Genomic DNA, 54,616 nt, shown 5'->3' on the forward strand with positions numbered 1-54,616 from the left:
GGGTCGAGGAGCCCCGGCCCGCCGACGTCGTCACCGGGCCGGTGGGAGCCGGTCCAGCAGCGCCAACGCCGCGCGCACCGGCAACCGGTTCAGCGTCTCGTCGAAGCTCGCCCGCCCCAGGCAGAACCGGACGAACATTCCCCACCCGGCGGGGGTGGCCAGCAGGGCGTGGAAGACGTCCGGCCGGCGGGAGAAGACCTCCAGCAGCCGGTGGCCGGCGCGCATCGACGGCGCCAGGTCCCGGTCCACGGCCCGCCGGTAGCCGTCCAGGTCACCGTCGACGACGGCCGCCCCGGCGAGCGCGCCGGAGCGCAGCGCGTAGCTGATGCCCTCCCTGCTCCACGGCTCCAGCAGGCCGGCCGCGTCGCCGGCCACCAGCACCCGGCCGTGACGCAGCGGCGAATCGGCGGCCCGGCACCGGGTCAGGTGCCCGGAGTCGTGCTCCGCGTCGACCCCGGACAGGCCGAACCGGTCGACGAAGTCGCGCAGGTACGCCCGGGTCCGCTCCCCCGCGCCCCGGCCGGCGATCACCCCGACGGTCAGCGTGTCGCCCTTGGGGAACACCCAGGCATAGGAGCCGGGGATCGGCCCCCAGTCCAGCAGCAGCCGGCCGCGCCAGCGGCGCCGTTCCGCCTCGGGCACCGGAAGTTCCAGTTCGAGGCCGAGGTCGACCTGCCGGAACCGCACGCCGACGTGCCGGGCCGTCACCCCGGAGGAGCCGTCGGCACCGATCACCGTACGCGCGTGCACGACATCGCCGTCGGCGAGCCGCAGGCGTACCCCGTCGGGGTCCTGCTCCACGGCGCGGACCGCGACCCGCTCGCGCAGCTGCGCCCCGGCGGCGACGGCGGCGGCCCGCAGCCGGTCGTCGAACTCGTCGCGGCGCACCATCGCGACCAGCGGCCCGGCGGCGTGCCGGCGGGTGAACTCGCGCCGCCCGTCGCGGGTGAACGTCACCCGGTCCACCCGGTCGTGCGCCGGCACGTCGATCCGGCCGGCGACGGCCGCGAGGGACGTGCCGATCAGCCCGCCGCCGCAGGTCTTGTACCGAGGGTGCGCGGCGCGCTCGACGACCAGGGTGCGCAGCCCGGCGGTGGCCGCGACGTGGGCGGCGGAGAGCCCGGCGGGGCCGCCGCCGACGACGACAAGGTCCCAGTTGATCACGGTTGCAGCCTAGGGCACGGTCCGCCGGAAAGCGGGCCGGCGCATCCGGTACGACGCGGGCCGAATCCGGCGCCGGCGGGCATCAACGGCAGGGCGGCGGGTAACCGCGCAGCGCAGTCCCGCCCGCCGCGCGGGCGGTCACCGAGGAGGAAGCCATGCAGCAGGTGCGGCTGTCGGACGTCGAGGAGCGGGTGTACGAGGCGGTGGCGGCGCTGGAGGTCCGCGGGCAGGTGCCCTACCCGGACCTGATCGCGCAGGAGTCGGGCCTGACCGAGGAGGAGGTGCACGCTCCTCTGCGCCTGCTGACGGAGAAGAACCTCCTGCACCGGGAGGACTCCCCCCTGGCCGGGCTCGACTTCGGCCCGCGCTGGTGCGCCCGCCAGATGGCGTGAGCCGTCCGGCGGGTCGGGTCGACGAGCGGCGCCGCTGGCAGGCGCTCGGAGTCGGCCTGGTCGCCGCCTTCATGACGCTGCTCGACGTGAGCATCGTCAACGTGGCGGTCCCGTCGATCGACCGCGCGCTGGGCGCGACGCCGAGCGACCTGCAGTGGGTGCTCTCCGGCTACGCCCTCACGTTCGGGCTGGTGCTGGTGCCGGCCGGGCGGTTCGGCGACGTCCGGGGCCGGCGCAACGCGTTCGTCCTCGGGATCGCCCTGTTCACGCTGACCAGCGCCCTCGCCGGGCTGGCCCAGTCCCCCGGCTGGCTGGTCGCCGCCCGGTTGTTGCAGGGAGCCGCCGCCGGGATCGTCAACCCGCAGGTCACCGGTCTGATCCAGCAGCTGTTCCGGGGCCCCGAACGCGGCCGGCCGTTCGGGCTGCTCGGCGCGACCATCGGCATCTCCACCGCGATCGGGCCGCTGCTCGGCGGGCTGCTGATCCAGGCCGGTGGCGAGCAGGACGGCTGGCGGTGGGTCTTCTTCGTCAACGTCCCGGTGGGGATCGTCGCGATCGTCCTCGGTTGGCGGCTGGTTCCGGCGCAGCCGGCCGGGGCAGCGCGGGGGCGGCGGCTCGACCCGGTCGGGGTGCTGCTGCTCGGCGTCGGCGTCGTGCTCCTGCTGCTGCCGCTGGTGCAGGGCGAGCAGTGGCGCACCCCGTGGAAGTGGGGTCTGGTCCCCGCCGGCCTCGCGGCGCTCGCCGCCTTCGGGCTCTGGGAACGCCGGTATGCCAGGCACGGCGATCCCCTGTTCGACCTGCGGCTGTTCGGCTTCCGCTCGTACGCCCTCGGATCGCTGATCGCGCTGGTCTACTTCGGCGGGTTCACCGCGATCTTCTTCGTCCTCACGCTCTACCTCCAGAACGGCCTCGGCTACCACCCGCTGGTCGCGGGCCTGGCCATCACGCCGTTCGCCCTCGGCTCGGCCGCCGCGTCCGCGATCGGCGGCCGGATCGTCGACCGGTACGGCCGCCCGCTGGTCGCCGTCGGCTTGCTGGTCGTGCTGCTCGGCCTGGGCGCGGTGGTGTTCGTGCTGCGCGGCGACCCGCAGGGATCGGTGCCGCTGCTGACGGCCGTGCCGCTGCTGGTCACGGGGCTGGGCAGCGGCCTGGTCATCACGCCCAACCAGACCCTCACCCTGGCCCAGGTACCGGTGCCGCAGGCGGGCAGCGGCGCCGGCATGCTCCAGACGGGCCAGCGGATCGGGTCGGCGGCCGGCATCGCCGCCGTCGGCTCGGTCCTGTTCTCGGGGCTGTCCGGCAACGGTGGGGACTGGTCGACGGCGGTGCGGCGCTCGCTGCTGCTGGCCATGGGGATCATCGCACTCGCCCTGCTCGCCGCCCTGTTCGACAAGAAGCGGACGGGGTGACGGCGACGACGGTGCCCGCCCAGGAACTCCCGGGCGGGCACCGTCTTCACGGCCCGGGCACTGCCCGGCTCGGCGTGGTCAGCGCGTCGACCCGCCGAAGCGTCCCCGGCGACGCCAGGCCAGTCCGGCGAGCATCAGCACCACACCGACCCCGAGGAGGCCACCGCCGACTGCGAGGGGGGTGCCCAGGTTGTCGCCCGTCACGGGCAGTTTGCCGCCGTGCGGCGGCCAGGGCTTGTACGTCGGGTGGTACGTCGGCGACGGCGACGGCTGGGGCTGCCCGAGCACGGTCAGCGTGGCGCTCGCCGTCCGGCCCGTGGTCTGCCCGACTGCGGTGAACAGGTACTGCCCCGGCGTGTCCGGCGTGTAGGGGGTGGTGAACGTCCCCGCCGCGTCGGTCACCACCGTGAAGTGCGTCGGGGCGGCCGCCCGGAACGCCACCGGCGCCATCGCGACGGTGCTGCCGTCGCTGCGGCGCACCGTGGCCTGACCGGGCAGGCCGGCGGCCAGCGGCGTGATCGTCACGGTGATGTCGACGACCTCGTTCGGCCCGAACCCGGCGCCGGTGAGGGTGACCGTCTGACCCACGTTGACCGTCGACGGGTTCACCGTCAGCACCGGGGGCTGTGGTGGATACGGCGTCGGCTGTAGTGAGCCGGTCGGCGACGGTGTCGGCTGCGGCTGCGCCGCCCCCGCCGCGGTCGGCGCGGCCACGACGGCAAGGCCGATCGTGAGCGCCATGATGATGCGGGATAGCCGCATGATGGGTTCCCTCCTACTAATCGCAGTGTGGTGCGGAATCAATGTGGGTGGTCCATGGGGTGGCGGTCGGGGTGAGCCAGAGGTCGCCGTCGCCGCTAGCGCTGCCCGTCCTGCCGGTCAGCACGTCCACCTCGAGGGTCCGGGTGGCGCCGGGGCGCACCTCGACGTTGGCGATGACGGCCTGCCGGCGCCGCTCGGTACCGCTGCCGACGGGCACCTCGGTGCCGTCGAGCCGGGTGCGCAGCACCGCACCGCCGGCCGGGCTGTAGACGGAGACCAGCGTGCGGGCGGTGTACGGGTCGCCGGCGAGACCGAGGCCGAGCACGGATCTCGACAGCCCGCGCTCCGGCGCGGTCGAGTGCAGCGTGAGGCGCATCCGCAGCTCGCGACGGCCGTCGGGACGGCACGGCCCGACGGTCAGCGTCGCGGCCTGTCGCAGGTAGTAGCCGAGCTTCGCGCCGCTGCCATCGTTGAGGAACACGCCGACCGTGGGCACGTCCTCGTGTTCCGGCAGCGAGCCGGCCAGCCGGTGGCCCTCGATGATCCGCTGCTCCTCGGGGTGGGCGCTCCAGAACAGGACGCGCCGTTCGGTGATGGCCCGGTCCAGCGCGGACAGGTACGCCCGGGGGTCCATGTCGCGGGTGAAGAACGTGTCGAAGGCGGCCGCCGCCGAGGCGGCGAAGAACTCGTCCTGCTCCACCGCGTCCATCCGCTGGTACGCGTCGGAGAGCAGCGTCCGCACCGCCTTGTCGCCGACCAGGGTGGTGTGGCCCGGCACCGGGACCGGGCCGGTGGCCTTGAGCAGGTAGGACAGCACCACCGGGTCGACCGCGAGGACGCCGTCGACGGTCTCGCCAGTGCGTTCGCGGTACATCTGGCGGTACAGCGCGGCGGCGGTCGGGAAGTGCGGGGTCAGGTTGACGTCCGCCGGGTACATCCCCGGCAGGTCGGTGTAGAGGTTGCGGATCTCCGGCTTCAGCTTCAGGGGCGGATCGAAGAGCCCGAGCTGGGCGCTGGTGCCCTGGGCGTCCAGCCGGAGCTGGCCGTCCCTGGCCTCGATCACGGCGTACGCGCCGAACATCCCGCCGGTGGCGCGCAGCTCCGCCGGGTTCTGGGACACCATCAGGTAGCTGCGGGGGCCGGCCGTGCCCAGCAGGGGCGGCAGCAACTGGGCGGCGCGGTCGGCCGCCCGGGTGAGCGTGGCCAGTCGGTCGATCTGCGTACGCAGCTCGGTCACCGCGTCGCGCACCGGGTCGATCAGGGCGGCGGTGGGCACGGCGACGAGGCGGGCGCGGGTGCGCTGGACCGCCTGGTCGGTGGCGGTGAGTTCCGCCGCGACGGCCTTCAGCCGGCGCACGTCCAGTCGCCCCTTGCCGGGCAGCAGGGTCGACAGGTCGGTGCGCAGCAGGGTGGGGAACGCCTCCCGGGCGAGTTCGTCGATCGCCACCGCGATCTGGCGCACCGCCACGACGTCGTCCCCGGCGTACGGGGCGTGCTGCCCGGCCCGCCAGCCCGGGTCGTCGGTGGCGTCACGCGCCGCGCCGGCCTGCTCCTGCAGGGCCGACAGGGTGCGCTGGGCCCGCTCGGTGTCGGCTCCCACCACCTCGGAGCTGAGCTGCTGGGCCAGGGCAGCGGCGTTGAGCAGGTGGGTGCGGGCCTGCCAGCCCCGGAAGCCCACCCAGCCGGCGCTCAGCAGCGCCACCGAAACGACGACCAGGCCGGTGAGCAGGGCACGACGCGCTCGTGCCCTGGCGCGGCGCCGGGACCGTCGCCCTCGGCGGCGGGGCTGCTCAGTTTCGCTCAACGTCAGCTCCACTCAGAAAACGGACATAAACGACGATTCATCATTTTTTAGCACGCGCTTCACCCGCTTCGCGGCGTTATAGCGGTTTTTACGCCAGAGGTTCCGGACGTCGCGTCCGCGCGGCGGCCCGGCGGCTGCGCCGCGCGGCGACCGCCTCGTGGAGCAGCCGCTCGACGCGGTCCACCCCGCCGCGCAGCGACATGTCCCGCAGGTACGCCTCCCGGCCGCGCCGGCCCATCTCCAGCCGGGCCGCCGGCGGGATGGTGGCGGCCAGCCAGAAGCGGTCGGCCAACGTGGCCCAGTCCTCCGGCGGGCAGGAGAGCCCGGCGCGGGCGCGCTCCACGATCTCGACCGTGTCGCCGCCCGCCGACGCCACCACCGGCGCCGCACAGCCGAACGCGGCCTGCAGCTTGCCGGGGACCGTCCCGCGCAGCTCCGGCAGGTCGCGCAGCATCACCAGCTGGTAGTCGGCGGCGGCGTAGAGGTCGGACATCTCCAGGGGCGAGCGCCGCGCGACGAAGCGGACGTTGTCGGTGCCCAGCTCCGCGGCGAGCCGCCGGACCCGCGCCTCGCCCGGGCCCGAGCCGACCAGGACCAGGTCCATCGTGCCCCGCAGCGGCGCGGCGGCGCGCACGGCCGTCTCCAGCCCGTGCCGGGTGCCGATGGTGCCGGCATGCATCACCGCGCAGCGCCCGTCGCCCCGGACGAGGCGGCGGGCCTCCCGGGTCGGCTCGGCCGGGTGGAAGAGCCGCTCGTCGGTCCAGTTGAGCACCAGCCGTACCCGCCCCGGATCGGCGCCACCGGCGACCACCAGGTCGCGCATGCCGGGCGCGGCGACCGCGACGAGGTCGGCGGAGCGATAGAGCCGCCGGGTGGCCGCCGCCACCCGGGCGCACCAGGGCGTCGGTGCCGCGCCCTGGACGTCCAGCTCCGGGTGTACGTCCTGCACGTGCAGCACCGTCGGCACCGCGCCCAGCAGCCGCAGCAGGCCGGCCGCCGCGAAGGTCGCGGCGGGAAGCTGGTGAACGTAGAGCGCGTCGACGCCGGCCAGGTGGCCCCGCCCGATCGTCCCGGCGCTCGCGGCGAAGGAGAGCCAACTCGCCACGCGGGCGCGTACTGAGGCGTCCCCGCCCGACCAGCGCGGCACCCGCCGCACCGTGAGCCGCTCGCTACGGGTCTCGTACCGCCACCGCTGCCGCCAGCCCGGATAGACCTGACCGCCGGGATAGTCCGGGAAACCGGTCAGGACCCGGACCTCGTGGCCACGCGCGGCCAGCTGCTCGGCGAGGCTGCCGGGGACGAATGCAGGCTCCGGCGGGAAGTGGTACGACAGGATGCCGATCCTCATCGGGTCCCCACACCGCGGCGATGACCCACCGGCGCGGCGAGAACACGGAACGTGCCGGCAGACGCATACGATTCCCCGGGCTCCACCGCGACCAGAACGCTGGGAGGATCGACGATGGCCGACCGCATCCTGTTCGTCTGCCACGCCAACCTGTGCCGCTCGCCCATGGCCGAATACCTGGCTGCCCAGCTCATGGAGAAGCTGCCGGTCGAGGTGGCCAGCGCCGGCACCGACGCGGTGAACGGCCGCCCCATGCACCCGTACGCGGCCGAGGTGGCCGCCGAGACGGGGCGCGACCCGGCCGGGTTTCGCAGCCGGGCGCTGGCCCCCGCCCACCTGGCCGACGCCGTGCTGGTGCTGACCTCCACCCGGCGCCAGCGGTCGGTCTGCGTCTCGCGGCTCCCCGCCGCCCTGCACCGCACCTTCACCCTGCGCCAGTTCGGTCGGCTCGCCGCGGCGGCCGCGACGCCGGAGGGCACGGTCGTCGGCGCCCTGCGGGCGGCGGTGCGGGCCGCGGCCCTGGCCCGGGGGCTGTTGCAACCGGCCGACCCGTCCGAGGACGACCTGCTCGACCCGATCGGCGGCGGGCCGGCCAACTTCCGGCGCTGCGCGCAGGAGATCGAGCGGTCGCTGGCACCGGTTGCGGCACTCATCGAGGCAGCCGGGTGAGTTCCTGCGTCGGGTCGGGGAGCGGCTGCTCGGGGCCGGGGAACGCGCCGCTGCGGGCGGCCGGCGCGGTGTCCGCGCGGCTCGGCGGGGCGGAGACCGACGCAGCCGGCGCCTCCACCCGGTAGCTCTCGTACTGATAGCTTTCGGCGCGGCCGAGCTTGGCCATGTTCAGCACGCAGCCGAGCAGCCGCACGGAAACCGCCTGGAGCGCCTGCGCGGCGGCGCCGACCTGAGCGCGGTCGGTGCGGCCGTAGCGGCTGACCATCAGGGCCCCGTCGGCCTGGACGGCGACGACCACCCCGTCGGTGACGGTACGCAGCGGGGCGGTGTCGATGACCACGATGTCCGCCGACTCCCGCAGCACCAGCAGCAGGTCCGCCATCGCCTTGGAGCCGAGCAGCTCGCTGGGGTTGGGCGGCACCGAGCCGGCAGGCAGCACGAGCAGGGACTTGTCGCCCCACCGCTGCACCACGTCGCCCACGTTGACGTCGCCGAGCAGGACGTCGGTCAGCCCCACGCCGGCTTCCATTCCCAGGTACTCGGCCACCTTCGGCCGGCGCAGGTCCGCGTCGACCAGGGCGACCCGCCAGCCGGCCTCGGCGAGGGCGATGGCGAGGTTGCAGGAGAGAGTGGTCTTCCCCTCCCCCTGCAGCGCGCTGGTCACCGCGATCACCCGGGCTGGCTCGTGGACGTCGACGAAGCGCAGGTTCGTCCGCAGCTTGCGCACCGCCTCGGCACGGGCGGAGCTGGCCGCGCCGCCGACGATCAGCGGGGCGGTGCGGGCGGCGGCGTCGAACGGGATCTCGCCGAGCAGCGGGCTGCCGGTGGCGCGCTGGAGGGTGGCCGAGTCCCGCAGTCGGGTGTCCAGCCGTGTCCGCAGCAGCGCCAGGCCGATGCCGGCGAGCAGCCCGGCGAGCACGCCGAGGGCCAGGTTGCGGGTCGGGTTGGGCGACACCGGGCTGGAGGCGACCCGGGGGCCGCTGATCACCTCCACCTTGACCGGGGCGGGCCGCCCCTCGCCGGACGTCTCGACCTCCTTGACCAGCTCGATGAACTGGGCGGTGAGCGCCTCCGTCAGCCGCAGCGCGCGGGTGGCGTCGGTGTCGGTGACGGTGCCCCGCAGCAGGACGGTGTCGGGGACGGTGGCGGCGGTGACCCGCGCCTGGACGTCCTCGGCGGTCAGCCCGAGCGGGGTCTTGCCGACGACATTCTGCGCCAGCCGGTCGCTCTGCAGCAGGTCGGCGTACGACTTGACGCGCTGCTGCATGAAGAAGTTGCCCTGGTAGGCGTCGGAGACGCCCTGGTTGGGGGTGGTGACGAAGAACGTGACCGAGGCCGCGTACCGGGGCTGGGTCCGGACCGTGACCAGCGCGGCCACGGCGAGGCCCACCATGACGGAGAGAAGGACCACCCACCAGCTGCGCCGGACGGTCCGAAGGAAATCGCGAACGTCCATCAGCCGGGAAGCCCCCGTCCGATCCGTGGGGTCGACATGTCAAGCACCAAAGCTCCCTCAGCAGTCACGGGGCGGCCCTTCACTCCGCCGACCCCACCAGCGCATCCGGTCAAACAGACTGTAAAGGATTCAAACGCACGAAGGCGGCAATAAGCATGAATCAGGCACTCGCGCAATTGCCGCAGCCCCTCCTCACACTGGAACAACTCGGTTCGGACGCCAAGGTGACGTGAGGGCCGGCGCGGCGGACGACCGCGCGCGGCTCCACGGCCGGGCGCGGCGGCGGGCTCTCGGACCAGCCGAAGGCAGAACCCGGCCGGTGATTCAGCGGCGGCGCTCGGCCGGCTCGTCCTCCCCGGCCTGTTCCGTCTCCTCGCTCACCGCGTCGCTGAACGGCTCGGTGAGGTCGTCGCCCGGAACCGCGACCTCCTGGGCCAGGTCCTGCTCGTCGGGCCGCCCGCCGGGCGGCGGCGCGGGGGCGGTGGCGCCGCCGGCGAAACCGTACTCGTTGGGCTCGTCATGCCGACTCATACCTGATTCCTCCCGATGTCTCCGAAAACGCCTCTTGTCGCTCACGGTAAGGCGTGCTCGTCTCCTCCGCAGCGCGGTCGGCGTTGTCCGACGACAGGTCGCCGCGACCCGCCCGCCGGTGCCGTGGCGGCCAGCACCCGCCACAGCGCGGTGCGCAGCGCCACGATCGCGGCGGCCCCCGCCAGCTGCGTCCATCCCTGGTCGCCGGCGAGGCGGAGCAGCCCGGCCGCGGTCAGCAGGTCCAGCAGTACCCTCAGCGCGCGACGCCACGAGCCGGTCGACACCAGGGTCGCCAGGCCGGTGAGCAGCGCCGCGGCGGTCACGACCGACGGCAGCGTGGCGGTCACGTCGGGCCTGCGGGCCCGGGGGCCCCGGCGGCCGGCGGGGCCCCCGGCGGCCGGGCGGCGCAGGACGTGTCGGGCGACGGGGTCGAGCACCCGTCGGCGCCGATCTGGCGCTGCTCCTGGGCGATCTCGCGGCGGAGGAAGAAGTTCAACGCGGTCCGGATCGTGGCGATGGCCGCGAGCTTGCCGATCTGGTCGAAGGTCGGCGACACGGCGGTACGCAGGATGTCCGCGGCGAGCTGGAACTCCAGCCCGAGGGTGAGGAACCGGCCGAGGGTCAGCCGGATGGGGGTGAAGACGGCGGCGCTGCGGTGTCGCAACCCCTCGACCACGAACCGCAGCGCCGCCCAAACCGCGCCGACGAAGATGACCGCCGCCCCGGCGACCTCCACGACGGCGACCACCAGGTGGTAACCGGTACGCAGGATGTCGTCCCACCTCACCCGGGGGCGTTACCCGGCCCGCCGGGTGGTAGTCGCCGTCAGTTGAGCTCGGCGACGGCCTCGAAGATCAGCCAGAGGCCGCAGATGGCGAAGAGGATCGCCGCGCCGTAGCGGATCGTGCGCTCGGGCAGGTGCCGGCCGAGCATCCGCCCGACCAGGATCGCCAGGGCGTCGGCGGCCACCATGCCGAGGGTGGAGCCGAGCCAGGTGCCGAACCAGCCGTACTTGGTGGCGAGGGTGATGGTGGCGAGCATCGTCTTGTCGCCCAGTTCGGCGAGGAAGAACGCCACGCCGACCGCGACGACGGCGGACCTGCCGCCGCGCTCGGCCTTGCGCTTCTCCTCCTCGGTGAGCTTGTCCCCCCGCAGCGTCCAGGCACCGAACCCGAGGAACGCGAGGCCGGCGATCAGCGAGATCCAGCCGGTGGGCAGGGCCGCGCCCAGCCCGTAACCGATGGCGACCGAGGCCAGGTGGACCACGGCGGTAGCGACCGTGATGCCGATGAGCACCGGGATCGGCTTGAACCGCGTGGCGAACGTGAGCGCCATCAGCTGCGACTTGTCGCCCAGTTCGGCGACGAAGATGACGCCGAAGCTGACCACCAGCGCGACGAGAAAACCCTCCATGACACCCTTCCCGATGACGCCGGGCCGGGGTGTGGGGCGCCCTCGACCCGGCTGTTGTAGACAGCCTGGGTCGAAGGTCTCGCCCGCCCCACCGGGAGTGGGGCCGCGTGGCCGGATGCGGAACGCACCAGTGTGTCGACCACGACATTGGGGGCTACTCCCCTTCGCGCCCCCACCCTACCCCACCAGGGGCGGGGTGGGAGCGCGGGGCGTCAGTCGGCGCGCGCCAGGGTCACGCCGAACAGGCCGTCGACGTCGGTCCAGAACTCGCGGGCGGTGAAGCCGGCGGCGGCGAGCTCCGCAGCGATGCCCTCCGGGCGGAACTTGGCCGACACCTCCGTGCGCAGCTCCTCCCCGGCGGCGAACTCCACGTCGAGGTCGAGCACCCGGGCCCGGACCGGCCGCTCGGCGCGCAGCCGCATCTCGATCCACTCCTGCTCCGGGTCCCAGAGCGCGACGTGCGCGAACGCCTCCGGGTCGAAGTCGGCGCCCAGCTCCCGGTTGACCACCCGCAGCACGTTGCGGTTGAACTCGGCGGTCACCCCGGCGGCGTCGTCGTAGGCGGGAACGACGACCGACGGGTCCTTGACCAGATCGGTGCCGATCAGCAGCCAGTCGCCGGGTTCCAGGGACGCGCGCATGGCGGCGAGGAAGCCGGCCCGCTCGGCGGGCAGCAGGTTGCCGATCGTCCCGCCGAGGAAGATCACCAGTCGCCGGCCGCCGGTGGGCAGCCGGTCGAGGTGGCGGGTGAAGTCGCCGACGATGCCGCGTACCCGCAGGCCGGGGTAGTCGGTGGCGATCTGCTCGGTGGACTGCCGCAGGGCGCTGACCGAGACGTCGAGCGGCACGAAGGTGCCCAGCCCGCCGCGCCGGGCGAAGGCGTCCAGCAGCAGCCGGGTCTTCTCCGACGAGCCGGAGCCCAGCTCGATCAGGGTCTTCGCCCCGGTCAGCGCGGCGATCTCGCCGGCCCGCTGCGCCAGCACGGACCGCTCGGCCCGGGTCGGGTAGTACTCGGGCAGGCGGGTGATCTCCTCGAACAGCTCGCTGCCCCGGGCGTCGTAGAACCACTTCGGCGGCAGCCACTTCGGCCGCGCGGTGAGCCCTTTCCGTACGTCGTCGCGCAGGCTGCGGCCGAGGTCCTGCTCCTCCAGGTAGATCTCCAGCGGTTCCGCGCTCATCGGGTGTCCCCTCCGTCGGTCGTGTCGTTTCCCACCTGTGCGGGCCGGTCGCCGCTCAGCCGACGGCCAGGGCGTCGACGCGTGCCCCGGCCGTCGTGGCCTCCACCAGCCGCCCGTCCGGCACCGCCTGCCAGCCGGGATCGTCGTCGTGCGGCTCCGAGGCCAGCAGCACCGCGCCCGGGGCCTGCCGGACCGACAGGGCGTGGCCGGCGGCGCTGGCCACGACGGTGCGCCCGTCGGTGAGCAGCAGGTTGAGCCGGGACCCGGGGGCCGCCGCCGCGACCTCGGTCACCGTGCCGGCGACCGCCCGCGCCGGGTCCTCGCCCGCCCGCAGCCGGTGCCGCACGAGGGCCCACAGCAGCGCGGAGTCGGTCGGCGCGTCGAGGGTGAGCAGGTCGCGTACGGGCAGCCGGCCGGCGAGCGCGGCCACCGCGTCGGGCCAGCCCCGCACCACCCCGTTGTGGCTGAACAGCCACGGCCCCTCGGCGAACGGGGCGGCGGCGGTGTCGAGCACCGGCATGCCGACCGTGGCCGACCGGACGGCCGCCAGCACCGCGCCGCTGGTGGTCGCCGCCGCCAGCCCCGGCAGGGTCACGTCGCCCCAGATCGGCGTGCCCCGCCGGTAGCGCACCGGTTCGCCGCCGTCGGGCGGGTACCAGCCGACGCCGAAGCCGTCGGCGTTGACGGTCCCGCCGCCGCGCATGTCCCGGGGCGCCCAGGACTGCCGCACCAGGGAGCGCGGCGGGTCGTACAGCAGGGCACGGAGGCTCACCGACGGCCCGACGTACGCCAGGTGCCGGCACATCAGGCGGCCCCGGCGGCGGCGTGGCCGGCCCTCACCGGCCCAACTCGTCCGGCCGGGCGTCGCGGGCACAGCGAAAGCCGCTGAATATCTGCCGCCGGATCGGGTAGTCCCAGTTGCGGAACGTCCCCCGGCAGGCGGCCCGGTCGGTGCCGAACGAGCCGCCGCGCAGCACCCGGTAGTCGTCGCCGAAGAACACCTCCGAGTACTCCCGGTACGGGAACGCGGCGAACCCGGGATAGCCCCGGAACGTGCTGGACGTCCACTCCCACACGTCGCCGATCAACTGGTGCACGCCCAGCGGCGACGCCCCGGCCGGATACGCGCCCACCGGCGCGGGCCACAGGTGCCGCTGCCCGAGGTTCGCCTGCTCGGCGGTCGGCTCCCCGTCGCCCCACGGGTAGCGGCGGGACCGGCCCGTGGCCGGGTCCCAGCGGGCCGCCTTCTCCCACTCCGCCTCGGTGGGCAGCCGCTTGCCGGCCCACGCCGCGTACGCCTGCGCCTCGTACCAGCACACGTGCACCACGGGCTCGTCGTCGCGCACCGGCGACCACCGGCCGAACCGCTGGTACGCCCAGCCGTCGCCGTCGCGCCGCCAGTGCATCGGGCCGGTCAGCCCGGCCTCGGTGCGGTGCGCCCAGCCGGCCTCGCTCCACCAGCGCGGGTCGTCGTACCCGCCGTCGGCGATGAACTCGCGGTAGCGGCCGTTGGTGACGGGGGCGGCGTCGATGGCGTACGCGGGCAGGCGCACCGGGTGCGCGGGGCGCTCGTTGTCCAGCGCCCACGGATCGGTGGAGGTGCCCATGGTGAACTCCCCGGCCGGGACCAGGACCTCGTCGGCCACCCGGACGCGCGGCTGCGGTGGGTCCGGGGCGTGCAGCACCGGCGGGCCGACGCGCAGCTGGTGGGTGGCGAGCATCGTCTCGTCGTGCTGCTGCTCGTGCTGGACGATCATGCCGAAGGCGAACCCGTCGGCGACGAGCGGCCGGTCGGTGAACGGCACCCGGTCGAGCAGGCCGTACACCTTGTCCCGCACGGTGGCCAGGTAGGCGCGGGCCTCGGCGGGCGGCAGCAGCGGCAGCGCGGGGCGGTCGCGGCGGGGCTGCTTGAACGCGTCGTACAGGTCGTCGATGTCCCGGCGGACGGGCTCACGCCCGCCGACGTCCCGGACCAGCCAGAGTTCCTCCTGGTTGCCGACGTGGGCGAGGTCCCAGACCAGCGGGGACATGATCGGCGAGTGCTGGCGCATCAGGTCGGCGTCGTCGACGGCCTCGGTGAGCCCGGCGGTCCTGGCCCGGGTGCGCTCCAGCTCGGCGGCGATCCGGGCGCGCAGTTGCTCCGCGCCGAGCTCGTGGATGGTGGTCACCGGGGTCCCCTCTCCGCGGCGGCCAGCCGCCGCCGTAGTCCTCGGGTCGTCTCGTCGTGCAGGTCGGCCGGCAGGTCCAGGCGCGGCAGAGCGGCCAGCGCCAGGTCGAGCAGGTCGGCGGCGGCCCGCGCCAGCGGCGGGTCTCCGAGGCCGTGCCGGGCCGCCTCGTGCCACCGGTCGGCGACCGGCGTGGCGGTGGCCACCGCCTGGTGCACGGTGCCCGGGTCGGCGAAGAGCGCGGCCAGCACCGCCAGCGGCAGCCGCCAGTCCGGCCCCGGTTGGGCGTCCAGGTAGCGGACCTCCAGGTAGCCGCGGGGGCGCACCACCGGGAACAACGTGCTCAGGTGGTAGTCCAGGTCGTCGGTGGTGGGCGGCCGGGGCAGCGCGCCCGCGATCCAGTCGCCGAAGCTCACCCCGGGCGGCGGGGTCCAGTCGGTGTCGTCGTCGCGCAGGCAGAGCAGCGGGGCCGCCAGCGCGTACGCCGTCCAGGCCGCCACCGGGTCGGCGTCGGGCCGCTGCGGCGACCAGACAGGGCGGGTGCGGGCCGGGTCGATGGCCAGCCAGGCGGCCATCCGGGCGGACGCCCACCCGGTGCGCCGCCCGGCGTGCCGGCCGGCGGTGGCGAACGCGGCGAGCAGCGGCGGGCCGACGGCGTGCGCCGCCGCCCAGCGGGCGGCGACCTGGTCCGCCTCGCCGGAGTCCAGGCAGACCTGGAGGCCGGCGGTGCTGTACATCATGGTCCGGCCGGCGGGGCCGCGGCGGTCGAACACGCACCGCATGGCGTGGTAGCGCGGGGTGTCGACGACCGGTCGGGGTAGCCGCCACGGGTCGATGCCGGTGCGCCCGAGCATCAGGCCGGCGGCGCGAAGCAGGTCGGTGAGCTGGGCGATGTCGGCGTCAGTGGCGTCGATCAACGCGGCGACCGAGGATCGCGGCGCGGTGGAGATCTCGAGCTGGCCGCCGGGCTCGACGGTCACGGTGCTGCCGTGGCGGAGCGGTGCGACGGGGCTGGCGTCGTGGATGGTCGGGGGGCTGTGCGGCCCCAGGGCCGCCCGGAGTCGCTCCCGGTCCACCGGGCGGGCGGGGTCGGCGGCGTCGTGCACGGTCCATTCCAGTTCGACGCCGGTGTGGGTCGGCGGGCCCGTCTTGAAGCAGATCCTGGCGATGTGCCGGACCGCGTCGTCCACCCCGCGCAGTGGGGTGGTCCGGTCCAGCTCCGGTGACGTCACCACGAGACGATTCCCTCCCTCGGCCGGGGCGGAACACCGTGACCATCGCCGGCCCCGGCGTCCGCGCTGCGACCATCTTCTGTCTAGCAGACGAATTCCGCTCGCCTTGCCGTAACAGATGTTTCGGAATCAGCCCTGGGCGGCGGTGCCGGCGCCCGGGGTCGGGGTGACTTTCGGCGCCGGGCGGCCGGTGCGCGGGGGGCGGGGGGCGGGCGTCCCTCCGGGATCGACGTCGGGGACCAGACGCCGACAGAAGGCGTCCACCTCGGTGGCGCCGCCGGCGGCGGCGACCAGGGGCGCGTACGCCGGGGTGGTCAGCGCCTTCGCGCGCTGCGCGACCGGCTTGGCCAGGTACGACCGACACAGGCCGGGCAGTCGCGCGACGACCGTGGGGCGCCCCGGCCCGGGGGTGCCGCCGGGCGTCTGCGGCGGCGCGGCCCCGGCGGACGCGCTCGGCCCGGGGGTGCCCGGCGGGGCGCCGCCGGCGGGGGCGGAGGGCGTGCCGGCGGGGCCCGACCCGGTGGGGCCTGGGGCGCCCGGGTCCGAGGCGGTGGGGCCGGCCGGCGCGGTGCTCGGGGCGGGCGACGCCACGGGCTCGTCGGCGCGGTCCAGCCCGACCGCGGCGACGGCGACACCGGCGGTCGCGGTGGCGGCGACCGCGCCGATCCAGGCGACCGCCCCGGTCCTGCGGCGACGCCCCCGGGGCGACCGCGCCGGGGGCGGTGCCGGCGCGGTGCGGGCGGCCCGGAACGCGGCCAGCGCCGCTTCCTCGCCGGCGAGTTCGCGGGGGTGGGCCGGTCCCGCCGCCGCGGCGAGCAGTTCGGCCAGGGGGTCGGCGGCGGGACGGCCGCCGCCGCGCGCGGCGTCGAGGAGCCGGCCGGACTCCGCCCGGTCGGCGGGCAGGTCCAGCCGGTCGGGCTGCCGGAAGCTCATCGGTTCCCCCTCACGTCAACCGTCCGCCGGCTCGACGGACGGGGCGCCGGACGCCGGCCGGACGGGGCGGGGACGGGGCGGCGTCGCGCGCGAAGCGACATCCGGGGGCAGGTCCTGGCGTTGCATGAGCGTGGCGAGGCGGCGCAGCCCTCGGTGGGCGGCCGTGCGCACCGCGCCGGCCCGCCGGCCGAGCACCCGCCCGGCGCTCTCGGCGTCCAGGCCGATCACCGCGCGCAGCAGCACCGCCTCGGCCTCCCGGGGCGGGAGGGTGGCGATCAGCGCCAGCGCGGCTTCGGTGCTCAGGGTCTCGCCGGCCCGCTCGGCTGTGTCGGCGTCGCCGGCCAGGTCGTTGAGCGCCTGTACCGGCACCGGCAGCGAGGGCCGGCGGCGCTGCCGGCGCAGGTGGTCCATGGCCCGGTTCCGGGCGATGGTGACGGTCCAGGCCCGGAACCCCCCACCCGTGAAGGTGGGCAGGTCGCGGGAGATCTGCAGCCAGGTCTCCGACGCGACGTCCTCGGCGTCCGAGCCGACCAGCGCGGTCAGGTAGCGCAGCAGGCCGGGCTGGAGGCTGCGGTAGAGGAACCGGAAGGCGTCCTCGTCGCCGGCCTGCGCCGCGACGACCGCCTCGATCAGTTCATTCGTCATGGGTACGCCGTTCCCGGCGCCCGGCGTCGACGGGCGGCACGTCGGCATCGACGCACGGCACCGACCTGGTCCGGCAGCCGGACCTCCTCCCGCACCAGCAGCCCCCGCTGACCCTGATCACGCCCGACACCGTATGCGCCCGGACGGCGCGTGCGGACCGCCGCCCGGCGCGGCCGTCGGCGGGCGCCGCACCCGGGGAGCCAGTCGCGCTAACGCTAGGAGCGAGGTGCCGGGCGAACAAGTCAATGATCCGGGAGGAAAGAGTGAGAATTCTCAAACGGAGAACACGGCGAGTCGCTGTGACACGACGCGGGCTGCGGACGCCACCCGTCTGCGTGGGCCGGGCAGGACATCCGTGACCGCCGCCGTTCGGGCAGGCCATTGCACCGTCACCCGCAACGCGTGACAGGTGGTCGCGAGTCGATCACAGGCTATCCGGGCGAAGCGATGCCCGGCCACCCCGGCCACCCCGATGCTCCGCCCGGCCCGGCCGGAGCGCGAGAAGTGGGCCGAGCCCGCTCTGGGTACGGTATTGCTGTGTTGTCTTCGGGAGTCGTACTCAGCGGTCGGTACCGCCTGGACGACCGTGTCGCCACCGGCGGCATGGGTGACGTCTGGCGGGCCACGGACCGGATCCTCGGCCGGCGGGTCGCGGTCAAGGTCCTGCTGCCGGCGCTGGTCTCCGACCCCGACTTCATCGCCCGGTTCCGCGCCGAGGCCCGCATCATGGCCGCCCTGCGGCACCCGGGCATCGTGCAGGTCTACGACTGCGGCGAGGACGACCTGCCCACCGGCGGGCGGGCCGACTACCTGGTGATGGAGTTCGTCGAGGGCGAGCCGCTGTCCAAGCGGATCGAGGCGGCGGGGCACCTCGGCGTGGCCGAGACCATGTCGATCGTCGCCCAGGCCGCCCAGGCGCTGCACGCGGCGCACGCCGGCGGCATCGTCCACCGCGACGTCAAGCCGAGCAACCTGCTGGTGCAGGAGGACGGCACCGTCGTTCTGGTCGACTTCGGGGTCGCCCGGTCGACCAACGTCACGAGCATCACCAGCACCAACGCGGTGCCGGGCACCGCGCTCTACATGGCCCCCGAGCAGGCGGCGGGCCGGCCGGTCTCCGGGGCCACCGACATCTACGCCCTCGGCGCGGTGGCCTACTGCTGCCTGACCGGCGGGCCGCCGTTCACGGGCGACAACCCCTTGCAGGTCGCCGTACGGCACCTGGACGACGAGCCGCCGGAGCTGCCGCGCGACATCCCCGGGCCGGTGCGGGACCTGGTGTCCCGCGCCCTGGCCAAGGACCCGGCGGCGCGGTACGCCACCGGCGCGGCGATGGCGAGGGCCGCGCAGGCCACCATCGCCGACAGTTCGGCACCCACCAGCACCGTGCCGATGACGCCGCGCGCACCGGCGGGCGCCCGGAACGGGATGGACAGCACCCGGGACGACCTGCCGCCGGTGCGGCTGACGGCCACGCCGATGCGCGCCTCCATCGGCCGCACCGGCCGGCGCGGCACCCTGGTCGGCGCGCTCGTGGCGGTGGCGGTCGCGGGGGTTGCGCTGGCCGCGGCGCTCGGTGCCGCGCACAACGCGGACGCCCCCGCCACGAACTACGGGCCGACCGCGCCGGCGGCCGTCCCGACGCCGGGGTCCGACGACTCGGCCGCCACCGAGGAGGCCGCGGTCGAACAGGACCGCACGGCCCGGCCGGGCACGGGCCGCCCGCCGGCGTCGGCCACCCCGACGCCGACCCCGCAGCCGAGCGAGTCGGCCGCGCCGGAGCCGACGGGCGCGCCGCCGACCAAGCCGGTCGACCCGCCGCCCATCACCAGCGCGCCGGTCGATCCGCCGCCCACCACGGCGAGCACCCCGGCCGACCCGCCCCCGACCACGGCCAGCACCCCGGCCGACCCGCCGGCCCAGGCAGACTGACCCCGATCCGACCGGTCGGCGGCCGCCCACCGACCCCACCTTCACCAAATCGGACTTAAAACCCAGAGGCCCACTTAAGCTGACGATGAGGTACGTTCCGTCGTCTGCTGCGGGAGCCATGGGTGAGTGCTGAGAAGTTGGTCGTCATCGGCCAGGGATACGTGGGCCTGCCCCTGGCCATGCGCGCCGTCGAGGCGGGCATGGACGTCGTCGGCCTCGACGTCAACGCCGACCGGGTCAAGCGACTCGCCTCGGGCGAGTCCTTCGTCGAGGACATCCCCGCCGACCGGCTCGGTCGGGCGCTGGGCAGCGGGAGGTACCGCCCGAGCACCGAGTACGCCGACGCCGGGGGCTTCGACATCTGTGTGATCACCGTGCCCACCCCGCTGCGCGACGGCGTACCCGACCTGAGCTACGTCGAGCAGGCCGGCGGCGGCATCGGCCCGCACGTGCGGCCGGGTTGCGTGGTGATCCTCGAGTCGACCACCTACCCCGGCACCACCGAGGAACTGCTCCGGCCGCTGCTGGAGGCGGCCAGCGGGCTGACCGCCCCCGGCGACTTCCACCTCGGCTACAGCCCCGAACGGATCGACCCCGGCAACCCGACCTGGAAGCTGGAAAACACCCCGAAGGTGGTCTCCGGCGTCGACGCGGCCTCCCGGGATCGGGTCGACGCGTTCTACCGGCGGCTGGTCGAGCGGACCGTGCCGGTGGATTCCACCCGGGTCGCCGAGCTGACCAAGCTGATCGAGAACACCTTCCGCCAGGTCAACATCGCGCTGATCAACGAGCTGACGATGCTCAGCCACCACCTCGACATCGACGTGTGGCAGGCGATCGAGGCCGCCGAGACCAAACCGTTCGGGTTCATGCCGTTCCGCCCGGGCCCGGGCGTCGGCGGGCACTGCCTGCCGATCGACCCGTGCTACCTGTCCTGGCAGGTCAAGCGCCGGCTGGGCCGGCAGTTCCGGTTCATCGAGCTGGCCAACGACGTCAACCACGAGATGCCCGAGCACGTCACCCAACGGATCATGAACGGGCTCAACCGGGCCGGCCGGGCGGTCAGCGGGGCCCGGCTGTTGCTGCTCGGGCTGGCGTACAAGCCGAACACCGGCGACATGCGCGATTCCCCCGCCGTCGACGTGGCCCGCCGCCTGCAGGCCCTCGGCGCCGAGGTCCGGGCGGTCGAGCCGTACGCCGAGCCGCACCACCTGCCCGGCGGGGTGGTCGTGGTCGGCCTGACCGAACGCGAGATCCGCGAGGCCGACGCCGTGGTGGTGGTGACCGACCACGACTGCCTCGACTACGACCTGGTGGTGCGGCACGCCCGGTACGTCTTCGACACCCGCAACCGCTGCCATGGCCCGACGGTCGAACGCCTCTGACGGGCCGTACCCCGCGCAGCCGGCGGCAGCGCGGGCGAGCGTCGTGGCGAGCTTCGTTAAGAAGGGGCCCCTGCTCTACATAAAGCGTTGACAAGGGGCCCCTCCTTGCGCTCAGTCGCCGAGGGAGGACACGATCGGGCGGGCGAGGGCGCGGCGGGCCGGCAGGACGGACGCGGCCAGCGCGGCCAGCACCGCCACCGCGAGGATCAGCCCGAGCCGCCCCCACGGCAGCACCAGCGTGAACTCGCCGCTGAGCCGGGCCACCACCGCCATCGCCCCCGCGCTCACCCCGGTGCCGAGGCCCACCCCCAGCACCGCGCCGACCAGCGCCGTCAGCACCGCCTCGACGGCGAGCATCGCCCGCATCCGGCCGCGGGTCAGCCCGACCGCGCGCAGCACGGCGTTCTCCCGGGTGCGCTCCACCACCGACAGGCTGAGCGTGTTGGCGACGCCGACCAGTGCGATGACCACGGCCAGGCCGAGCAGGGCGACGACGAACGCCAGCGCCATGTCGACCGTGCCGGTGAGCGACTTCTTGTACGCCGCCTGGTCCATCACGTTCGCCGTCGGGTAGCGGGCCACCACCGACTCGACGGCCGCCCGGGCCCGCTCGGCGCTCACCCCGGCAGCCGGGTCGACCTCGGCGAGGAAGCCGCGCTCGGCCGGGAAGAGGCGGGCGAAGTCGGCGTCGAACACGTCGACGACGTGCCCGGCCGGTACGGGGCTGCCGGCCAGCGCCGGCCCGTCGTCGGCGACGACGGCGGCCACGGTGAACGGCCGCCCGGCCAGGGTGACGGTGTCGCCGACCGCCCAGCCCCGCGCCCGGGCCAGCTCCCGGTGCACCAGCACCCGGCCCGGCCCGAGCCGGTCGGCGTCGCCGGCGTCGACGGCGGTCAGGGTGCGCCCGACCAGCGCCGGGTGGGCGGCCCGCAGCTCGATCCCGTCGCTGATCCGGCTGCGCTGCTCGTGCACGACGCCCAGCTCGCCGCAGGCGGCCAGCTCGTCGACGAGCGGCCCGGGCAGGTCCCCGCCCACGCCGACGACCAGGAAGTCGACCCCGATCCGCTGGTCCACGGCCCGCTCGATGCCGGCCTTGACGCTGCCCGCCCCCACCACGAACGCCGACACCAGGCCGATGCCGATGACCAGGGCGGTGGCGGTCGCGGCGATCCGGCGCGGGTTGCGCACGGCGTTGGCCACGGCCAGGCCGGCGGTCGCCCCGAACAGCCGCCGCGCCGGAATGCCGAGGAGGCGCACCAGCGCCGGCACCAGCGCCGGCCCGAACAGCACGATGCCGAAGAACGCCAGCACCCCGCCGGCCGCGACCAGCGGCACCTGGCCGACGGCCCCGGCCGACGCCAGCGCCGCGACCCCGGCGGCGAGGACCAGCGCGCCCAGGGCCAGCCGTACCCGGCCGGCACCGCGGGTGGGCTGCACCGCCGCGTCGGTGAGCGCGGCCACCGGCGCGACCCGGGTGCCCCGCCAGGCGGGCACGGCGGCGGAGCCCACGGTGAGCGCGGTGCCCAGCAGCAGGCAGGCCAGCACGGTCTGTGCCGTGACGACGATCCCGCCGCCGGCCATCGGCACGTCGAGCGCGGACAACAGGGCGTCCAGGCCGACGGCGAGCGCCGCGCCGGCCGCCACCCCGAGCGCCGAGGCGGCCAGCCCGGTGATCGCCGCCTCCAGCAGCGTCGCCCGCAGCACCTGCCCCCGGGTGGCGCCGACCAGCCGCAGCAGCGCGGTGCGCCGGGTGCGCTGGGCGAGCACGATGGCGAAGGTGTTGGCGATGACGAACCCGGCCACCACCACGGCCACCGCCGCGAAGGTGAGCAGGAGCAGGTTGAACTGCCTCAGGTCGCGGACCGCGTCGTCGACAGCGGCGTCGAGGATCGCCCGCCGGTCCTTCACCGTCACGCCACCGCCGGCGTTCGCCGACGAGGAGCTCACGGCCTGGGTCACGGCCGCCACCCGCCCGGCCAGCTCCGCCGCCGGCACGCCCGGCGCAGCGGCCACCATGATCCGCCCGTAGCCCTCCTGCCGGGTCACGGCCAGGGCGTCGGGCCCGGCCAGGCCGATGAACGGCCCGCCGACGTCCCGGGAGGTGCCGGCCACGTCGACCGTGCCGACCAGGGTGTACGGGCGGGCCGCGCCGCCGCTGCCGCCCACGCGCACCGGCCCGCCGAGGGTGAACCCCTCCTCGGCGACGGTCGGCGCGTCGAGGACCACCTCGCCGGGGCGCTGCGGCAGCCGCCCGGCCACCACGTCGTACGACTGGAGGGCCGCCTCGGTGGGGATCGCGGCGACGACGGCGTACCCGAGGACGGGTCGGCCGTCGGGGCCGACGACCCCGGCGGTGCCGGCCAGCTCCCCGGCGGCGGCGCGCACCCCGTCGACCGCGCGCACCCGGTCCACGAGGGCGGGCGGGATCGGGTCCCGCCCGGCGTACACGGCGACGTCGGTGTGCCGGTCGAAGACGCCGGCCCGGTCGTACGCGCCGCGCTTCATCCCGTCGGTGAGGATCAGGGTGCCGGCGACGAACGCGACGCCGAGCACCACGGCCAGCGCCGACAGCAGCAGCCGCAGCGCGTCGGCGCGCATGGTCCGCAGGGTCAGCCCGATCACCGCCGCACCGCCGTCGCCGCGCCGGCCGGGGCCGGGTCGAGGCGGGCGAGCGCGTCGAGGACGGCCTCGGCGGTCGGCGCGGCCAGCTCGCGGACCAGCCGGCCGTCGGCGAGGAAGACCACCCGGTCGGCGCGGCTCGCGGCTACCGGGTCGTGGGTCACCATCACGACGGTCTGGCCGAGGGTGTCGACGGCCTCGCGCAGCAGCCGCAGCACCTCCGCGCCGGAGCGGGAGTCGAGGTTGCCGGTGGGCTCGTCGGCGAAGATCACCCACGGCTTGGTGATCAGGGCGCGGGCGACGGCGACGCGCTGCTGCTGGCCGCCGGAGAGTTCGGCGGGCCGGTGCCGCAGCCGGTCGGCCAGCCCGACGGCGGCGACCACCTGACGCAGCCAGCCCGGGTCGGGGCGGCGGCCGGCGATGGCCAGCGGCAGCACGATGTTCTCCTCGGCCGTCAGCGCGGGCAGCAGGTTGAACTTCTGGAAGACGAAGCCGACCCGGTCGCGGCGCAGCAGGGTGAGCCGCCGGTCGTCGAGCCGGCCGGTGTCGGCGTCGCCGATGCGTACGGTGCCGGCGGTGGGCCGGTCGAGGCCGGCGAGGCAGTGCATGAGGGTGGACTTGCCGGAGCCGGACGGGCCCATGATGGCGGTGAACCGGCCGGCGGCGAAGTCGACGTCGACGCCGTCGAGGGCGACGACCCGCGCCTGGCCGGCACCGTACTCCTTGCGCAGGCCGCGGGCGGTGACCGCGACGCCGGCGGCGGCGAACGCGGGAGGTGGTACGGACACGTGGTGCTCCCCGTGCAGATGTGGGCCTCGGACACCTGTCGACGCTAGGGGCGGCACCCGACGCGCCGCGTCCGCCCGCGCGCTCGACCCGCGTGCGCCCAGGGGTGCCCCGGCGGCGCGTGGCCGTACGACCTGGGTCGTACCCGCCGTCAGCTTCCGGGGGTGACCAGGCCGCTCTCGTACGCCAGCACCACGGCCTGCACCCGGTCACGCAGCCGCAGCTTGGCCAGGATCCGCCCGACGTGGGTCTTCACCGTCGCCTCGGCGACGTGCACCCGGGCGGCGATCTCGGCGTTGGACAGGCCCTGCGCCACCAGCAACAGGATCTCGCGTTCCCGCTCGGTGAGCTGGGCCAGCCGGGGGTCGGCGGCGGGGCCGGGGCCGAGCTGGCTGGCGAACCGGTCGAGCAGCCGGCGGGTGATCGACGGGGCCACCACGGAGTCGCCCGCGGCGACCACCCGGATCGCGGCGAGCAGCTCCTCCGGCGGCACGTTCTTCAGCAGGAAGCCGCTCGCCCCGGCCTGGAGGGCGGCGAACGCGTCGGCCTCGGTGTCGAAGGTGGTGAGCACCAGCACCCGGGGCCGGTCGCCGGGCCGGTCGGCGCAGATCCGCCGGGTGGCCTCCACCCCGTCCATGGTCGGCATCCGGATGTCCATCACCACCACGTCGGCCTCGACACGGCCGAGCACCCGCAGCGCGTCGGCGCCGTCGATGGCCTCGCCGACCACGGTCAGGTCGGGCTGGGAGCCCAGCACCATCCGGAACCCCGCGCGCACCAGCGCCTGGTCGTCCACGATCACCACGCGGACCGTCATGCCGCCACCTCCGTCCCGGTGCTCGACGGTAACGGCAGCCGCGCCTCGACCTGCCATCCCCCGGCCAGTGTCGGGCCGGCGGTGAGGCTGCCGTCGTACACCGTCACCCGCTCGCGCATGCCGACCAGGCCGTGGCCGCCGGATGGCGCGGGGCGGACCACAGGTCGGCCGCGCCCGTCGTCGACGACCCGGACCACGACGGCGTCGGGGGTGTGGGTCAGGCGCAGCGTGACGGTCGCGCCGACCCCGGCATGCTTGAGGGCGTTGGTGAGCGCCTCCTGCACCACCCGGTAGACGGTCAGCTCCAGGCCGGGCGGCAGGGCCGGCGGTTCGCCGGTGACCGTCGCGTCGACGCGCAGCCCGGCGGCGCGAAACCGGTCCAGCAGCTCGGGCAGCTCCGCCAGGGCCGGCCGGCGGTGCGTCGGCTCCGCCGACAGCCCCGCAGGTCCCGCGCCGTCCGGCCCGGCCGCCGGCTCGGGGGCGCTCGTCTCCCGCAGCACCCCCACCAGGCGGCGCATCTCCTCCAGCGCCTGCCGGCCGGTGTCGGCGACCACCCGCACCGCCTCCCGGGCGGTCTGCGGGTCGCGGTCGAACAGGTAGCGGGCACCGTCGGCCTGCACGATCATCACGGCCATGCTGTGCGCCACCACGTCGTGCAGCTCGCGGGCGATGCGGGTACGTTCCTCGGCCACCGCCGCGCGGGCCTCGGCCTCCCGCTCGCGCTCCAGCGTGGCGGCGCGTTCCTCCAGGCTGAGCACGTAGAGCCGGCGGGTACGCACGTTCAGCCCCATCAGCCAGACCGCAGCGGTGACCAGCCCGAACCAGATCGCCGAGGCCCACCAGGCGATGTTGTTCTCGACCTGGAGCGCGGCCAGCACCACACCGACGGCGGCGACGGCACCGGCGACGATGCCGTCGCGCAACCTCCCGGCGTACTTCACCACGCTGTACAGGGCGATCAGCACCGCCACGTCGAAGGCCAGCGGGCCCCAGCCGGCGACCACCTGGGCCCCGGCGAGCACGGCGACGGCCGCCGCCACCGCCGAGGGGTGGGTGCGCCGCAGCAGCAGGGCGACGGCCATCGCCGCCCCGACGCCGGTGGCCCACCAGCCGCCGGGCTGGTTGACCGCCCCGGCGAGGCCGAACAGCACCACGAAGCCGGAGACCGCCACGTCGAAGGCCACGCTGCGCAGCGGCCGACCGAACAGGATCCGCCTCACGGTCACCGAGCGTACGGGGCGGCGCGGTCGTGACGGCGGGTTGGGTGTACAGGAGTCGGCTGCGCCGCCGTTGATACCTCGCGGCGCGCACTTCTCAGATTCACGTTCCCCCGTATCCGGGAATTGCCACCTCCCCGGCAAATGCGGACGCCCTTTGAGCAATCGTCAATCTCGACCATTCCATTCATGGTGACCACTGCAATACAGTTGTCGAGCCGGGTCATCGGAGCAATTCTCCGCCACTCGGCCCACCACCATCACCATCGAAGGGGAATCAGCATGAGAATCGCGCTGACACATCCACGCCCTCGGCGTACGGCCCGACTGCTGTTCGGCGCCCTGCTGACCGCCGCGCTGGCGTTCTCCGTGAGCGGCACCGCCACGGCGGCGCTCGACAAGGGCGACTTCACCGCGAACGCCCGCACCGACGTCTACATGAAGGACACCTCGTCGGACACGGGCTACGAGCCGCACGGGGCCATCTACTCGTCGTTCTTCAGCAGCCCGGACATCAAGATCTGCCCGACCGCGGTCGAGTGCGCGTCGCACACGAACCCGGTCGTCGGGTCGACGAGCTACATTTTCGTGAACCTGCGCAACAATGGCCCGTACGGCTCCGGAATCAGCAACGGGACGCTGAAGGCGTACTACACCACCTCCGGTGGCGCCGCGAACTGGCCGACCCACTGGACGCCGATCGGCTCGAAGACCCTGCCGGTCGCGCCCGGGGTCACCACGACGTCGATCGCCTGGCCGAACGTGCCCTCCATCGGGCACTTCTGCCTGCTGCTGCGCTGGGAGTCGGCGACCGACCCGATGCTGTTCGAGGGCACCGCCACCTCGATCAACACGCAGTACAACAACAACATCGCCTGGAAGAACGCCAACACCGTCCCGGCGGGCGGCGGCGTGGTCACCGACCGGCCCTTCGCCATGGCGAACGCCCTGGCCGAGCCGGCGCCGTTCGACCTCGTGTTCCGGCCGGTCGGCGAGCCGGTCCCCGGTGTCAAGATCGTCGCCGACCTGGGGCCGGAGCTGTTCGAGCGCTGGCGGGCCGCCGGCGGGCAGGGTGACGGCATCCAGGTCGTCGGCCGGAGCGCCGTGCAGATCGTCGACCCGTACAAGGCGCAGATCAAGGGCCTGCTGATCAAGCCGGAGGAGCGGCCCGTGGTGAAGCTGAGCTTCGCCACCGGCGAGACCCTGCGGAAGGCGTACACCCTCCAGGTCGTCCAGGTCGGCCCGGCGCGCCAGCTCGGGGAGAGCTTCGACGTCGGCGGGGTGGACTACACCTTCGAGCCGCGCAAGGGCTGACGGGGGGGCCGGCGGCTGGGGTGCCGGGACCCTCCCCGGCCCGCCGGCCAACCGGTGCGACCGGCTGACCGCCGCCGCCACGCAGATGGCGGCGGTTAGCCGTGCCGGCAGTGGGAAGCCGAGCTCTGAGTCACTTCGACGAGTCCGACCGGATGCTCTGACCGGCAACGGCACCGCTCTGGGCCGCAGCGTTGTTGGCTGCGAGCCAGCCGGCGGGGTTACCGCAGTCGTGGTAATCGCCTGTGACGGGGTGGATCAGCACGTCGTGGTCGCGTGCGAAGGCGATCACGGCGTCGGTGGCCTGGTATTCGCCGTTGGGCGCTGGGGTCAGCTTCTGGAAGTAGGCCAGCGCGTGGGCGGGTAGCAGGGTGCGGCTGATGTTGATGTAGGCGGTCGGCTCGCCGTAGGCGCTCGGCTTCTCGAGCAGTTCGTCGAGCAGTTGGTGGCCGGCGACTGCGCGTGGGTGCAGGATGCCGTAGCGGTGGGCCTCGGTGCCGGGCACCGTGGCGGCGGCGAGCGCGGCCGGCACTGCGGCGGCGGTCCGGGCGGCGCTGAGGTCGGCCAGGTCCGATCCGCCGTCGCTGCGGAGGAGTAGGTCGTCGCCGGCGACCAGGAGGAAGTCGTCGCCGACGATGAAGTCTGCGGCGACGATGGCGGGCAGTGCGGTGCCGTACCGGTCGTCGCGGGGTTGTTCGAGGAACGTGAAGGTGGCCTGGGTGTGCAGGTCGGCGATGAAGGCGTACTTATTTTGCCAGCCGCGTGCGGTGAAGTAGTCCTTGAGGTCGCGGTCTTCGCTGAAGTAATGGCGTACTTGGCGGCCAGGCTCGCCTGGGGCGGTGACGATGGCGATGTCGCGTGCTCCGGCGGCGACGCAGTCGGCGACGGCGTAGGCCACTACCGGCTGGTTGAGGATCGGCAGCATGCACTTGTTGATCGTCTTGCCGATGGGGAAGAACCTGCTGCCCATTCCGGCGACAGCGATGACGGCCCTCACGCGTACACCTTTCGGTTGGTTGCCCGGCTGTCAAAGTGTGGCGACGACGCCTTCGAGGGCGACCACTCGCTCGTGCAGCGCTTCGAGTGAGCCGGGCGGACCCGTGCAGTTTACGCATCGCCCCGGCCGGATCCGGAGCAGTTGGTGAAAGCGTACGACGGCAGCGGATCGCCGGCCTTTCAGTGCCGGCGATCCGCTGCCTGCGTCAACGCGAGGTGGGTGAGGTGGACCTGACAGCGGGCTCGGCGGCGGCGGCTGCGGCCAGGGAGCCGGCGTGTCGGATGCGGTTCCAGGTAGGTGTCCGGCGTGTGCCGGAGTCGAAGCCGTGGCGCAGGGCCTGCCGATGGACCGCGGCGAGCATGGCGTCGTAGTCGCGCGGGGTGCTGCGGTGGCCCTCGACGTAGTGGTGGAGGGCGGCGACGCCGACTTCGGCCAGTGTGTGTCCGCTGCGCGCGATGGCGGCGAGGAGGTCGGTGTCGAAGGCGAGGCTGTGGTCGGTGACGATGGGTAGGGCGGTGCGCAGAGCGGCGGCGGGGAAGGCTTTGAAGCCGGCCTGCGGGTCGCCGATGTCGAGTTGGAGGAGATCGCGTACGGCTCGCTGGTAGAGCAGGGTGGTGGGTGTAGGGCCGGTGGGCGGATAGTAGCCGTGGAAGTCGGGACGGCGGCGGGAGCCGATGACGGCGCCGACGCCTGGTTCGTCGAGGGTGGCGACGTGCAGACCGAGTTGTTCCAGGGGATAGGTGAGGTCGAGGTCGGTGTAGGCGAGGACGCTGGAGCCGGTGCCGAGGAGTTGGGCAAGTCCCCACAGCACCGCGCCGCCTTTGGCGCTGGCGTCGTCGGGTCGGGCCGTGATGGTCACGCGGATCTGCGGGTGCTCGACCGTGGTGGCGCGGGCGGCGTGGTCGGTGCTTTCGTCGACCAGGAGGAGATCGGCGCGGGCGTCGGGGCACGCCTGCAGCAGCCAGGTCAGTTGGGCGATCTTGACGGTGAGCGCGTCGTCGCCGTGCTCTGGGTTGAGGCGGTGGGTTTCGTCGCGCATCGGTACGACGATGCCGAGGTCGATGCGGTCGTGCCGGGCCAGGACGGCGGCTTTGGAGCGGGCCGCCTTGATGGCGGCGACCAAGCCGTGCAGTTGGAGGTCTGCCGGGAGGTGGTCGCGGCGGTTCTTGGCGAGGGCGTGCACGAAGGCGATGAGGAGCCGGTCGTCGTAGTGCGGGAGAGGGCTGTGTGTCTGGTGGCCGGTGAGGTGATCGGCGACCAGGTGCAGCAGGGCGCGGCCGGCCGGGTCGGCGGCCCAGCACTGGTCGGGGGTGGGCGGGGCGTCGGCGTTTGCCCAGGCGGTGCGGACGTGCTCGCGGAGCAGGTCGTAGCCGGCCACGAGGGAGCGCTGGGTGTCGTCCCACCGTGCGCCGTCGTCGGTGGCCTCGGCGGCCCGCCACGCTTGCTCCCAGCCGGCAGGGTGAGCGCGGGCGGCGCGGGCGGTGGCAGTGAGCTGCTGCCAGTGGCGGCGGACGGAGGGCGATGCGCAGTCCGGGTCGTCGTCTGAGGAGAGATGAGCGGCGGCGGTTTCGGCCAGGGCGAGGGCTTGGCCGGCCTGGGCTGGGGTGTCGGCGGCAGCGGTGAGCGCGTCGAACCATCGCTCGGCGGCCAGGGTCAGCCCGCAGGTGTGGTGGGCGAGGTCGTGAATCGTCTGCTCTCGCCGGGTGAGCAGTTCGGCGCGTACCCGACGGTGGTGGGCGCGTTGGAGGGCGGCGGCGCCGGCCAGGTCGACCGGGGCGTGGTCGGTGCGAGCGGTGAGCAGGGCGTGCAGCGCGGTCTCGGCGGGGTCGGTCAGGATGTCGGCGTGTAGCAGCAGGGCCAGCAGTTCACCGAGTACACCGGGATTCGCCGCCCTGGCTGACTGTCGGAATCGTTCGCTGGCCAGGTAGGCGCCGTCGATGGTCTCGGGACGGTGGGCGAGCGTCGCCATGGTGCGGGCGAAGGTGTGACACATCCCCGGTGTGGCATCGTCGGGGAAGAAGAGCTTGTCTCGCAGGACCCTGGTCGCCCGCTTGGCCTCGGGGCGGTGGGCGACCAGCAGCGCGAGCGCGGCGAGCGGTAGGTCCGTGCGGTCGTCGAGCGCCCGGGTGATCCGGCCAGCAGCCGACGCCGCGGTGACCGACAGTAGCGCCCGGATGGTGGCCGGGTCCGGGTCGGCGGTTGCGGCCAGTTGTATCGCGAGTTCGACGTCGGCGTCGTGGTCGTTGTTCAGCAGCGGCGAGTCGGTCAGGGGGAGGAAGACGCGGGCGGCGGCGGTCATCGGGTGATCCTTGCGGCGACGAGTTCGGCGGCTTGCCGGGCGGTGTGCACGGGAAAGAGCAGGTTCTGGCGCAGGAACGTGCGTTCGAACGGGCTCAGGGCTGTGTGCACGACGGCTGTGGTGACAGTGATGTCCACGCGTGCGCCCTGCTTGCCGACGCGTTCCAGCAGGTGCCGCACGGTTTCCTCGTCCGGTGGCTGCGCTGCCGCGCACATCTGGTGCTGGGCGGTGGGGCAGCGCAGGCGGCAGTTGGTGGTGGGCTGGTCGTAGTGGCCGTTGTAGTCGGGGAGGTGGCTGCCGCGCTCCACGGTGCGCCCGCAGGATGAGCGTTTCAGGACCGCGGGCCGCAGGTGGGTGGGGATGTCGGCGTACACCTCGTCGAACGCGGCCATGATCCGCGACTCGGTGCCGGCGGTGAGCAGCTTCTTGCCCGGCGTGAACGAGCCCGTGGGCAGGGGCAGGCCGTAGGACATGAAGGATTGGATGTGGTCGTCGGCGAACTTCAACCCGCCGAGGACGACGGTCCGGGCGCCGGCGTCTCGGAAGATCTGCCAGACGTGCCGCAGGTGGGCGTCGGTGGTGTTGAGCCCTTCGGCGATCGGCCGGTAGTACGCCAGTACGTTGATCTTTTCCGATTGCAGGATGCGGTGCAGGAAGCGTAGTCGGCGCTCTCGGTGGGGCGGTTCGATCGACTCGGGCATGGCGGCGTAGCAGACGTTGACGTCGAGGTCGACGTGGACGAGGGATTCCAGGCAGTCGATCTGCTCGTCGGACAGGGTGTATTTGGTGATGCACGAGATGCGGTTGGTCAGGCCGAGGTCGTCGAGTAGTTGCAGCGCACGCCAGGTCCGGGGCCACAGCTTCGGCAGGAACGCCTCGGAGGTGGACATGTGCAGGCCGATGGGTGTGTGGTGCGGGGTGAACCAGGGGTGCGACAGCAGCCGCGCGACGACGTCCTCGGGTTCGAGGAAGCCGGTGGGTTCCCAGGCGCCGAGGTAGCCGTCGACGGTGTCGCCTTCGCGCCGGTAGCAGTAGGCGCACATCAGAGGACAGCCGATGCCGAAGTCGGCGGACATGCCGCCCTTCATCTGCGAGATCATGTAGCTGGTGTTCAACCCGTCGGGGCCGGCGGTGGCCTGGCTCGCGGCGATCTGCTCTGCGGTGGCGATCGGCGTGAATCCGGCTGGCAGTTGTGCCTTGAGCGCGTAGGGGGCGTCCGGGGTGCCGACGACGCCCGGCCAGGCGAAGGTGCAGCGCAGCGCGAATCCCAGGGCGTCGCTCTGGGCGGCGTCGAGGTGATGGGTGCGGGTCAGCGCGGCGATGGTGCGGGCGGGGAGTTCCTGCAGCGGGATACGGCGGCCGGTGGGTTCATGCAGCAGTCGATCCGCGTGGACGTCGGTCAAGGCATGTTCCAGGGGTCCGTCGGCGAGCTGGCGTGCCGCGTCCACGACCCCGTAGGGGTCGGTGAGGTCGAGGACGGCCTGCAGATCGCGGGCGACGGCAGATCGCGCCGCGCTGCGGTGGAGGGCTGGCGGGCTGCCGTGGGTCGGTGGGCTGGTCGGGATGGTCACATCTGCTCCTTCGGTGAACTGGGGGTGGACGGTGTCGGTCGTGCCCATCCGTGGGGTGCGGGGACGTTCAGGCGGCGGCCGGCGTCGAGGAGGGCGGACAGGTCGCTGGCGTTGAGGCGGACGCCGTCGTGGAGGGTCCGGTCGCGGTGGGACCAGGCACGGTCACCGGGCATTCGGGCACCCTGCTGACGCACCGCGTCGGCGAGGGCGGCAACGCCGGTTGTTAGTGCATAGGCGGTGCTGAGACGGCGAGGGTCGAGGGCCATGATGAGCAGTCCTCGCCCGTCATCTCCTGTTGGCACGGGGGCGCTGCCGGTCAGCGCGCCGACCAGCAGCTCCAGGACGATCGCGAGGGCTTGGCCGCGCTCGCCTGCGGGCAACAGAACGGTGGCGTGAGTCGGGTCGTGGGTTGCTCGGCCGTCCGCGTCGAGGGCCGTTCCGTCGGGAAGGGGCTGGTCGGTGCGGGCGAGCTGGTGCAGGCTGCCCCAAGACGTCGCGGCGGCGGCTAAGTCCACCAGCACGGGGCGCTGCCGATCCGGACCCGGCACGGCGACCGCCAGCGCGCTACTGCCCAATACCGGCGTGCCGGTACCACCGTGCAGGGCGACGCTGCGCGCCGACGCCTGAGCGGCGACCACACCCACCAGCCCACTTCGTGCGACCTTCGCGGCGGGAATGCCGAGCGCCCCGATATGACCGGCCCGATGAACGGTCACGGCGGCGATCCCCCAGCGCTGGGCACGCAGCATCGCTGCGGCGGCCGCCGTCCGGGCAGCCAACGGTCCCGGAGCCAGGTCGGCGTCCACGACCCGGATCGCGTCCTCGTCGCGGACGGCCCGGATGAGCGGACGCGGGTTTAAGCGGCCGGTGCGCAGCTTGTCGAGGTAGGTGGGGGCCAAGCGGCTGCCGTGGCCGCAGATGCCGCGCAGGTCAGCCTCAACCTGGGCCTCGGCCATCACCCTCGCCCCGACGCGGGTCATTCCCGCCGCCTCGTACAGGCATTGCAGGTAGCTGGCGAGATGCCGGGCGGGAACTGGGGTCACCACGACGCCCCGCCCACCGGTACGGCCCCATGGGCGCGTCCGTCGGCGAGCAGGATCCGGTCCACCGCCGCGACGCTGGCCCGGTGCGGACTGAAGGCGGCGATCAGCACCGTCGCGGACGAGCCGGCTAGGTCGTCGACGTCGCCGAACGCGACCTGAACCACGGTCCGTCCGTTCACGGCGAGTCGCGTGGCCTCCTCGGCGGCCCGGCTGGAGTCCGCCGTGGTGCGGGTGTCGTAGCCGTAGACGATGACCGGGCCTGCTGTCGGCACCGGAGCGCCGGCCGGCACCTGCAACACACGGTGGTGCGCGGCGAGCTGGATGGGCAGATAGTCCGGTGTGTGGCGAGCGCTGTCGGCCCGTCGCTGTCCGACGTCGGGCACCCGCACCAGGGTCAGGACCGTGCCGGGTGGCATGTTCAGCGGAAGAAGATGGCCGCCGCGTACGACCGCCACCGACCGGTCCGCGATCCGGTCCGCCACCTGCCGGGCTGAGGCGTTCGCCTGCGGCCACTGCGGTCGGTGCGCGCCGGGCGTCAGACCGTAGCGCTGGTGCAGCGCTCGTACGCGGGCGACGGCCTCGCCGATGCGTTGACGGTCGATCACGCCGTGCTCGACCGCGGCCGTCAGCGCCCGCACCAACTCCGCGCGGCGCTGCTGTGCCGTCGCCGGGTGCGCCACTGGGCTTCGTCCCCGAGAGACCTCCGAGTCCAGCATCACGACGTCCACGCCGGCCGCTACGGCGGCGATCGCCGCCCGGGCCACGCCGCCCAGCGGTTCGTGTACCGCGGGGATAGACAGGTTCTCGCTGACCACCACGCCGCCGAAGCCCAACTCGTCGCGCAGCAGGTCGAGCACACGCGGAGATGCCAACGCCGGCCGGTCGTCGAGCGCGAGCACGGTCTGACTGCCGACCATCACGCACGCGACCTGCGCGTCGATCGCGGCCTGGAATGGAAGCAACGCACCGGGGTCAAGCCGGTCGAGCACCGGCGCGGCGTGGTGCGGGTCCACGCGGATCCCACCCAGCCCGGGGAAGTGCTTGGCAGTCGCCGCGACACCCGCGGCCTGCAAGCCGCGCACGAACGCCGCCGCCAGCAGCGCAACCCGCTCGGGGCCCGAGCCGAAGGAACGGGTACCCACCGCGGCAGGTGCCGGCCAGGCCGTGGTGTCGCACACCGGCGCCAGGTTCCAGGCCAGCCCCACCGCCCGCAGCTGCCCGCCGATCGCCGCGCCGGCCATCTCGGCCAGGTCCTCGTTCCCCGCTGCCCCGAGCGCCAGATTCCCGGGCAACTGGGCCACGCCCGGCCAGTCCAGCGCGTTCAACCGGCCGCCCTCCTGATTGGCGCTCAGCAGCAGCGGAAGCCGGCCAGCGGAGTTCTCGCTCGCCCAGCGGGTGACCTCATCCAGCACCACCGGACTGCCGACGATGGCTTTGCTGATCCGACCCGGCTCCCCCATCAGTGGCTCGCGTCGTGACGGGCCGCACCCGCCACCGGGATGAAGCGACATCCGGCCAGGACGCACCAGCAGGTCGATGTCAGCGGCGAGGCCAGGATCGACCTCGACCGGCTTACCGAGAAGCGGACGCGGCATGGAAGCTCTCCCTCACGGCCGTGAACCCGGCGAGCGGGCATCACCTGCAGGGCAGCGGGCACAGCCGCCGAGGTCCGGCCGGCGCCCACACATCGACCTTCGCCGGAACCGGACAGCGGGGGCAGGCCCCGGCGAGGTGCCATCGGTGCGGTCCGCTCAAAACCTGGTGCGGTTGGTGCGGTTGGTGCGCTTGCTTCTCCGCCACCAGTACGGGCCGCTACTGTCAGTCGCGGCTGCACCTGCGCCACCCGGAAGGGGGCTCCAACCGTGCAAGGCGACCCCACTGCTGCCCGCGGTAACCAGCGGCTGGCCGGCCTGCTCAGCGATGCGCAATGGCGGCCCGAGGCCCTGGCACGACGGATCAACGCCGCCCTGATGGCACGTGGCAGCAGCCGCAGAGTCCACCCCAAGACCCCCTACAAGTGGATCTCCGACGGCGCACTACCGCACGGCGACATCCCCGAACTCGTCGTCGAGGTCCTGTCCGCCCAGCTCAAGACAGAGCTGGCGTTCGAAGACGTCTGGGGCGTGACCGCCCCGCGTCCGCGTCCGGCGCTGCCGGCGAACCACGCGATGGATCTACCCTGGGACAGCAACGGACTGCTCAGCCTCGTAGGAGGACCCGTGCCGACCCGTCGCACCATCATCGCCGTAACCGGCGCCGCGCTGACCGCCCCCGCATGGGCCGCGCTCCACCAACCCGCCCCGGACCTCTACTCCACCGCAACCGAGGGCGGGCCCGTCAGCCCACCCCTGCTAGACATGATCGACAACCTCGTCGCCCACGCGCAGCAACTCGACGACCATCAGGGCGGCGCCGCCCGCGACTTCGTCCACGACCAGTTCACCGCCGTGGCACGGCTCCTACGCCGCGCCTCCTACAACGCCGCCGCCGGCCGCCGGCTCGCCGCCGCCCTCGCGCAGCTTGCCCAAACCGCCGGATTCATGGCCTTCGACGCCCACGAAGACGGCCTCGCCCAACGCTGGTACCTCACCGCCCTCCGCACCGCCCACACCGCCGCCGACCCCGGCCTCGCCGCCAGCGTTCTCGCCCTCATGTCCAACCAAGCCGCCGACCGCGGCCACGCCCTCGACGCCCTGCAACTCGCCGCAGCCGCCCAAGAAACCGCAGCGACCGCCCCACCGGCCGTACGCTCCCTGGTCGCCGCCCGCAGCAGCCTCGCCCACGCCGTCGCCGGCGACCTCACCAGCTTCCACCGCACCCGCGAGGACACCCTCACCCACCTCGACACCACACCCGACACGCCACTACCCCGCTGGGCCTCCTACATCGACCGCATCGAACTCGACGCCATCACCGGCCGCGGACTGGTCGTCCTCGCCGAACAACTGCCCCAACAACGACGCAAGCTCCTACGCCACGCCGAACGACTGCTACACGCCCGAGCCCACACCAGCCCCGACGCCCCACCGCAACGCTCCGCCCTGCGCCACGGGGCCTGGCTCAGCCTCGCCCACCACGCCACAGGCGACCTCGACCTCGCCGTCGACACCGCCCGAATCGCCCTCAGCCGCCTGCCCGCCGTCAGCTCCGCACGCAGCGTCGCACTGCTGCGCCGCCTCCACGACGAGCTCACCCCCTCCAGCGCCCGCTCCCCAGCCGTGCGGGACCTCCTCCACGACCTGCGGCACCTTCCCGCGCCGCTCTAGGGCAGGATCACCGGGAGGCGATACTCGTGCTCGGTGCCCCCGGCGGTGCGCAGGTGGATCTCGCCGGTGCGCAGCCCGTAGGTCACCGACCAGCGGGTGTGGCCCTGCCGCACGTCGTTGAGCAGCTCCAGCGCCGCCCGGTCGTCGACCACCCCGCCGGCCTTCGTCAGGGCGGCGGCGAGCACGCCGTAACGGTGGTCGGTGCGCCGGCGCTGTTCGGGTACGCCGACCACGGGCACGTTGGTCAGCGCCTGCCAGCCGCCCCGCCCCTTCTCGACCCGCATCGCGCCGTCGACGAACTCGACCACGGCCGAGGCTCCGGTGGCGTCGGCGAGCAGGTAGTGCAGCGGGGGCCCGCCGTCGAAGTCGAGGTTGTGCCGGCCGAAGACGGCGACCGCCTCGTCGACCGTGGCGGCCTGGTCGAGCACCAGTCGAAGGATGCGTACTGAACCGACGGTGGGCTTGCCCGCCTCCGCCCGGACGGTGGCCCCGTCGTCGGCGGCCAGCCCGACGGCCAGACCACGCTCGTTCATGCCGTCGAACGGCAGCAGGGGCGCGTTGAGCAGCCGGCGGTCCCCGGTGGGGTCGGCCCCGACGCCGAGGTAGGACATGTCCACCAGGGAGACCGTGGCGTACCCGTCCGGTGGGTCGGTGCGCAGCACCAGGGCCGGGTTGGCGTCCCAGTCGAAGTTGCGGGCGAACAGCGGCCGATTCGGGTCGCCCGAGGCGGCGAAGAGCGAGCAGCCGAACGGGCTGGGCGGCGCGGCGTCGGTGCCGACGGTCGGGTCGTAGTCGCCGACGTAGGTCATCTCCCACATCGGCAGGTCGTCGACCCGGCGCAGGCTGGCCAGGGTCCGGTCGGCCTGCGCCGGGTCCTGCCGGGACGCGGTGGGCATGCCGGCCGGCGGACTCGCGGGCGGGGCGGCGGCGGTCTCGGGGGCGGAGCAGGCGGTGACGGCGAGCAGTAGGGCCAGGCCGGCCCCCAGGAAGGTCCTACGCATGATTCCTGAACGCTAGGTCAGCCATCGACCGTTGTCCACCACGGCGGGGCTGCCGACGGGACGGTCGACCAAGCGGCGGCGGGAGTGCCCGGTCACAGCGGCGCGGTGGACCGCCGGGTCAACCCTGCCCCCGTGCGAGGATCAGCCGCCGTGGACCCTGACGGCGGCCTGCCGACCGCACCGACCGGTGGCGACCGGCCCGGACCGCCGGCGCGGCTGCCCGGATCGACCGGCCGCGCCCGACGCCGGCCGCAGGACCGTCCGCTGGAGCGGCTGCGCCTGCTGCACCCGCTCGACCGGGTGGCGCTGGTCCTGGCCCTGGTGGGGGCGGCCTGCGCGCTGACCGGCCTGCTGCCGCGCGCCGAGACCGTGGCCACCCTGGGGCGCGTCCTGCCGCTGCTGTTGTTCCTCGGCACGGTGGTGGTGCTGGCCGAGCTGACGGCGATGGCCGGCGTGTTCGACGTGCTGGCCGGCCGGCTGGCCCGCGCCGCCCGGGGCAGCTATCCGGCCCTGTTCGTGCTCTGCGTCGGCTTCGCCTCCGCCACCACGATCGCGCTGAACCTGGACACCACGGCGGTCCTGCTCACGCCGGTGATGCTGGCCCTGGCGCGCCGGCTGGGCATGCCGCCGCTGCCGCTGGCCCTGACCACCGTGTGGCTGGCCAACACGGCCAGCCTGCTGCTGCCGGTGTCGAACCTGACCAACCTGCTGGCCGCCGACCGGGTCGGCCTCGACCCGCTGCCGTACGCGGCGCGGATGGCACTGCCGCAGGCCGCCGCGATCGCGGCCACCATGGCGCTGCTCTGGGTCGGCTACTGGCGCCGGGGGCGGCGCGGGGCCGACCGGTTCGTCGCGCCCGGGCCGCACGTACCCGCCGATCGGGTGCTGTACCGGATCGCGCTCGCCGGCTGCCTGCTCCTCGTGGCCGGGATCCTCGCCGGGGTGGAGGTGGGGATCGCCTCCGCGGCGGCCGCCGGGCTGGTCCTGGTCGGTTTCGCCGCGCGCAACCGGGGCGCGCTGCGCCCGGCGCTGGTGCCGTGGCGGCTGCTGGTCTTCGTCACCGGGTTGTTCCTGGTGGTGCAGACCCTCGGCCGGTACGGGCTGGACGACCTCGTCGGCGTGCTGCTCGGCCCGGACGGTGGGGCGCTCGGAGCGTTGCGGGCCGGCGGGACGGGCGCGCTGCTGTCCAACGTGGTGAACAACCTGCCCGCGTACGTGGCAGGCGAGGCGGTGCTCCCGCCCGGCGACCCGACCCGGCTGCTGGCCCTGCTGATCGGCACGAACGTCGGCCCGCTGGTCACGCCGTGGGCGTCGCTGGCCACCCTGCTGTGGTACGAGCGCTGCCGGGCCGCCGGGGTGGCCGTGCCGCTGGGCCGGTTCCTGGCCGCCGGTGCCCTGCTCGCGGTGGCCGCAACGCTCGCCGGGGTGGGCGCGCTGCTGCTCACCGGCTGAACCGTCGCGCCGCCGGATCGGGGGCGGGCGGAGCGGGCCACCCCGATACCGGGTCAGCCCGCGTCAGTGCGCCGGCACGCGGGCGGGCTGACGGCGGGGCGGCCGTCGGGCCGCCCCGCCGCGGGCCTGCGGCCCCGACCGGGGCCGGCGGCAGGACTCAGCAGGGGCTCTCGACGAAGGTCGGGTAACCGGAGCGGACGCCCCAGGTGTAGGTCGTGCCGGCGCAGCTCTCGTACTTCTCCCCCAGCACGGTGGTGTGGCTGGAGTCGGAGTAGTAGGTGGTCACGCACTCGTGGTCGATCCGGCAGGCGCGGGCCTGGGCCGGCGAGCCGGGCACGACGAGCACGGAGGCGCCCACCAGGGCGGCGGTCAGCAGCACGCGACGGATCACGGTAGTCCCCTTCCGGCGACGGGTGGGGCGTCACGCCCGGGGTGACTCGTCGTCCCACCGGCCGCCTGTGTATCGATCAACGTAGTGGTCCACAGTGGCCCGGGGCAACGGTGGTAGGGGTGGGCCGTCAGCCGACCGGGGTCCGGCGGGTGGCACGCGGGCCGACCAGCCGGCGGACCACCGGCGCCGCGTTCCACTTCGCCGCACCGACCAGGTCCCGGGCGTGTTCCAGCACCGTGTAGTCCGGCCTGGCCAGCCCGTCGGCGATCGCCCGGTCCAGGTCGTTGCCGCAGCGGGTGAGCACGCTGTCGAAGTCCCGGCGGACCGGGTCGAGCAGGTGGTAGCCGAAGGAGCGGTGCAGCCGGGCGAAGAGCGGCTTGTAGAGCCGGGCCCGTTCGTGCAGCCCCGACGAGTACGACATCGGGTTCTTCGGCCGCCGCCGCACGTAGTCGGGCAGCACGTCGGCGAACGCCCGACGGACGATCCACTTCTCCTGGCCCTCGCGCAGCTTCAGCCCCAGCGGCAGCCGCATCGCCAGCTCCACCACGCTCAGGTCGAGGAACGGCACCCGCGCCTCCACCCCATGGTCCATGCTCGCCCGGTCCACCCGCTGCAACTCCGTACGGCAGAGGTTGCGGATCCTGTGCAGGAACAGCCGGCGGGCCCGCTCGGGGCCGACCTGGTGGTACATGGGGTAGCCGCCGAACAGCTCGTCGGAGCCGTCGCCGGTGAGCACCACCTTGACGCCCAGGTCGCGCAGGCGGCGGAAGATCGGCACCGAGACCACGGCGTTGATGATGTCGCCGTACTCGGTCAGCTCGGAGATCCGGATGGCCTCCCGGACGTCGGCGAGCCGGATGTCGCGGGGGCGCAGCTCGACCACCTCGTGCGGCACCCCCAGGTCGGCGGCGAGCCGCCGGGCGTATGCCACGTCGGGGCTCCCCGGCGCCCCGACGGTCACCGCCACGCAGTCGGGGTGCAGCTGGTGGGTGTGCAGCAGGGCGAGCGAGCTGTCCAGCCCGCCCGAGAGCACCACGCCGACGGTGAGGTCGGTGTCCAGCCGCATCCGGATGCTGTCGGTGAGGGCGGCCCGGACGAGCAGGGCGGCCTCGTCCGGGTCGTCCACCACGGGCAGCCCGTCGCCGAGGGTGAGCAGGTCGACGTACGGGAGCAGCCGGACATGGCCGCCCGGCTCGGCCCAGCCGTGGTGCCCCGGGGGCACCTCGGCGACCGGGGCGCCGTGCCCCACCAGGGCCTTGACCTCGCTGGCCAGGTGCAGGCAGCCCGGCACCCGGGACCAGTACAGCGGCTTCACCCCGAGCGGGTCGCGGGCCAGGTAGGCCCGGCCGGTGGCCCGCTCGACCACGACGAAGGCGTACTCGCCGCGCAGCCGCCGCACCGCGTCCTCGCCCCAGCGTTCGAAGGCGGCGAGCACCACCTCGGTGTCACTCTCGCTGCGGAACGGGTGCCCCAGGCGGGTCAACTCGGCGCGCAGCTCCCGGTGGTTGAAGACCTCGCCGTTGTAGCAGAGCAGGAGGCGCTCGTCGGCGGAGACCCAGGGCTGCACCGCCCGTTCCCGGTCGACGATCCGCAGCCGGCGGATGCCGGCGAGCAGGCCGGCCTCCCGGCGGGTCTCGGTCACCTCACCGCGCGGTGCGAGGACGGCCAGCATCCGCCGGAAGGTGGCCGGGTCGGCCTCGGTGCCGATGCTCAGGGCGATGCCGCACACGGCTCAGACCCCCATCTCGGCCTCGTACGCGCGGCGGAACCGCGCCCGGGCGGCGGGCGCGAGGCACAGGTGCCAGGCCTGCCCCTCGTCGACCACGTTGATCTCCCCGGCCTGCTGCCGGGCCAGCAGCACGCCGGCCAGCACGTCCCGGGCGCCGAACCGCTGGAACCAGGCCAGCTCCACGTCGACGGCGTAGCCGAGGCAGTGGCCGCTGGGCACCATCGCGGCGTAGCCGAGGCGGCGTAGCTGGTGCTGGTACTCGGCGCTGCGCACCAGGCTGGTCACCCACAGGGGCGGGGTGCCGGGTGGCGCGCTGCGGGCGAACTCGCGGCCGATGTCGTTGAGCAGGCCGATCACCTCGCGCCGGGCCCGGCGGAACTTCAGGCCGGCGGTGCGCGGTCGGGCGTCGGGGAGCAGCCGGCGGCGTACCGCCCGCGCACCCCGGCCGACGATGGTGGCGGGCTGCTCCTGGTAGCGGAAGCGGAGCAGGTCGCGGCGGCGCAGCCACTCCAGGTCGACCAGGTCGCAGCTGGCGTGGACCTGCGCGTCGGTCATGAACGTCGCGGCGTCGCGCCACCACATCACGTCGATGCGGGAGAGCAGGTAGATCCGGACGAGGGCGGCCAGGTCACCGGCGGAGCTGCGCGCGTTGGGCTGGTAGCGGGCCATCTCCAGCAGCAGCGTCTCCCGGGCGCCGACGAGGCCCTGACCGGTGGCCTCGAGCACCGCGGCGATCGCCGGCTCGCGCAGCCGCTCGTCGAGCAGCACCTGTCGGGCCCCCGCCGAATCCGGATCGGCCAACGCGCCGACCTCGACGAGCAGGTCCGTCACGGCGCCCCGGTAGGCGTCGAGGTCGGGTGCCGGCGGAACCGGGCGGGGGGCGACGCCCCGCGGCACGCGCCGCGCCGGGGTGGTGGACGCGACGGAGGTGCCGGGCTGCTGGCCGGAGCTTCGGCTGGGCACTCGCATGGTCGGGTCCTCTCCCCCGGTACGAACACGGAACGGTCGCTGGTCAAAAAGACCGTAACCACGAGGGGCCAGGATGGACCGAACATTCCTCCCATCTCCCCCGAATGCGCACTACCGGAGTCGCGCTACCAGCAGGCCGGCCCGGCGGCGTACATCGACGGCGACCGGTGCGCCCGGCTGACCCAGATCGCCATCTGGAAACACCCGCCGGATCGAGCACGGCTGCTGAGGCAGCGATGGTCCCACGCCGATTCCGTGCTGGTGCCGCGTCGGATGGAGCAGGACGGCCGGGGTGGGTGCGGCACCCCGGCCGTCCGCCCGGGCCTCGATTCCGATCGGAAGAGGCCCCTGACCAGTTTCACCGAACGTCGCCGGTCCCGCAGCCCTGTTCGCCGACTGAGCACGCGGCGGGCGGGATTCGTGACGGACCGGGATCAGGCCGGCACCGGGTCACCACAGCGTGCAGGCGGTGCCGTCCGCGACCTCGGCACCGCTCTGGCTGAACTTTCGGGCCAGCCCTGGCTGAGCTGCTGGCCGGCGGTGAGGCGGAAGGTCAGGGTCCACGACCACCACGTCGCGACCGAGCTGTTGGCGACGGTCAGGTTGCCGCTGAATCCGTTGCTCCAGTTGTTCGGAAAGCGGTTACCCGACGAACTGACGCTCCGGCGGTCCCCGTCGCGGCTGCTGGCCGGTGACGACGTTGTGCAGGTCGCCGCAGCGGGCCGGCCGGGGTGATGAAAAGCTTTGCCCATGAGTTCCGCACCCGTATCGACCGACCCCACCGCCCCCGCCGACGAGGCCACCGCCTTCGCGGATCTCGGGCTGCGTGCCGAACTGCTCGGCGCGCTGTCCGCCCTCGGCTACGAGGAGCCGACCCCGATTCAGCGTGAGGCGATCCCTCCCCTGCTTGCCGGACAGGACCTGCTCGGTCAGGCGGCCACCGGCACCGGCAAGACGGCCGCGTTCGCGTTGCCGCTGCTGCAGCGGATGCCGGACGGACGGGCCGGTGGGGAGCCGGTGGCTCTGGTGCTGGTGCCCACCCGCGAGCTGGCGGTACAGGTGTCGGAGGCGTTCCACCGCTACGGCAAGGACCTGGGCGCCCGGGTGCTGCCGATCTACGGCGGCCAGCCGATCGGCCGTCAGCTGCGCGCCCTGGACATGGGGGTGGACGTGGTGGTGGCGACCCCGGGACGGGCGCTGGACCACATCGCCCGGGGCACCCTGCGGCTGGGCGGCCTGGCCACGGTGGTGCTCGACGAGGCCGACGAGATGCTCGACATGGGCTTCGCCGAGGACATCGAGGCGATCCTGGAGCACGCCCCGCAGCAGCGGCAGACGGTGCTGTTCTCGGCGACCATGCCGTCGCGCATCGACGGGATGGCCCGCCAGCACCTGACCGACCCGGTGCGTATCCAGATCGGCCGGGAGCAGCAGGTGGCCGGCGAGTCGCCCCGGGTGCGGCAGAGCGCGTACATCGTGGCGCGGGCGCACAAGCCGGCGGCGCTGGGCCGGGTGCTGGACGTGGAGTCGCCGACCGCCGCCATCGTCTTCTGCCGCAGCCGGGAGGAGGTGGACCGGCTCACCGAGACGATGAACGGCCGGGGCTACCGCGCCGAGGCGCTGCACGGCGGGATGAGCCAGGAGCAGCGGGACCGCGTGATGGGCCGGCTGCGCGCCGGCACGGCCGACCTGCTGGTGGCCACCGACGTGGCGGCCCGGGGGCTGGACGTCGAGCAGCTCACCCACGTGGTCAACTACGACGTGCCGTCGGCCCCGGAGTCGTACGTGCACCGCATCGGCCGGGTCGGGCGGGCGGGCAGGGAGGGGGTGGCGATCACCCTCGCCGAGCCGCGCGAGCACCGGATGCTCAAGACCATCGAGCGGGTGACCGGCCAGCGCATCGCCATCGACAAGATTCCCACGGCAGCCGACCTGCGCACCCGGCGGCTGGAGCTGACCCAGGCGGCGCTGCGGGAGAGCCTGCTGGAGGACGACCTGGAGCCGTTCCGGGTGATCGTGGAGTCGCTGTCGGACGAGTTCGACCTGATGGAGGTCGCGCTCGCGGCGGTGAAGCTGGCCCACGAGGCCGCCTCCCCGGGCTCGGACGACGACGAGGAGGAGATCCCGCAGGTCGCGGTCCGCCCGCCCCGCGAGGCGCGCCCGGGGCAGGAGGGGCGCGGCGGCGAGCGCCGGCCGGGCCGGCCCCGCTCCGGGGGCACCACGCAGGTGTTCATCGGGCTGGGCCGACGCGCCGGGGTGCGCCCGCAGGACCTGGTCGGAGCGATCACCGGGGAGACCCGGATCAGCGGCCGGGACATCGGCTCGATCGAGATCGCCGACCGGTTCTCGCTGGTCGAGGTGCCGGCCGCCGTGGCGGACGAGGTGATCGCCGGGCTGCGGGGCAGCACCATCAAGGGCCGCAAGACGACGGTACGCCGCGACCGCGACCGCCCCTGACGACCGTGGGCGGCCGGCCCGCGCCGGTGGGTGCGGGCCGGCCGCGCCGGTCAGAACGCGTACGGGCCGAACCGCCCCCAGGCGACGACGAGCGCCGCGACCAGCAGCACGGCGGTGAACGCGGCCCCGGGATACTCCTTGGCCCGGGCGTGCACGACGACGGCGCCGGCCATCACGATCGCCGCGCCCACGGCGGCCAGCGGAGTCAGCACGGTGGCGATGCCGGTGAGGGCGGGCAGGATCAGGCCGATCGCGGCGAGCACCTCGAGCGCGCCGAGCGCCTTCACCGCGCCTTCCGGCGCGCCCTCGACCCAGCCCATCTTCTCGCGCAGCTTCTCCTTGGGCTGGGTGACCTTGGTGAGCCCGGCGCCGGCGAAGACCAGGGCGAGCAGGACCTGCAGGGCCCACAGGACGATGTTCATGGGGGTGCCTCCACGGGGAGCCGCCGCACAGGCGGTCAGATACTTGATGCTTCAAGCACCACCGTACGAGCGAATACTTGAAGCGTCAAGTATCCGCTAGGCTGACGACATGGAACCCACCCGCTGGCTGACCGACGGCGAGCAGGAGATCTGGCAACGCATCCTGGCCGTGCTCACCCTGCTGCCAGCCGAACTCGACGGACAGTTGCAGCGTGACGCGGACCTGACCCACTTCGGCTACGGGGTGCTGGCGATGCTGTCGGAGGCCCCGGGCCGGTCGCGCCGGATGAGCGAGCTGGCCGCCCTCGTCAACGGCTCGCAGTCCCGCCTGTCCCACCTCGTCGGCCGGCTGGAGCGCCGGGGCTGGGTACGCCGCGAACGCGCCGACGACGACGGCCGGGGGTCGGTGGCCGTGCTCACCGACGCCGGGTACGCACACCTGGCGGCGTCCGCCCCGGGGCATGTCGCAGTGGTCCGTTCGCTCGTCTTCGACGCGCTGACCCCGGCACAGGTCGCGCAACTCGGCGAGATCACCGCCGCGCTGCTGACCCGTCTCGCCCCGCTCGGCGGCTGCCCGGCGGCCCCGGCCCGGGGCGGGCGCACCCCCGACGCGCAGTGACCCGGCCGTGCCGCGCCCGCGCGCCCGGCGAGCTGCTGCGCGGCCGAGGCCGTTAACAGGGGCCCCCTGCTATCAAGGGGCCCCTGCTTACACCTCAGGCGGCCGTGAGGGCCGGGTCGGTGCGGGTGTCGGCGTCGGCCGGGCGCAGCGCCAGGGCGAGCACGTCGGCGACGTCGGCGAGGGTGTGCACGGTCAGCGCCCCGCGTACCTCGGCCGGCAGGTCGTCCAGGTCCGGCTCGTTGCGCGCCGGGATGATCACCTCGGTCAGGCCGGCCCGGTGCGCGGCGAGCAGCTTCTGCTTCACCCCGCCGATGGGCAGCACCCGCCCGGAGAGGGTCACCTCGCCGGTCATCCCGAACTCGGGACGCACCGGCCGGCCCGTCACCAGCGACGCCAGCGCCGTCACCATGGTGATGCCGGCGCTCGGCCCGTCCTTCGGCACCGCGCCCGCCGGGACGTGCAGGTGGATCCGCCGCCCGGCGAGGGCGTTCGGGTCGATGCCGAACCGGCGCCCGTTGGAGCGCAGGTACGACAGCGCGATGTGCGCGGACTCCTTCATCACGTCGCCGAGCTGGCCGGTCAGGGTCAGCCCCGGCTCGCCCTCCATGCTGGTGGCCTCGATGAAGAGCACGTCGCCGCCGGCGCCGGTGACCGCGAGGCCGGTGGCCACGCCGGGCACCGCCGTCCGCTCCGCCGACTCCGGGGTGAACCGGGGCCGCCCCAGGTAGCGGGCCACGTTGTCCGCGTCGACCCGCACCGGTGCCGGGTCGGTCGCCAAGGCGACGGCGACCTTGCGCAGGATCTTCGCCAAGGCCCGTTCGAGCTGCCGGACGCCGGCCTCCCGGGTGTGTTCCCCCGCGATCAGGGTGAGGGCCTCGTCTGCGACGGTGACCTCCTCGGCGGTCAGCCCGGCCCGCTGGAGCTGCCGGGGCAGCAGGTGATCTCGGGCGATGTCGACCTTCTCGGCCTCGGTGTAGCCGTCGAGGGTGACCAGTTCCATCCGGTCCAGCAGCGGGCCGGGGATGGCCTCCACCACGTTGGCGGTGGCGAGGAAGAGCACGTCGGACAGGTCGAGGTCGACCTCCAGGTAATGGTCGCGGAAGGTGTGGTTCTGCGCCGGGTCGAGCACCTCCAGCAGGGCGGCGGCGGGGTCGCCGGAATACCCGACGGCCAGCTTGTCGACCTCGTCGAGGAGCACGACGGGGTTCATCGAGCCCGCCTCGCGCAGGGCGCGGACGATCCGGCCGGGCAGCGCGCCGACGTACGTGCGTCGGTGGCCCCGGATCTCCGCCTCGTCACGGACGCCGCCGAGGGAGACCCGGACGAAGTTGCGCCCGAGCGCCCGGGCCACGGACTCGCCGAGGCTGGTCTTGCCGACGCCGGGCGGGCCGGCGAGGGCGAGCACCGCGCCGGAGCCGCGCCCGCCGACCACGCCGAGGTTGCGCTCGGCGCGGCGGTTGCGCACCGCCAGGTACTCCAGGATGCGGTCCTTGACGTCGGCCAGGCCGGCGTGGTCGGCGTCGAGCACGGCGCGGGCCGCGGCCAGGTCGGTGTGGTCCTCGGTACGCGTGGTCCACGGCATGTCGAGGACCGTGTCGAGCCAGGTGCGGATCCATCCCGCCTCCGGGGCGGCGTCGCTGGCGCGCTCCAGCTTGCCGACCTCGCGCAGCGCCGCCTCGCGGACCTTCTCGGGCAGCGTGGCGGCCTCCACCCGGGCCCGGTAGCCGGCGGAGCCGTCCGGGGAGTCCTCGCCGAGCTCCTTGCGGATCGCGGCCAGTTGCTGGCGGAGCAGGAAGTCACGCTGGGACTTCTCCAGGCCCTCGCGCACGTCGCTGTTGATCCGCTCGGTGACCTCCTGCTCGGCCAGGTGGTCACGTACCCAGCCGACCAGCAGTTCCAGCCGGGCGGTCACGTCCGCGGCGGCGAGCAGTTCGGTCTTCTGCGCCAGGGTGAGCCAGGACGCGTAACCGGCCGCGTCGGCCAGCTCGGAGAGATCGGTCAGGCGCTCCATGGCGTCGATGACCTGCCAGGCGCCGCGCTGTTGCAGGACCGAGGTCATCAGGGCGCGGTACTCGCGGGCCAGGTCCCGGGCCTTTCCGGCCGGGGCGGGTTCGTCGAGCGGGGTCGCCTCGACCCAGAGGGCGGCACCGGGCCCGGGGACGCCGGAGCCGATCCGGGCCCGGGACAGGCCGCGGACCACGGCGGCCGGTTCGCCGTCGGGCAGCCGGCCGACCTTCCCGATGGTGGCGATCACGCCGACGGAACCGTACCCGCCGTCGATGCGAGGTACGGCGAGGAGCTTCTTGTCGCCGGTCGCGCGCGCGGCGTCGACCGCGGCCTGGGTGGTGGGGTCGAGGGTCACCGGGACGACCATGCCGGGCAGCAGGACGGCGTCGGTGAGGGGAAGTACCGGAAGAGTTGCCATCGAACACCTGCCATCGCATTGACTTGAGCGTGTCAGGCTCAAGTCCCGGCCGACCCCCCTTGTTCCGGGATGTGACCCGGGACACCCCGGGCACCCCGCCGCGCAGGCAGCCCGGGGTGAACGCATACTGGCAAATTCCACCGACGGGAGCGAGATTGCATCGCGGACAACTCGACGCGCCGAATGCAAACGCGGCATATTCTTGCGGATTTGCCCAGGGATACGTCAAACTCGTAACACACCCCGCCCCACACAAGGAGTAATTGGCGATGGCCCGGAAAGTAATCACCGTCTTGACTGACGACCTCGACGGCGGGAAGGCGGATCGGACCGTCGAGTTCAGCCTGGACGGCGTGGCGTACACCATCGATGTGTCCGACGAGAACGCCGGCACCCTCCGGAAGGCACTCGACCCCTACATCAACGCGGGCCGGCGAATCGGCCGAGGACCGGTCGACGCCGGCCGGAGCGTCCGCCGCCCCGGCCGGGCTCCGGTCTCGGGAATGGATCGCGAGCAGAACCGGGCGATCCGGGAATGGGCCACCAAGAACGGCTACGAGATTTCCGACCGGGGCCGCATCCCCGTGTCCGTCGTCGAGGCCTTCAAGAGCCGCTGAGCCGGGGCGCCGCGCCCACCATCCGGAACACCGGGGCCACGCTGGGATTCGGCGGTGGCCCCGGACCCTTTCCGGCCGCAATTCCCACGGCCTGCCCCGGATGCCGCACCACACCCGGCCACGCGCTCCCGACACGGCACGGAACGCGCCCGGGCCGCCCGGGGCAGGTGCTGCCCCGGGCGGCCCGGGTGTGCGTGCGGTGCGGCCGTCGGGTCAGTTGACCTGGATCCGCACCACGTCGATCGCGGGCGTCTGGTTGGCCCGCTCCATCATCGGGATACGGTGCGAGCCGTCACCGGCCCAGACCGAGCACTGGGCGGTGCCCGACTGCGGCAGGCCCGGCACCTGGATGATGACGTCGTCCGGCTGCGAGCCGCCCCGACCGTCCTCGGTGGCCACGAAGAACGCCGGCACATCCTGCGGGTTCGGGGGCTGACGGGTGCTGTTCAGCATCCGGCAGGCCGTGTGGAAGTGACCCCGCACCAGGCCCTGCCCGTTGAGCAGGGAGCTCTCCACGTAGTAGCCGCCCTGGCCTGCGGCCAGGAACCGGTCCCGGACCAGGTTGCGGGTGGTGACCCGCAGCTGGAACGCCTGGTTGCGCTGGACCTGGTTGGGGAACTGCGTGATCAGCAGCGACGGGTTGTTGGCCGCCGCGCCGACCTCGCCGAACGCGGTGCTGACGCACCGGTTGCCGTTCTGGAAGCCGTCGTGCGGTTGCAGCTGGCTGTTGCCGCAGTCCTTGGCGAGGACGCCGAGGCCGTTGCCGTTGTTGTTCCCACCGTTGTTGCCGTTGTTCTGGCCCCCGTTGTTGTTGCCGTTGTTGCCGTTCTGGCCGCCGTTGTTGTTGCCGGCGTTGGGGTTGGCGCCGACGGCGAGCTGGCACGTGGCGAGCTGGTCGAGGCCCTGCGGCCGCTGCGCCACCCGGCCGATGGCGATCGCGATGCGGTCAAGGGTCGCCCGGCGCTTGTCGGCCAGCGGCCCGAGGATCGCGTTCTGGATGAACTGCCCGCCGTTCTTGCCGTCGGCGGCCAGCCGCTTGTTCGCCTCGTCGATCTGCGTCTTGAGCAGGTCGAGGTTGCGGTCCACCTCGGCCTTGGCGGCGGCCGGGACCGGGGGCAGCTTGCTGGCGACGTCGGGGCAGGCGATCGTCGAGCCCGCCGGGGCGGCGTTGGTGTTGGCGTTCGTGGCGGCGCCGCCGGCCTTGAGCGACTGGCACTCCGCGACCGACATCTGCCCGTCACCCCAGTGGTTGCGCACCCACCGGCCGTTCTGCCACGTCTGGGTCGTGCTGCTGCCGATGTTCGAGGTCGCGCCGGGGCTGGGCGCCACGCACGACGCCGCCGCGGCACGGGTGGTCGTCCGCCGGTCCCCGGCGGACGAGATCTGGGTCACGGCGACGATTCCACCGAAGACCGCAAGCGTGCCGACAACGGCCAGCAGCCGCTTGCTCCGTGCGTTACCGGATGACCGGCGCGCCCGTGGGGACCTGCGCATCGAATTGTTCTCCTTCTCGATCCGGTAGTTGACTCGTGACCCCGTCGGACCGATGAATTCGGGTGGGACGCCTCGGCGAGGATCACTGCGACGTTCCGGTCGCGTGTCGATGACCGACGATGCCCTTTCCTCATCGTCGTCGCGCCGGCCGGCGCGGCGGGGAGATCCGTGTCCATTCGGGCTGGAGTACGGAGCCGCGACGGCCAGGGTTCAACCCGGATACGGGAAATTTGTGGAGAGCCGAAGAGAGCTGGTCGCCCCGGTGGAAGCGCCGGTCAGCCCGCGCAGAGGTGGTCGAAGGCGAACCCGTCCCGCATCTCGTCGCGGCGCTCCCGCAACCGGAGGATGTCCCGGTCGAGCTCGTCGCGCGCCACCAACTCCGGAGCGGCCTCCTCGACGTCGCGCAGCCGCTCGCCGACCGCCACCGCCGCCAGGTCCTCGGCGAACCGGCCCGCGTCCACGCCGCAGGAGAAGCGCTGCTGGACGACCTCGACCCGTTCCACCAGGCACCGGCCGGGACGCACCTCCACCCAGCTCCAGCCCTCCACCGGCCCGTCGGTCCAGCGCACGTGCAGGCCCCGGACGATCGGGTCGACCAGTCGGCGGGACACGTACGCCTCCACGGCCGCCGCCCGGGCGAGAGCGCCAAGGTCGTTGACGTGGCCGCTGCGCCCGTCCGGCAGCCGGCCGACGATCTCCCGGAACTCCACGGGCGTGGCCGCACCCGGGTCGTCCTGCCCCGGCTCCGGCCGGACGACGTCGGCATAGGCGCGGGCGTCGATGACGTACTCCACGATCCGCCGGCCGTGGTCGGCGGCGCGCAACGTGGGCGAGGCGATCCGCAGCACCGGCAGGCCGACCGCCGCGCAGACCGCGTTCTTCATCCGCTCGGCGCGCTGCGCGGCGGAGCCGGCCGGGGCCGGCGGCCCGATCTCGACGGCGAACAGCGGCCGTCCGCTGTCGCCGGCACACACCACGTGGTCGAAGCCCTCCCGGCCGGCCGAGTTCCACTGGTGGCCCGTGACGCCCGGCGGACGGCCGTGCACCAGCTCCCCCAGCCGCCGGGCCCCGTGCACCACCTGGCCGGCGCGGGTGAGGACCGGAGCCCGCCCGGTCGACGCCGCGACCGGGCGCAGCAGGGAGCCGTGATCACTACCGGTGCGCGTCATCCGCCTGTTCCGTCCGTCGGGCCGTCGACGGCCCGAGTGTAGGACGCCGAACAGGACGTCCACCTCGCCGGTGCGGCCCGCGCCGGGTCACCGGTCCGGGTCACCGGAAGCCCGGCGGGGACGCTCCCGGCCCCGGGCCGGGCCGGGGTCGACGGATGCGGCCGACGGTCCGATTCTCTAGGCTCAGCGCGTGCTGCACAGTGGACGGGCTCCGGGACTTCTGACCAAGCGCAGCCTCGTCGCTGTCTCCCACGCCATCGAGAGCGCCGCCCTGGCCACCGCCGAGGACGGTCCGCTCGTGGTGATCGCGCTCTTCCAGCGGATGCCCTACTTCGACCGGGAGCGGGCGGTCTACGAGCGGATCGCGGCCTCGGCAGCGGCGACCGTGGTGGGCCTGGTCGGGCAGCGCCCCGAGTCGCTGCCGGCCGGCGCGTGTGGGGTGGCCCTGGACGAGGCCGAGGACCTGGCCCGGGAATGGAGCGTGGTGGCGCTGACCCCCCGGTTCGGCGCGGCCCTGGTCGCGTACGACCGGGCGGAGGTCGAGCAGGCGGCCACCCTGGAGTCGGGTCGGCTCTTCGACGGGCGGTGGGGGTTTCGCCGGGACGAGGCGCTGCACGAGGTCGTCCGGCTGCGCGACCGGCTCGCCGACCGACTCCCCGGCGCGGTCCGGCTCGCCGTGGAGGAGACGCTGGCCCGGGTCCGGGACCTGCCCGCCACGCCCGGCGAGGCGCGCGGTGAGGCGGCGTTGCGGCTGATGTTCTCCCGCGCCGAGCGGGCGGCCCGGGCCCGCCGGCCGGGCGGGGCGGGCGGACGGGACCACAGCACCGGCACGGCCGTCGTGGAATCGACCCCGCTGCTGGACGAACCGGGGATGCGCCGGTGGACCGGCGCGGACGGGGTCACCGCCTCGGGCACGCTGCCGCTGGCGCTGATCGGCCTACGGGTCGACGAGCCGGCGGGCGCGCCGGAGCGCTTCGGCCGCCGCAGCGCCGCCCGGGAGGCGCAGGCGGTGACCGGGGCGGTGACCGCCCCGCTGCGCCCGGTGGACCGGGCGGTACGCCTGTCCGACCAGGAGTATCTGCTGATCCTGCCGGCCCTGACCGAGGAGCAGGCGGTGACGGTCGCCGGTCAGGTGCACGAGGCGGTCGGCGGCCTGGCCCGGTCCTATCCCTTCGTGGCCTTCGCGGTGCACGCGGCGGTCACCGTGACCAGCCGCCGGCCGTTGCCCGTGGTCGACGTCCGGCACGCCGTCGGGTGGGCCGCCCGGGAGGGCGTGCCCGTCGCCCGGCTGGCCCCGGAGTCAGCCGAGGTGCCCGCCGGGCAGCCGTAGGCGTGGCGGGGCGGCCGACGGTCAGGCCACCGGGGTGACCTGGCCGTCGGCGAGCTCGACGAGAGTGTCGTCGTCGACGTCGTACGCGATGGTGTTGACGACGCGGACGACGCCGCCGACCTGCGCGGCGAGCCGGCCGGCGAGGTCGACCGCGCTGCGCCGGTCCAGCCGCCCGTCCAGGGTCACCTCGCCGTCGCGCACCCGCACGGTCACCAGCCCGTCCCGCACGGCAAGCACCCTCCGCAGGACCTCCCGCACCACCTCCTCACGGATCTCGGCGTCGGTGCGCAGGTGTACCCGCAGCAGGTCACCGCGGGTGACGATGCCGACCAGCCGGCCGAGGTCGTCCAGGACGGGCAGCCGCCGGACCGCGTCCCGCTCCAACTGCCGCGCCGCGGCCGGCAGGGACGCCTGCGGGTACGTCGTCACCGCCGGTGCGGTCATCAGGTCCCCGGCGACCAGGGCGGCGGCCTTCTCCCGGGCCGCCCGGCGACGGCGGCCCCCGAAGACCCGCCGCTCGTCCGGGTGCCCGACCCGTTCGATCTTGTGCAGCAGGTCCGTTTCGGAGACCACGCCCAGCACCCGGCGGAACCCGTCGACCACCGGCACGCCGCTGATGCCCCGACGGACGAGCACGTCCACGATCTGCCGGTACGGGGTCTGCTCCCCCACCGTCGCGACGTCCTCGGTCATCACGTCGCCCACCTGCCAGGTCCTCATCACGACCTCCCTGCCGCCGTCGTCACGCCCGACGCTACGCGGCGCGCGGGGGCGGCCGGCAGAGGCCGTGGGCCGGGGCCGGGACGGCCGACGGACCGGGTGGACCGGGGTCGAAGGTCCCGGTCCGAAGCGGACCCATCGGCCCTGACGGGCCCACGGGTGACGGATGTCCAATGGAACTGCCACCGGGAAGCGCGCGGTGCGAGGGACAGGAAGGGACGTGGACATCATGACCGCGACGATCGAGCGGACCACCGCCAGGACCACCGCCCCGGCGGCCGAGACCACCCGGACGACCGAGACCACCCGGGAGCGGGCCACCCGGTACGTCCTGGCCGGCATCCGGCTCGCCCTGGGCTGGACCTTCTTGTGGGCCTTCCTCGACAAGATGTTCGGCCTCGGCCACGAGACCGCCGCGAAGAACGCCTGGATCAACGGCGGCAGCCCCACCAAGGGCTTCCTGAGCTTCGGCGCGGCCGGCCCGTTCAAGGGCCTCTACAACGGCATCGCCGGCGCCGCCTGGGCGGACTGGCTGTTCATGGTCGGCCTGGCCGCGATCGGCGTGGCCCTGCTGCTCGGCGTCGGCACCCGGATCGCCGCCACCGCCGGTGGCCTGCTCCTGGTGATGATGTGGACGGCCGTCCTGCCCCCCGAGAACAACCCCTTCATGGACGACCACCTCATCTACGCCGCGGTGCTGGCGGTCCTCGCCCTGGTCGGTGCGGGCGACACCCTCGGCCTCGGGCGGGCCTGGAAGCGGCTGGCCATCGTCCAGCGGTTCCCCTGGCTGAGGTGACCGGCAGGCAGCACGGACCCGGCGGGCGTCACCTTCCGAAGGTGACGCCCGCCGTCGCGTACGCCCGGCCGGGCCACCGCCCGCCCCGGCGGTGACGGTGGGCGGGCCGCCCGGCAGCCTGCCGACGGAGGGACCGATGGAGATCGGCGGATCGCGATCCGGCAGGATCGACGGGACCGCAGTGGACGCACCACCGAGCAGGAGGCGTACGGCATGGACAAGCCCGAAATCGGCCCGATCGAGGGCGCGCCGCCCGCCGATCTCGTCATCGAGGACATCACCGTCGGCGACGGCCCGGAGGCTCAGCGGGGTCAGCGGGCCACCGTGCACTACGTGGGCGTGGCCCACTCGACGGGTCGCGAGTTCGACGCGTCGTGGAACCGGGGCGACGCGTTCGAGTTCCCGCTCGGCGGCGGTCGGGTCATCGCCGGCTGGGACCAGGGCGTCGTCGGCATGCGGGTCGGCGGCCGGCGCAAGCTGACCATCCCGCCGCACCTCGGGTACGGCAGCCAGGGCGCCGGCGGCGTCATCGCGCCGGGCGAGACGCTCGTCTTCGTCGTGGACCTGCTCGGCGTGCGCTGACCCGCGTCAGCTCCCCGGCCGGGGTCGGCAGGCGGCCTCCGTTGCGGCTCTTCAAGGACTGCACGGTGCGCATCGACGGTTCCGAGGCCCGCCTCCGCC

At 74.1% G+C, this 54,616-nt stretch carries 48 protein-coding genes; 14 read left to right on the forward strand and 34 right to left on the reverse strand.

Annotated features, from left to right (window positions below):
- Window positions 1-30 precede the first annotated feature (30 nt).
- A complete protein-coding gene (locus ACFT41_RS20140; protein WP_377589374.1) occupies window positions 31-1,164 on the reverse strand; it encodes a geranylgeranyl reductase family protein in 1,134 nt (377 codons plus the stop codon).
- Window positions 1,165-1,319: 155 nt separating this feature from the next.
- Between ACFT41_RS20140 and ACFT41_RS20145 the strand changes: the two genes are divergently transcribed.
- Together ACFT41_RS20145 and ACFT41_RS20150 are read left to right on the forward strand one after the other, a co-directional pair.
- Entirely contained in the window at window positions 1,320-1,556 is a 237-nt protein-coding gene (locus ACFT41_RS20145) for a hypothetical protein (RefSeq protein ID WP_377589373.1), read from the forward strand.
- Entirely contained in the window at window positions 1,532-2,965 is a 1,434-nt protein-coding gene (locus ACFT41_RS20150) for an MFS transporter (RefSeq protein WP_377589375.1), read from the forward strand. The genes ACFT41_RS20145 and ACFT41_RS20150 overlap by 25 nt, the downstream gene beginning before the upstream one ends.
- 78 nt (window positions 2,966-3,043) lie before the next feature.
- Here ACFT41_RS20150 and ACFT41_RS20155 read toward each other — a convergent pair whose 3' ends face one another.
- From ACFT41_RS20155 to ACFT41_RS20165, 3 genes are all read right to left on the reverse strand, one after another.
- On the reverse strand, window positions 3,044-3,727 hold the full coding sequence (locus ACFT41_RS20155) for a hypothetical protein (RefSeq protein ID WP_377589372.1): 684 nt from the start codon (window positions 3,725-3,727) through the stop codon (window positions 3,044-3,046).
- A gap of 16 nt (window positions 3,728-3,743) precedes the next feature.
- The gene (locus tag ACFT41_RS20160) at window positions 3,744-5,531 is read right to left on the reverse strand and encodes a DUF4012 domain-containing protein (protein WP_377589371.1); all 1,788 of its coding nucleotides are present in this window, start codon (window positions 5,529-5,531) and stop codon (window positions 3,744-3,746) included.
- 88 nt (window positions 5,532-5,619) lie between these two features.
- Complete coding sequence (locus ACFT41_RS20165; protein ID WP_377589370.1) at window positions 5,620-6,879, reverse strand: glycosyltransferase family 4 protein; 1,260 nt, start codon at window positions 6,877-6,879, stop codon at window positions 5,620-5,622.
- A gap of 114 nt (window positions 6,880-6,993) precedes the next feature.
- Here ACFT41_RS20165 and ACFT41_RS20170 point away from each other — a divergent pair, with 114 nt between their 5' ends.
- Entirely contained in the window at window positions 6,994-7,548 is a 555-nt protein-coding gene (locus tag ACFT41_RS20170) for a low molecular weight phosphatase family protein (protein WP_377589369.1), read from the forward strand.
- On the opposite strand, the gene ACFT41_RS20175 is transcribed toward ACFT41_RS20170, so the two are convergent.
- From ACFT41_RS20175 to ACFT41_RS20225, 11 genes are all read right to left on the reverse strand, one after another.
- Window positions 7,529-9,004, reverse strand: coding sequence for a polysaccharide biosynthesis tyrosine autokinase (locus tag ACFT41_RS20175; RefSeq protein ID WP_377589368.1), 1,476 nt, complete (start codon window positions 9,002-9,004; stop codon window positions 7,529-7,531). The genes ACFT41_RS20170 and ACFT41_RS20175 overlap by 20 nt on opposite strands.
- 324 nt (window positions 9,005-9,328) lie before the next feature.
- Window positions 9,329-9,535 (reverse strand): hypothetical protein, encoded by a 207-nt coding sequence (locus tag ACFT41_RS20180; protein ID WP_377589367.1) that lies wholly within the window; start codon window positions 9,533-9,535, stop codon window positions 9,329-9,331.
- Window positions 9,536-9,576: 41 nt separating this feature from the next.
- Window positions 9,577-9,882, reverse strand: coding sequence for a hypothetical protein (locus tag ACFT41_RS20185; protein ID WP_377589366.1), 306 nt, complete (start codon window positions 9,880-9,882; stop codon window positions 9,577-9,579).
- Window positions 9,879-10,322, reverse strand: coding sequence for a DUF1622 domain-containing protein (locus tag ACFT41_RS20190; protein WP_377589365.1), 444 nt, complete (start codon window positions 10,320-10,322; stop codon window positions 9,879-9,881). The genes ACFT41_RS20185 and ACFT41_RS20190 overlap by 4 nt, the downstream gene beginning before the upstream one ends.
- A gap of 38 nt (window positions 10,323-10,360) precedes the next feature.
- Window positions 10,361-10,948 (reverse strand): TMEM165/GDT1 family protein, encoded by a 588-nt coding sequence (locus ACFT41_RS20195; protein WP_377589364.1) that lies wholly within the window; start codon window positions 10,946-10,948, stop codon window positions 10,361-10,363.
- A gap of 212 nt (window positions 10,949-11,160) precedes the next feature.
- Entirely contained in the window at window positions 11,161-12,126 is a 966-nt protein-coding gene (gene egtD, locus ACFT41_RS20200) for an L-histidine N(alpha)-methyltransferase (RefSeq protein ID WP_377589363.1), read from the reverse strand.
- A gap of 55 nt (window positions 12,127-12,181) precedes the next feature.
- Window positions 12,182-12,931: an ergothioneine biosynthesis protein EgtC gene (egtC, locus tag ACFT41_RS20205; protein ID WP_377589362.1), complete on the reverse strand. Its 750-nt coding sequence runs from the start codon at window positions 12,929-12,931 to the stop codon at window positions 12,182-12,184.
- Window positions 12,932-12,962: 31 nt separating this feature from the next.
- Entirely contained in the window at window positions 12,963-14,294 is a 1,332-nt protein-coding gene (egtB, locus tag ACFT41_RS20210) for an ergothioneine biosynthesis protein EgtB (RefSeq protein WP_377589361.1), read from the reverse strand.
- Window positions 14,291-15,526 (reverse strand): ergothioneine biosynthesis glutamate--cysteine ligase EgtA, encoded by a 1,236-nt coding sequence (gene egtA / locus ACFT41_RS20215; protein WP_377589360.1) that lies wholly within the window; start codon window positions 15,524-15,526, stop codon window positions 14,291-14,293. The genes egtB and egtA overlap by 4 nt, the downstream gene beginning before the upstream one ends.
- 126 nt (window positions 15,527-15,652) lie before the next feature.
- Entirely contained in the window at window positions 15,653-16,456 is an 804-nt protein-coding gene (locus ACFT41_RS20220; RefSeq protein WP_377613949.1) for a hypothetical protein, read from the reverse strand.
- A 15-nt stretch (window positions 16,457-16,471) separates the two neighbouring features.
- A complete protein-coding gene (locus ACFT41_RS20225) occupies window positions 16,472-17,101 on the reverse strand; it encodes an RNA polymerase sigma factor (RefSeq protein WP_377589714.1) in 630 nt (209 codons plus the stop codon).
- A gap of 537 nt (window positions 17,102-17,638) precedes the next feature.
- Between ACFT41_RS20225 and ACFT41_RS20230 the strand changes: the two genes are divergently transcribed.
- Both ACFT41_RS20230 and ACFT41_RS20235 read left to right on the forward strand, forming a co-directional pair.
- A complete protein-coding gene (locus tag ACFT41_RS20230; RefSeq protein WP_377589713.1) occupies window positions 17,639-19,033 on the forward strand; it encodes a protein kinase in 1,395 nt (464 codons plus the stop codon).
- 122 nt (window positions 19,034-19,155) lie between these two features.
- Complete coding sequence (locus ACFT41_RS20235) at window positions 19,156-20,418, forward strand: nucleotide sugar dehydrogenase (RefSeq protein ID WP_377589712.1); 1,263 nt, start codon at window positions 19,156-19,158, stop codon at window positions 20,416-20,418.
- 111 nt (window positions 20,419-20,529) lie between these two features.
- Here ACFT41_RS20235 and ACFT41_RS20240 read toward each other — a convergent pair whose 3' ends face one another.
- The 4 genes from ACFT41_RS20240 to ACFT41_RS20255 all read right to left on the reverse strand — a co-directional run bounded on the left by ACFT41_RS20240 (window position 20,530) and on the right by ACFT41_RS20255 (window position 25,866).
- Window positions 20,530-23,040 carry an ABC transporter permease gene (locus tag ACFT41_RS20240; protein WP_377589711.1) on the reverse strand — a complete coding sequence of 837 codons (2,511 nt, stop codon included), beginning with the start codon at window positions 23,038-23,040 and terminating at the stop codon, window positions 20,530-20,532.
- On the reverse strand, window positions 23,037-23,825 hold the full coding sequence (locus ACFT41_RS20245; RefSeq protein WP_377589710.1) for an ABC transporter ATP-binding protein: 789 nt from the start codon (window positions 23,823-23,825) through the stop codon (window positions 23,037-23,039). Before ACFT41_RS20245 ends, ACFT41_RS20240 begins: the two co-directional genes overlap by 4 nt.
- 149 nt (window positions 23,826-23,974) lie before the next feature.
- A complete protein-coding gene (locus tag ACFT41_RS20250) occupies window positions 23,975-24,640 on the reverse strand; it encodes a response regulator (protein ID WP_377589709.1) in 666 nt (221 codons plus the stop codon).
- Window positions 24,637-25,866, reverse strand: a complete 1,230-nt coding sequence (locus ACFT41_RS20255; RefSeq protein WP_377589708.1) for a sensor histidine kinase — start codon at window positions 25,864-25,866, stop codon at window positions 24,637-24,639. The genes ACFT41_RS20250 and ACFT41_RS20255 overlap by 4 nt, the downstream gene beginning before the upstream one ends.
- A 273-nt stretch (window positions 25,867-26,139) precedes the next feature.
- Here ACFT41_RS20255 and ACFT41_RS20260 point away from each other — a divergent pair, with 273 nt between their 5' ends.
- Window positions 26,140-27,171 (forward strand): hypothetical protein, encoded by a 1,032-nt coding sequence (locus ACFT41_RS20260; RefSeq protein WP_377589707.1) that lies wholly within the window; start codon window positions 26,140-26,142, stop codon window positions 27,169-27,171.
- A 130-nt stretch (window positions 27,172-27,301) separates the two neighbouring features.
- Here ACFT41_RS20260 and ACFT41_RS20265 read toward each other — a convergent pair whose 3' ends face one another.
- From ACFT41_RS20265 to ACFT41_RS20285, 5 genes are all read right to left on the reverse strand, one after another.
- Entirely contained in the window at window positions 27,302-28,165 is an 864-nt protein-coding gene (locus tag ACFT41_RS20265; protein WP_377589705.1) for a sugar phosphate nucleotidyltransferase, read from the reverse strand.
- A gap of 205 nt (window positions 28,166-28,370) precedes the next feature.
- Entirely contained in the window at window positions 28,371-30,464 is a 2,094-nt protein-coding gene (locus tag ACFT41_RS20270) for a hypothetical protein (protein WP_377588507.1), read from the reverse strand.
- The gene (locus tag ACFT41_RS20275) at window positions 30,461-32,035 is read right to left on the reverse strand and encodes a hypothetical protein (protein ID WP_377588508.1); all 1,575 of its coding nucleotides are present in this window, start codon (window positions 32,033-32,035) and stop codon (window positions 30,461-30,463) included. The genes ACFT41_RS20270 and ACFT41_RS20275 overlap by 4 nt, the downstream gene beginning before the upstream one ends.
- Window positions 32,032-33,078 (reverse strand): Ldh family oxidoreductase, encoded by a 1,047-nt coding sequence (locus ACFT41_RS20280; RefSeq protein WP_377588509.1) that lies wholly within the window; start codon window positions 33,076-33,078, stop codon window positions 32,032-32,034. Before ACFT41_RS20280 ends, ACFT41_RS20275 begins: the two co-directional genes overlap by 4 nt.
- Window positions 33,075-34,673, reverse strand: coding sequence for a glycoside hydrolase family 3 N-terminal domain-containing protein (locus ACFT41_RS20285; RefSeq protein ID WP_377588510.1), 1,599 nt, complete (start codon window positions 34,671-34,673; stop codon window positions 33,075-33,077). Before ACFT41_RS20285 ends, ACFT41_RS20280 begins: the two co-directional genes overlap by 4 nt.
- A 267-nt stretch (window positions 34,674-34,940) precedes the next feature.
- Here ACFT41_RS20285 and ACFT41_RS20290 point away from each other — a divergent pair, with 267 nt between their 5' ends.
- Window positions 34,941-36,344 (forward strand): hypothetical protein, encoded by a 1,404-nt coding sequence (locus tag ACFT41_RS20290; RefSeq protein ID WP_377588511.1) that lies wholly within the window; start codon window positions 34,941-34,943, stop codon window positions 36,342-36,344.
- Here the strand turns inward: ACFT41_RS20290 and ACFT41_RS20295 are convergent.
- A complete protein-coding gene (locus ACFT41_RS20295) occupies window positions 36,341-37,345 on the reverse strand; it encodes a carcinine hydrolase/isopenicillin-N N-acyltransferase family protein (protein ID WP_377588512.1) in 1,005 nt (334 codons plus the stop codon). The two genes, ACFT41_RS20290 and ACFT41_RS20295, sit on opposite strands and share 4 nt — an antisense overlap.
- Window positions 37,346-37,495: 150 nt before the next feature.
- On the opposite strand from ACFT41_RS20295, the gene ACFT41_RS20300 reads away from it, so the two are divergent.
- Window positions 37,496-38,797 (forward strand): SLC13 family permease, encoded by a 1,302-nt coding sequence (locus ACFT41_RS20300; RefSeq protein WP_377588513.1) that lies wholly within the window; start codon window positions 37,496-37,498, stop codon window positions 38,795-38,797.
- 157 nt (window positions 38,798-38,954) lie between these two features.
- Here the strand turns inward: ACFT41_RS20300 and ACFT41_RS20305 are convergent, their stop codons facing one another.
- The 4 genes from ACFT41_RS20305 to ACFT41_RS20320 all read right to left on the reverse strand — a co-directional run bounded on the left by ACFT41_RS20305 (window position 38,955) and on the right by ACFT41_RS20320 (window position 42,638).
- Window positions 38,955-39,188 (reverse strand): DUF6289 family protein, encoded by a 234-nt coding sequence (locus ACFT41_RS20305; protein ID WP_377588514.1) that lies wholly within the window; start codon window positions 39,186-39,188, stop codon window positions 38,955-38,957.
- Between the two features lie 127 nt (window positions 39,189-39,315).
- Entirely contained in the window at window positions 39,316-40,917 is a 1,602-nt protein-coding gene (locus ACFT41_RS20310) for an asparagine synthetase B family protein (protein ID WP_377588515.1), read from the reverse strand.
- A 3-nt stretch (window positions 40,918-40,920) separates the two neighbouring features.
- Window positions 40,921-41,886 carry a DUF5715 family protein gene (locus ACFT41_RS20315; RefSeq protein WP_377588516.1) on the reverse strand — a complete coding sequence of 322 codons (966 nt, stop codon included), beginning with the start codon at window positions 41,884-41,886 and terminating at the stop codon, window positions 40,921-40,923.
- 434 nt (window positions 41,887-42,320) lie between these two features.
- On the reverse strand, window positions 42,321-42,638 hold the full coding sequence (locus ACFT41_RS20320; protein WP_377588526.1) for a cellulose binding domain-containing protein: 318 nt from the start codon (window positions 42,636-42,638) through the stop codon (window positions 42,321-42,323).
- Here ACFT41_RS20320 and ACFT41_RS20325 point away from each other — a divergent pair.
- Window positions 42,637-44,343, forward strand: a complete 1,707-nt coding sequence (locus ACFT41_RS20325) for a DEAD/DEAH box helicase (protein ID WP_377588517.1) — start codon at window positions 42,637-42,639, stop codon at window positions 44,341-44,343. The two genes, ACFT41_RS20320 and ACFT41_RS20325, sit on opposite strands and share 2 nt — an antisense overlap.
- 50 nt (window positions 44,344-44,393) lie before the next feature.
- Here the strand turns inward: ACFT41_RS20325 and ACFT41_RS20330 are convergent, their stop codons facing one another.
- Window positions 44,394-44,765 (reverse strand): DoxX family protein, encoded by a 372-nt coding sequence (locus ACFT41_RS20330; protein WP_377588518.1) that lies wholly within the window; start codon window positions 44,763-44,765, stop codon window positions 44,394-44,396.
- Between the two features lie 109 nt (window positions 44,766-44,874).
- Here ACFT41_RS20330 and ACFT41_RS20335 point away from each other — a divergent pair, with 109 nt between their 5' ends.
- Complete coding sequence (locus ACFT41_RS20335; RefSeq protein WP_377588519.1) at window positions 44,875-45,384, forward strand: MarR family winged helix-turn-helix transcriptional regulator; 510 nt, start codon at window positions 44,875-44,877, stop codon at window positions 45,382-45,384.
- Window positions 45,385-45,478: 94 nt separating this feature from the next.
- Here ACFT41_RS20335 and lon read toward each other — a convergent pair whose 3' ends face one another.
- A complete protein-coding gene (lon, locus tag ACFT41_RS20340) occupies window positions 45,479-47,809 on the reverse strand; it encodes an endopeptidase La (protein ID WP_377588520.1) in 2,331 nt (776 codons plus the stop codon).
- Between the two features lie 269 nt (window positions 47,810-48,078).
- On the opposite strand from lon, the gene ACFT41_RS20345 reads away from it, so the two are divergent.
- Window positions 48,079-48,426, forward strand: a complete 348-nt coding sequence (locus ACFT41_RS20345; protein ID WP_377588527.1) for an Lsr2 family protein — start codon at window positions 48,079-48,081, stop codon at window positions 48,424-48,426.
- A gap of 213 nt (window positions 48,427-48,639) precedes the next feature.
- Here the strand turns inward: ACFT41_RS20345 and ACFT41_RS20350 are convergent, their stop codons facing one another.
- Together ACFT41_RS20350 and ACFT41_RS20355 are read right to left on the reverse strand one after the other, a co-directional pair.
- Window positions 48,640-49,920 carry a hypothetical protein gene (locus ACFT41_RS20350; protein WP_377588521.1) on the reverse strand — a complete coding sequence of 427 codons (1,281 nt, stop codon included), beginning with the start codon at window positions 49,918-49,920 and terminating at the stop codon, window positions 48,640-48,642.
- Window positions 49,921-50,195: 275 nt separating this feature from the next.
- Window positions 50,196-51,089: a DUF2726 domain-containing protein gene (locus ACFT41_RS20355; protein WP_377588522.1), complete on the reverse strand. Its 894-nt coding sequence runs from the start codon at window positions 51,087-51,089 to the stop codon at window positions 50,196-50,198.
- A 190-nt stretch (window positions 51,090-51,279) separates the two neighbouring features.
- On the opposite strand from ACFT41_RS20355, the gene ACFT41_RS20360 reads away from it, so the two are divergent.
- Window positions 51,280-52,419, forward strand: coding sequence for a DICT sensory domain-containing protein (locus ACFT41_RS20360; protein ID WP_377588523.1), 1,140 nt, complete (start codon window positions 51,280-51,282; stop codon window positions 52,417-52,419).
- A gap of 21 nt (window positions 52,420-52,440) precedes the next feature.
- On the opposite strand, the gene ACFT41_RS20365 is transcribed toward ACFT41_RS20360, so the two are convergent.
- Window positions 52,441-53,139, reverse strand: coding sequence for a CBS domain-containing protein (locus ACFT41_RS20365; protein WP_377588524.1), 699 nt, complete (start codon window positions 53,137-53,139; stop codon window positions 52,441-52,443).
- Between the two features lie 220 nt (window positions 53,140-53,359).
- Between ACFT41_RS20365 and ACFT41_RS20370 the strand changes: the two genes are divergently transcribed.
- Window positions 53,360-53,935 (forward strand): hypothetical protein, encoded by a 576-nt coding sequence (locus ACFT41_RS20370; RefSeq protein WP_377588525.1) that lies wholly within the window; start codon window positions 53,360-53,362, stop codon window positions 53,933-53,935.
- Between the two features lie 213 nt (window positions 53,936-54,148).
- Window positions 54,149-54,517 (forward strand): FKBP-type peptidyl-prolyl cis-trans isomerase, encoded by a 369-nt coding sequence (locus ACFT41_RS20375; protein WP_377613950.1) that lies wholly within the window; start codon window positions 54,149-54,151, stop codon window positions 54,515-54,517.
- The last annotated feature ends 99 nt before the right edge of the window (window positions 54,518-54,616 follow it).

Source organism: Micromonospora sp. NPDC057141 (assembly GCF_042670805.1).
Classification (GTDB): domain Bacteria; phylum Actinomycetota; class Actinomycetes; order Mycobacteriales; family Micromonosporaceae; genus Micromonospora.

Coding starts and splice junctions, on each gene's coding strand:
- ACFT41_RS20145 (WP_377589373.1), top strand. CDS start 1,320: ATGCAGCAGGTGCGGCTGTCGGACGTCGAGGAGCGGGTGTACGAGGCG.
- ACFT41_RS20155 (WP_377589372.1), bottom strand. CDS start 3,727: ATGCGGCTATCCCGCATCATCATGGCGCTCACGATCGGCCTTGCCGTC.
- ACFT41_RS20165 (WP_377589370.1), bottom strand. CDS start 6,879: ATGAGGATCGGCATCCTGTCGTACCACTTCCCGCCGGAGCCTGCATTC.
- ACFT41_RS20170 (WP_377589369.1), top strand. CDS start 6,994: ATGGCCGACCGCATCCTGTTCGTCTGCCACGCCAACCTGTGCCGCTCG.
- ACFT41_RS20175 (WP_377589368.1), bottom strand. CDS start 9,004: ATGGACGTTCGCGATTTCCTTCGGACCGTCCGGCGCAGCTGGTGGGTG.
- ACFT41_RS20180 (WP_377589367.1), bottom strand. CDS start 9,535: ATGAGTCGGCATGACGAGCCCAACGAGTACGGTTTCGCCGGCGGCGCC.
- ACFT41_RS20195 (WP_377589364.1), bottom strand. CDS start 10,948: ATGGAGGGTTTTCTCGTCGCGCTGGTGGTCAGCTTCGGCGTCATCTTC.
- egtD (WP_377589363.1), bottom strand. CDS start 12,126: ATGAGCGCGGAACCGCTGGAGATCTACCTGGAGGAGCAGGACCTCGGC.
- egtC (WP_377589362.1), bottom strand. CDS start 12,931: ATGTGCCGGCACCTGGCGTACGTCGGGCCGTCGGTGAGCCTCCGTGCC.
- ACFT41_RS20220 (WP_377613949.1), bottom strand. CDS start 16,456: ATGAGCTTCCGGCAGCCCGACCGGCTGGACCTGCCCGCCGACCGGGCG.
- ACFT41_RS20225 (WP_377589714.1), bottom strand. CDS start 17,101: ATGACGAATGAACTGATCGAGGCGGTCGTCGCGGCGCAGGCCGGCGAC.
- ACFT41_RS20250 (WP_377589709.1), bottom strand. CDS start 24,640: ATGACGGTCCGCGTGGTGATCGTGGACGACCAGGCGCTGGTGCGCGCG.
- ACFT41_RS20260 (WP_377589707.1), top strand. CDS start 26,140: ATGAGAATCGCGCTGACACATCCACGCCCTCGGCGTACGGCCCGACTG.
- ACFT41_RS20270 (WP_377588507.1), bottom strand. CDS start 30,464: ATGACCGCCGCCGCCCGCGTCTTCCTCCCCCTGACCGACTCGCCGCTG.
- ACFT41_RS20285 (WP_377588510.1), bottom strand. CDS start 34,673: ATGCCGCGTCCGCTTCTCGGTAAGCCGGTCGAGGTCGATCCTGGCCTC.
- ACFT41_RS20295 (WP_377588512.1), bottom strand. CDS start 37,345: ATGCGTAGGACCTTCCTGGGGGCCGGCCTGGCCCTACTGCTCGCCGTC.
- ACFT41_RS20315 (WP_377588516.1), bottom strand. CDS start 41,886: ATGCGAGTGCCCAGCCGAAGCTCCGGCCAGCAGCCCGGCACCTCCGTC.
- ACFT41_RS20325 (WP_377588517.1), top strand. CDS start 42,637: ATGAGTTCCGCACCCGTATCGACCGACCCCACCGCCCCCGCCGACGAG.
- ACFT41_RS20320 (WP_377588526.1), bottom strand. CDS start 42,638: ATGGGCAAAGCTTTTCATCACCCCGGCCGGCCCGCTGCGGCGACCTGC.
- ACFT41_RS20330 (WP_377588518.1), bottom strand. CDS start 44,765: ATGAACATCGTCCTGTGGGCCCTGCAGGTCCTGCTCGCCCTGGTCTTC.
- ACFT41_RS20335 (WP_377588519.1), top strand. CDS start 44,875: ATGGAACCCACCCGCTGGCTGACCGACGGCGAGCAGGAGATCTGGCAA.
- lon (WP_377588520.1), bottom strand. CDS start 47,809: ATGGCAACTCTTCCGGTACTTCCCCTCACCGACGCCGTCCTGCTGCCC.
- ACFT41_RS20345 (WP_377588527.1), top strand. CDS start 48,079: ATGGCCCGGAAAGTAATCACCGTCTTGACTGACGACCTCGACGGCGGG.
- ACFT41_RS20350 (WP_377588521.1), bottom strand. CDS start 49,920: ATGCGCAGGTCCCCACGGGCGCGCCGGTCATCCGGTAACGCACGGAGC.
- ACFT41_RS20355 (WP_377588522.1), bottom strand. CDS start 51,089: ATGACGCGCACCGGTAGTGATCACGGCTCCCTGCTGCGCCCGGTCGCG.
- ACFT41_RS20365 (WP_377588524.1), bottom strand. CDS start 53,139: ATGAGGACCTGGCAGGTGGGCGACGTGATGACCGAGGACGTCGCGACG.
- ACFT41_RS20375 (WP_377613950.1), top strand. CDS start 54,149: ATGGACAAGCCCGAAATCGGCCCGATCGAGGGCGCGCCGCCCGCCGAT.